Annotated in this window: 54 protein-coding genes and 1 riboswitch (2 of these 55 running past the window's edge); of the genes, 10 read left to right on the forward strand and 44 right to left on the reverse strand. The window is 29.1% G+C overall.

The window, feature by feature from the left end; translation table 11 throughout:
• Positions 1 to 476 carry the 5' end (the start) of a PTS sugar transporter subunit IIC gene (locus H8S20_RS08755; RefSeq protein ID WP_186859884.1) on the reverse strand. Its footprint begins 940 nt before the window's first position, so the window shows 476 of its 1,416 coding nt (coding positions 1-476); its start codon is at positions 474 to 476; its stop codon lies beyond the left edge, outside the window.
• Positions 477 to 622: 146 nt separating this feature from the next.
• On the opposite strand from H8S20_RS08755, the gene H8S20_RS08760 reads away from it, so the two are divergent.
• Complete coding sequence (locus H8S20_RS08760; protein ID WP_186859885.1) at positions 623 to 1,975, forward strand: aminotransferase-like domain-containing protein; 1,353 nt, start codon at positions 623 to 625, stop codon at positions 1,973 to 1,975.
• Between the two features lie 79 nt (positions 1,976 to 2,054).
• Here the strand turns inward: H8S20_RS08760 and H8S20_RS08765 are convergent, their stop codons facing one another.
• The 5 genes from H8S20_RS08765 to H8S20_RS08785 form a co-directional block, all read right to left on the reverse strand.
• Complete coding sequence (locus H8S20_RS08765; protein ID WP_186859886.1) at positions 2,055 to 2,591, reverse strand: hypothetical protein; 537 nt, start codon at positions 2,589 to 2,591, stop codon at positions 2,055 to 2,057.
• Positions 2,592 to 2,721: 130 nt separating this feature from the next.
• Entirely contained in the window at positions 2,722 to 3,294 is a 573-nt protein-coding gene (locus H8S20_RS08770) for a hypothetical protein (protein WP_186859887.1), read from the reverse strand.
• A 90-nt stretch (positions 3,295 to 3,384) separates the two neighbouring features.
• Positions 3,385 to 4,740 carry an MATE family efflux transporter gene (locus H8S20_RS08775; protein ID WP_186859888.1) on the reverse strand — a complete coding sequence of 452 codons (1,356 nt, stop codon included), beginning with the start codon at positions 4,738 to 4,740 and terminating at the stop codon, positions 3,385 to 3,387.
• A 204-nt stretch (positions 4,741 to 4,944) separates the two neighbouring features.
• Positions 4,945 to 5,973, reverse strand: coding sequence for an FUSC family protein (locus tag H8S20_RS08780; protein WP_186859889.1), 1,029 nt, complete (start codon positions 5,971 to 5,973; stop codon positions 4,945 to 4,947).
• Between the two features lie 112 nt (positions 5,974 to 6,085).
• Complete coding sequence (locus tag H8S20_RS08785) at positions 6,086 to 7,897, reverse strand: WG repeat-containing protein (protein WP_366455926.1); 1,812 nt, start codon at positions 7,895 to 7,897, stop codon at positions 6,086 to 6,088.
• Between the two features lie 251 nt (positions 7,898 to 8,148).
• Between H8S20_RS08785 and H8S20_RS08790 the strand changes: the two genes are divergently transcribed.
• Complete coding sequence (locus tag H8S20_RS08790; RefSeq protein ID WP_186860052.1) at positions 8,149 to 8,433, forward strand: M15 family metallopeptidase; 285 nt, start codon at positions 8,149 to 8,151, stop codon at positions 8,431 to 8,433.
• 85 nt (positions 8,434 to 8,518) lie between these two features.
• On the opposite strand, the gene H8S20_RS08795 is transcribed toward H8S20_RS08790, so the two are convergent.
• The 16 genes from H8S20_RS08795 to H8S20_RS08870 all read right to left on the reverse strand — a co-directional run bounded on the left by H8S20_RS08795 (position 8,519) and on the right by H8S20_RS08870 (position 22,726).
• Positions 8,519 to 8,974, reverse strand: a complete 456-nt coding sequence (locus H8S20_RS08795) for an MOSC domain-containing protein (RefSeq protein ID WP_032117624.1) — start codon at positions 8,972 to 8,974, stop codon at positions 8,519 to 8,521.
• A 4-nt stretch (positions 8,975 to 8,978) separates the two neighbouring features.
• Positions 8,979 to 9,950, reverse strand: coding sequence for a GTP 3',8-cyclase MoaA (gene moaA / locus H8S20_RS08800; RefSeq protein WP_032117623.1), 972 nt, complete (start codon positions 9,948 to 9,950; stop codon positions 8,979 to 8,981).
• Between the two features lie 14 nt (positions 9,951 to 9,964).
• Positions 9,965 to 10,447: a cyclic pyranopterin monophosphate synthase MoaC gene (moaC, locus tag H8S20_RS08805; RefSeq protein ID WP_032117622.1), complete on the reverse strand. Its 483-nt coding sequence runs from the start codon at positions 10,445 to 10,447 to the stop codon at positions 9,965 to 9,967.
• 13 nt (positions 10,448 to 10,460) lie between these two features.
• Positions 10,461 to 11,477, reverse strand: a complete 1,017-nt coding sequence (locus H8S20_RS08810) for a molybdopterin-binding protein (protein ID WP_032117621.1) — start codon at positions 11,475 to 11,477, stop codon at positions 10,461 to 10,463.
• 13 nt (positions 11,478 to 11,490) lie between these two features.
• The gene (locus tag H8S20_RS08815; protein ID WP_032117620.1) at positions 11,491 to 11,982 is read right to left on the reverse strand and encodes a MogA/MoaB family molybdenum cofactor biosynthesis protein; all 492 of its coding nucleotides are present in this window, start codon (positions 11,980 to 11,982) and stop codon (positions 11,491 to 11,493) included.
• On the reverse strand, positions 11,983 to 12,558 hold the full coding sequence (locus tag H8S20_RS08820; protein WP_032117619.1) for a molybdenum cofactor guanylyltransferase: 576 nt from the start codon (positions 12,556 to 12,558) through the stop codon (positions 11,983 to 11,985).
• Between the two features lie 13 nt (positions 12,559 to 12,571).
• The gene (locus tag H8S20_RS08825) at positions 12,572 to 13,777 is read right to left on the reverse strand and encodes a molybdopterin molybdotransferase MoeA (protein ID WP_186859890.1); all 1,206 of its coding nucleotides are present in this window, start codon (positions 13,775 to 13,777) and stop codon (positions 12,572 to 12,574) included.
• 87 nt (positions 13,778 to 13,864) lie between these two features.
• Positions 13,865 to 14,002: riboswitch (molybdenum cofactor riboswitch) on the reverse strand.
• Entirely contained in the window at positions 14,000 to 14,503 is a 504-nt protein-coding gene (gene mobB, locus H8S20_RS08830) for a molybdopterin-guanine dinucleotide biosynthesis protein B (protein WP_032117617.1), read from the reverse strand. Its footprint overlaps the riboswitch before it by 3 nt.
• A gap of 234 nt (positions 14,504 to 14,737) precedes the next feature.
• Positions 14,738 to 16,030, reverse strand: a complete 1,293-nt coding sequence (locus H8S20_RS08835; RefSeq protein WP_186859891.1) for an MFS transporter — start codon at positions 16,028 to 16,030, stop codon at positions 14,738 to 14,740.
• A gap of 124 nt (positions 16,031 to 16,154) precedes the next feature.
• The gene (gene gloA / locus H8S20_RS08840; RefSeq protein ID WP_032117615.1) at positions 16,155 to 16,538 is read right to left on the reverse strand and encodes a lactoylglutathione lyase; all 384 of its coding nucleotides are present in this window, start codon (positions 16,536 to 16,538) and stop codon (positions 16,155 to 16,157) included.
• A gap of 107 nt (positions 16,539 to 16,645) precedes the next feature.
• A complete protein-coding gene (locus H8S20_RS08845) occupies positions 16,646 to 17,827 on the reverse strand; it encodes an SAM-dependent methyltransferase (RefSeq protein WP_032117614.1) in 1,182 nt (393 codons plus the stop codon).
• 218 nt (positions 17,828 to 18,045) lie between these two features.
• Positions 18,046 to 18,426, reverse strand: coding sequence for a RidA family protein (locus H8S20_RS08850; protein ID WP_032117613.1), 381 nt, complete (start codon positions 18,424 to 18,426; stop codon positions 18,046 to 18,048).
• A gap of 14 nt (positions 18,427 to 18,440) precedes the next feature.
• Positions 18,441 to 19,616, reverse strand: coding sequence for a MalY/PatB family protein (locus H8S20_RS08855; protein WP_186859892.1), 1,176 nt, complete (start codon positions 19,614 to 19,616; stop codon positions 18,441 to 18,443).
• Positions 19,617 to 19,618: 2 nt separating this feature from the next.
• Positions 19,619 to 20,371, reverse strand: coding sequence for a MurR/RpiR family transcriptional regulator (locus tag H8S20_RS08860; protein ID WP_032117611.1), 753 nt, complete (start codon positions 20,369 to 20,371; stop codon positions 19,619 to 19,621).
• 22 nt (positions 20,372 to 20,393) lie between these two features.
• A complete protein-coding gene (locus tag H8S20_RS08865) occupies positions 20,394 to 21,689 on the reverse strand; it encodes a PTS sugar transporter subunit IIC (protein ID WP_186859893.1) in 1,296 nt (431 codons plus the stop codon).
• Between the two features lie 266 nt (positions 21,690 to 21,955).
• Complete coding sequence (locus H8S20_RS08870) at positions 21,956 to 22,726, reverse strand: class I SAM-dependent methyltransferase (RefSeq protein ID WP_243177591.1); 771 nt, start codon at positions 22,724 to 22,726, stop codon at positions 21,956 to 21,958.
• A gap of 173 nt (positions 22,727 to 22,899) precedes the next feature.
• On the opposite strand from H8S20_RS08870, the gene H8S20_RS08875 reads away from it, so the two are divergent.
• Together H8S20_RS08875 and H8S20_RS08880 are read left to right on the forward strand one after the other, a co-directional pair.
• Entirely contained in the window at positions 22,900 to 23,646 is a 747-nt protein-coding gene (locus tag H8S20_RS08875) for a GNAT family N-acetyltransferase (protein WP_186859894.1), read from the forward strand.
• Between the two features lie 13 nt (positions 23,647 to 23,659).
• Positions 23,660 to 24,220, forward strand: a complete 561-nt coding sequence (locus tag H8S20_RS08880; protein ID WP_186859895.1) for a GNAT family N-acetyltransferase — start codon at positions 23,660 to 23,662, stop codon at positions 24,218 to 24,220.
• Between the two features lie 28 nt (positions 24,221 to 24,248).
• Here the strand turns inward: H8S20_RS08880 and H8S20_RS08885 are convergent, their stop codons facing one another.
• The 4 genes from H8S20_RS08885 to H8S20_RS08900 form a co-directional block, all read right to left on the reverse strand.
• Complete coding sequence (locus H8S20_RS08885; protein WP_032117607.1) at positions 24,249 to 25,220, reverse strand: HD domain-containing protein; 972 nt, start codon at positions 25,218 to 25,220, stop codon at positions 24,249 to 24,251.
• A gap of 70 nt (positions 25,221 to 25,290) precedes the next feature.
• A complete protein-coding gene (gene lepB, locus H8S20_RS08890; RefSeq protein WP_186859896.1) occupies positions 25,291 to 25,833 on the reverse strand; it encodes a signal peptidase I in 543 nt (180 codons plus the stop codon).
• Positions 25,834 to 26,062: 229 nt separating this feature from the next.
• Entirely contained in the window at positions 26,063 to 26,371 is a 309-nt protein-coding gene (locus tag H8S20_RS08895) for a PTS sugar transporter subunit IIB (RefSeq protein ID WP_186859897.1), read from the reverse strand.
• A gap of 219 nt (positions 26,372 to 26,590) precedes the next feature.
• Complete coding sequence (locus H8S20_RS08900) at positions 26,591 to 27,226, reverse strand: pentapeptide repeat-containing protein (protein WP_186859898.1); 636 nt, start codon at positions 27,224 to 27,226, stop codon at positions 26,591 to 26,593.
• Positions 27,227 to 27,425: 199 nt separating this feature from the next.
• Between H8S20_RS08900 and H8S20_RS08905 the strand changes: the two genes are divergently transcribed.
• Entirely contained in the window at positions 27,426 to 28,991 is a 1,566-nt protein-coding gene (locus H8S20_RS08905) for a ClC family H(+)/Cl(-) exchange transporter (protein ID WP_186860054.1), read from the forward strand.
• A gap of 49 nt (positions 28,992 to 29,040) precedes the next feature.
• Here the strand turns inward: H8S20_RS08905 and H8S20_RS08910 are convergent, their stop codons facing one another.
• On the reverse strand, positions 29,041 to 29,787 hold the full coding sequence (locus H8S20_RS08910) for a sulfite exporter TauE/SafE family protein (RefSeq protein WP_032117603.1): 747 nt from the start codon (positions 29,785 to 29,787) through the stop codon (positions 29,041 to 29,043).
• Positions 29,788 to 29,944: 157 nt separating this feature from the next.
• Positions 29,945 to 30,505, reverse strand: a complete 561-nt coding sequence (locus H8S20_RS08915; protein WP_186859899.1) for a zinc dependent phospholipase C family protein — start codon at positions 30,503 to 30,505, stop codon at positions 29,945 to 29,947.
• A 210-nt stretch (positions 30,506 to 30,715) separates the two neighbouring features.
• On the opposite strand from H8S20_RS08915, the gene aspD reads away from it, so the two are divergent.
• Positions 30,716 to 32,347 carry an aspartate 4-decarboxylase gene (gene aspD / locus H8S20_RS08920; RefSeq protein WP_186859900.1) on the forward strand — a complete coding sequence of 544 codons (1,632 nt, stop codon included), beginning with the start codon at positions 30,716 to 30,718 and terminating at the stop codon, positions 32,345 to 32,347.
• Positions 32,348 to 32,634: 287 nt separating this feature from the next.
• Here the strand turns inward: aspD and H8S20_RS08925 are convergent, their stop codons facing one another.
• The gene (locus tag H8S20_RS08925; RefSeq protein WP_051986785.1) at positions 32,635 to 33,666 is read right to left on the reverse strand and encodes a MerR family transcriptional regulator; all 1,032 of its coding nucleotides are present in this window, start codon (positions 33,664 to 33,666) and stop codon (positions 32,635 to 32,637) included.
• 219 nt (positions 33,667 to 33,885) lie between these two features.
• Here H8S20_RS08925 and H8S20_RS08930 point away from each other — a divergent pair, with 219 nt between their 5' ends.
• Positions 33,886 to 35,673 carry an FAD-dependent oxidoreductase gene (locus tag H8S20_RS08930; protein WP_186859901.1) on the forward strand — a complete coding sequence of 596 codons (1,788 nt, stop codon included), beginning with the start codon at positions 33,886 to 33,888 and terminating at the stop codon, positions 35,671 to 35,673.
• An 81-nt stretch (positions 35,674 to 35,754) separates the two neighbouring features.
• On the opposite strand, the gene H8S20_RS08935 is transcribed toward H8S20_RS08930, so the two are convergent.
• From H8S20_RS08935 to H8S20_RS08960, 6 genes are all read right to left on the reverse strand, one after another.
• Positions 35,755 to 36,378: an HAD family hydrolase gene (locus tag H8S20_RS08935; protein ID WP_032117600.1), complete on the reverse strand. Its 624-nt coding sequence runs from the start codon at positions 36,376 to 36,378 to the stop codon at positions 35,755 to 35,757.
• Between the two features lie 157 nt (positions 36,379 to 36,535).
• Positions 36,536 to 36,928, reverse strand: a complete 393-nt coding sequence (locus tag H8S20_RS08940) for a DUF3887 domain-containing protein (protein WP_032117599.1) — start codon at positions 36,926 to 36,928, stop codon at positions 36,536 to 36,538.
• Complete coding sequence (locus H8S20_RS08945; protein WP_186859902.1) at positions 36,912 to 37,715, reverse strand: YhfC family intramembrane metalloprotease; 804 nt, start codon at positions 37,713 to 37,715, stop codon at positions 36,912 to 36,914. The genes H8S20_RS08940 and H8S20_RS08945 overlap by 17 nt, the downstream gene beginning before the upstream one ends.
• A 34-nt stretch (positions 37,716 to 37,749) precedes the next feature.
• Positions 37,750 to 39,132, reverse strand: a complete 1,383-nt coding sequence (locus H8S20_RS08950) for a PH domain-containing protein (protein WP_186859903.1) — start codon at positions 39,130 to 39,132, stop codon at positions 37,750 to 37,752.
• Between the two features lie 3 nt (positions 39,133 to 39,135).
• Positions 39,136 to 39,516, reverse strand: a complete 381-nt coding sequence (locus H8S20_RS08955; RefSeq protein WP_436231593.1) for a GntR family transcriptional regulator — start codon at positions 39,514 to 39,516, stop codon at positions 39,136 to 39,138.
• 183 nt (positions 39,517 to 39,699) lie between these two features.
• The gene (locus tag H8S20_RS08960) at positions 39,700 to 40,293 is read right to left on the reverse strand and encodes a GNAT family N-acetyltransferase (RefSeq protein ID WP_186859904.1); all 594 of its coding nucleotides are present in this window, start codon (positions 40,291 to 40,293) and stop codon (positions 39,700 to 39,702) included.
• A 269-nt stretch (positions 40,294 to 40,562) separates the two neighbouring features.
• Between H8S20_RS08960 and H8S20_RS08965 the strand changes: the two genes are divergently transcribed.
• Positions 40,563 to 41,309, forward strand: a complete 747-nt coding sequence (locus H8S20_RS08965) for an FAD-binding oxidoreductase (protein WP_032117595.1) — start codon at positions 40,563 to 40,565, stop codon at positions 41,307 to 41,309.
• A 134-nt stretch (positions 41,310 to 41,443) separates the two neighbouring features.
• Here H8S20_RS08965 and H8S20_RS08970 read toward each other — a convergent pair whose 3' ends face one another.
• The 7 genes from H8S20_RS08970 to H8S20_RS09000 all read right to left on the reverse strand — a co-directional run bounded on the left by H8S20_RS08970 (position 41,444) and on the right by H8S20_RS09000 (position 53,393).
• A complete protein-coding gene (locus H8S20_RS08970) occupies positions 41,444 to 42,331 on the reverse strand; it encodes an ROK family protein (RefSeq protein ID WP_032117594.1) in 888 nt (295 codons plus the stop codon).
• A gap of 39 nt (positions 42,332 to 42,370) precedes the next feature.
• Positions 42,371 to 43,168, reverse strand: coding sequence for a MurR/RpiR family transcriptional regulator (locus H8S20_RS08975; protein WP_032117593.1), 798 nt, complete (start codon positions 43,166 to 43,168; stop codon positions 42,371 to 42,373).
• A 62-nt stretch (positions 43,169 to 43,230) separates the two neighbouring features.
• Positions 43,231 to 45,843 carry a glycoside hydrolase family 38 N-terminal domain-containing protein gene (locus tag H8S20_RS08980; protein WP_186859905.1) on the reverse strand — a complete coding sequence of 871 codons (2,613 nt, stop codon included), beginning with the start codon at positions 45,841 to 45,843 and terminating at the stop codon, positions 43,231 to 43,233.
• An 81-nt stretch (positions 45,844 to 45,924) separates the two neighbouring features.
• On the reverse strand, positions 45,925 to 47,907 hold the full coding sequence (locus tag H8S20_RS08985; protein ID WP_186859906.1) for a fructose-specific PTS transporter subunit EIIC: 1,983 nt from the start codon (positions 47,905 to 47,907) through the stop codon (positions 45,925 to 45,927).
• A 287-nt stretch (positions 47,908 to 48,194) separates the two neighbouring features.
• The gene (locus tag H8S20_RS08990; RefSeq protein ID WP_186859907.1) at positions 48,195 to 49,007 is read right to left on the reverse strand and encodes a putative ABC transporter permease; all 813 of its coding nucleotides are present in this window, start codon (positions 49,005 to 49,007) and stop codon (positions 48,195 to 48,197) included.
• 284 nt (positions 49,008 to 49,291) lie between these two features.
• Positions 49,292 to 51,130 (reverse strand): ABC transporter ATP-binding protein, encoded by a 1,839-nt coding sequence (locus H8S20_RS08995; protein WP_032117589.1) that lies wholly within the window; start codon positions 51,128 to 51,130, stop codon positions 49,292 to 49,294.
• A complete protein-coding gene (locus H8S20_RS09000) occupies positions 51,123 to 53,393 on the reverse strand; it encodes an ABC transporter ATP-binding protein (RefSeq protein ID WP_186859908.1) in 2,271 nt (756 codons plus the stop codon). Before H8S20_RS09000 ends, H8S20_RS08995 begins: the two co-directional genes overlap by 8 nt.
• Before the next feature lie 192 nt (positions 53,394 to 53,585).
• On the opposite strand from H8S20_RS09000, the gene H8S20_RS09005 reads away from it, so the two are divergent.
• Positions 53,586 to 54,026 (forward strand): MarR family winged helix-turn-helix transcriptional regulator, encoded by a 441-nt coding sequence (locus tag H8S20_RS09005; protein WP_032117587.1) that lies wholly within the window; start codon positions 53,586 to 53,588, stop codon positions 54,024 to 54,026.
• A 131-nt stretch (positions 54,027 to 54,157) separates the two neighbouring features.
• Here the strand turns inward: H8S20_RS09005 and H8S20_RS09010 are convergent, their stop codons facing one another.
• Together H8S20_RS09010 and H8S20_RS09015 are read right to left on the reverse strand one after the other, a co-directional pair.
• The gene (locus tag H8S20_RS09010; protein ID WP_032117586.1) at positions 54,158 to 54,847 is read right to left on the reverse strand and encodes a DUF4956 domain-containing protein; all 690 of its coding nucleotides are present in this window, start codon (positions 54,845 to 54,847) and stop codon (positions 54,158 to 54,160) included.
• Complete coding sequence (locus H8S20_RS09015) at positions 54,841 to 55,593, reverse strand: polyphosphate polymerase domain-containing protein (protein ID WP_186859909.1); 753 nt, start codon at positions 55,591 to 55,593, stop codon at positions 54,841 to 54,843. Before H8S20_RS09015 ends, H8S20_RS09010 begins: the two co-directional genes overlap by 7 nt.
• A gap of 207 nt (positions 55,594 to 55,800) precedes the next feature.
• On the opposite strand from H8S20_RS09015, the gene H8S20_RS09020 reads away from it, so the two are divergent.
• Positions 55,801 to 57,671, forward strand: the 5' portion of a protein-coding gene (locus H8S20_RS09020) for a carbohydrate-binding domain-containing protein (protein WP_186859910.1). It continues 58 nt past the right edge of the window; only the first 1,871 of its 1,929 coding nucleotides appear in the window; the start codon lies at positions 55,801 to 55,803; its stop codon lies off the right edge, out of view.

Here is a 57,671-nt window from a genome sequence, read left to right on the forward strand (position 1 = left end):
GCCAATATATCAGTAGATGCCATTGTGTCATTTAATTTTTCTGTAAATACTGCAAGTTGTGATGGTGCTGATACTATTAAAAATGTTACAGCTGAAATTATTAGTGATCCTAAAGTATCTAGCTTATATTCTTTTGCTAAACTATATGCTATACCAATTGCTATAAATAATCCCATCAATGCCATAGTCATATTGAAAGGTAGCTCTATAGCTGCACCATGTTCCATAGCAAATGTTTTCCATGCTATTAAAAACTTATTAAAAAAGTTTGTTGCTTCTATTCTATTTAAATCAACTGGTGGTGAACCTATAATTAAGAATATACCTCCAACTATTGAAAGTGGAGTTGCACAAATCATACCATCTCTTATAGCTCTAATATGTCTTTGAGACGCCATCTTTGCCCCTATTGGTACTAATGTTCTTTCTAGTACTGAATTAAACTTTTCAAATATACCATTTTTGCTGTTACCCATAACTTTCTCCTCCCATTTATAGCTTTATAAACGTTTACTTAAGCCTTATGATTTTATTATAAGCTATATACAATTCTTTTCAATTGTTATAAAATTAAACTGTACTAGTACAATTTTACAGTTATTTAGTGATTGTAGGAGGACTTATGGAGCACTTATATAACAAAATAGCTAACGATTTAATAACAGATATACGTAATAACACGCTTTTCCCTGGCAACAAATTACCATCAATAAGATCTATGTCTCAAAAATATAATTGTAGTAAAAGTACAGTTGAAAAAGCATATTCACTTTTAATAAAAGACCATTATATTTACTGTAAACCTCAAAGTGGCTATTATCTTATAGATAACTTATTAACAGAGAAAACTGATGATAACGGTAATATATTTGATTTTTCAACTGGTAATCCTAATATGAGTTCATTTCCTTTACTTGATTTACAACATTGCTTAGATAGGTCAATTGATACACATAGAAATTCATCACTTAATATAGGACTGGATGCCATAGATTCTTTACAGAGTAAGTTGCCAGAGTATTTATCTAAATTTCAGATTTATACTGAGAAAAAAAATATATTTGTAAATATGGGAATACTTCAAATGCTTTCTTTATTAACAGAAATGCCCTTTCCTAATAATAAAAACAAGATCTTAATTGAAGAACCTTGCTATAGTTTTTATATTAGATATTTAAAAAATAAAAATATACCTACTATAACAATAAATAGGGATGAAAATGGATATGATTTAAAAGAATTAAGAAGAATCTTCAAATATGAGGATATAAAATTTTTCTATCTAGCTCCTAGAGCAAATAATCCATTAGGCACTTCATTAGATAGCAATACTAAAAAATATATTTGTGAATTAGCTGATAAATATGATGTTTTTATTGTTGAAGATGATTATTTTGGAGATTACATAATAAATTCTAGGAATTTACCTTTATCTTCTTATAGTTTCGGAGAACACACTATATATCTAAAAAGTTTTTCTAAACTAATTCCTTGGATAAGATTAGGTATATCTGTTGTACCTGATTCATTAATCGATATACTTAAAAAACATATAAAATTTGCATACTTAAGCTATTACTTTTCTCCATCACTTTCATCACAAGCTACTTTAGATATATATCTAAAAAGTAATCTACTGGATAAACATACATCCTTCGTAAAAAAATCTTATAAGACTAAGCTTAATGCTTTCCAGAAAGGATTAGCTTCGCTTAATAATTTAGGAATAAAGACACTTGGTAATACTACTGGATTTTATTCTATGATAATAATTCCATCTTCTTTAAATGAAGACATCGTCATTAATACTTTAAAGAAAAAAGGTGTATTAGTAGCTACTGGAAGAAGTTTTTTTTATGATACTGATCATTATATTCCTTCTATTAGACTTAGCTTTGCAAATATATCTTACAATGAAATTATTAGGGGCTTTGAAATAATCTATGATACTTTTAATTATTTACTTAATAAATAAATTCATTTTTTATTTTACTTTAGCCCTAAATATAAAGACTAGCATTTAACAAAATGCTAGTTTAACCTATGTTAAAATTTTATTTTAACTTTTCTATTTCTTCTTTTAATATTGATATTTCATTTTCTAAACTTTCTATTCTTCTCAATAGTATCGTATTGTTTTTGGTGCCATTACTAGTTTTGCTTTGTCTCTTATTAATGTGATCAGATGTATTTTTACTGCTTTCATCAGTAGTATCTGGACAGAAAGGATTAGCAGCATTCCTGTATATAGGATTATAATACCTTCCTGGTCCACCTTGAAAATATTGTTGTTGAGCATTAAAAGTTATTATAACTTGTCCTAGTAATTCCAAAAAATTTCCTACAGCATTTTGTGTATTAAATGGTAATTTACTAGCTATATTTATTCCTAATATGCTTGCTATTGCAATTAATGCCTGTGGATTTAAATCTTGAAATCCACCTGGTATATCGCTATCTCCACACCTACAATCATCATCAGCAACTCCTGGTGGTGACTCTTCATTCTCACTTGAATTATTATCTTTATATTCACTAAAATCATATCCACAATTTTTCATAAAATCATCAAACATCTTATAATAGTCCATATCTTCTCACTCAATAAATAATATCATTATATATTATTCTTATATATATACTTTCGTACATTTCAAAACTATATATAAATAACCCCTGAGATATAAGACTTCTATATCTCAGAGGTTATTTATTCTTTACCTATTTTATTGCATCTAAAACATACTTTTTAAATTCTTCAAAGTTTCCATCTTCAATAGCAATACCTTTATTTATTCTATTGTAATCAAAGTTAAATTCTACAGATCCATAATTTAAAACTGCACTAATTATTACTATGCTTCCACTAGCAATTCTATAGTTAGCACCATTATCAATTACTACTTTACATAATTCTAAGAAGCTTTCTATATTTTCTTTTTCTTGTAATCCAGGAGTTTCTAATATAAATTTAATTAATCCATATCCTCCTATTAATTGTGTCATATCATTTTCTGATATATAAAATACTTTTCCAGTATTATAGAAATATTTTAATGAACCAATAGTTACTGTCTTAAACTGTCCATTAATCTCCACATTTTCATTTCCAAATGATTTAATTGTCTCTTCAATATATAACCATGATTTTTCATTGTTGTTATTATTATTTTTTATAACTTGCTTAAATCTTTCAAAAGCTTTATCTGCATCCTCTTGTGCTTCTACTGCTGATCCATCTATTGAAACAATATATTTACCATCTTCATATACTAGTTCTATTTTCTTTCCCATAATTATTTCCTCCGACCTTTAATTGATAATAATTATTATATAATACTACAACTTTATTGTAAACATTAATAGTCCCCATAGATGTCTTTATTAAACTAACTTCTTATATTTCCACTTTCCACCCTTATATCTATAGACAAATAATATAGATCTAACAATCCAGTCTACTATCATAGCTAACCATACTCCTACAAGTCCTAACCCTAAATCTCTAGCTAATAGAAAGCTTAAAAAATATCTAAATATCCACATTGAGAAAATAGATACTAGCATTGTAAATCTAGCATCATTAGCTGCACGTAAGGCATTAGGTAATGTAAATGATATTGGCCATATAATTATTCCTGCTACTACATGAATCCAAATACATTTTAATGCTAAATTAGTAGTTTCTTTTGATAGAGAATATACCCACAATATTTGTGGAGAAACTATAGCAAAAAACACCCCTAATATAGCCATAGAAACAAATGTTATCTTCATAAGCTTTTTAACATTGTATATAGCTTCTTCATATTTATTAGCTCCTATGCACTGCCCTACAACAGTTATCATAGCTAGTCCAACAGCACTACCTGGAATTATCATCATTTGAGCAATATTATTTGCAACTGCATTAGCTGCAATTGAATATGTTCCGAACGTAGCAATTAAGCTTTGTACTAAAATTTTTCCTAATTGGAACATTCCATTTTCTAAACCTGATGGAAGTCCTATCGCTAAAATCTTCTTTATATATTTCCAATCCCACTTTAACTTTAAATAACTATCTATATATAAATCATTTTTCTTCTTAGTTAACATATAAAGAATTACTATACATGCGATTACTCTAGCTATTAATGTAGCTAAAACTGCTCCAAAAACACCTAGATTTAAACCAAAAATAAATATTGAATTTAATATAATATTAATAACATTCATAATAGCTGAATTTATCATTGAAATTTTAGAATTTCCTATTGATCTAAATAATGCAGCCCCAGAATTGTATAATGCTATAAATGGATATGAAATTGCAGAATAGAAAAAATATATCTTTGCATTAGACATTACCCTTGAATCAACACTACCAAAAATTAAATGAAGTAAGGATTCATTAAGTACTAAACAAAATATCATTATTATAAAAGATAAAATACCAGTAACTAAGATTAATTGCTTTGCTGAGAATCTTGCTTTTTCCTTTGCACCTCTACCTATTAATTGTGCCGCAACTACTGCACCTCCAGTACCTAAAGCTGCAAAAATATTTATTAATAAAATATTTATCGTATCAACTAAAGAAACTGCTGACACAGCATATTCACCTATATTAGAAACCATTACTGTATCTATTAATCCTACAGTAACAGCTAGTATTTGTTCAATTATTAATGGAATTATTAATTTTTTTAAATCCTTATTAGAAAAAATACCACTCTTGGATTCACTTGTTATATTCATTCCTTTTATTATCCCCCTTTTACCCTACATAATTATTATTAACAAAAGTAATTTTACCACCTTTTGCTATATATTAAAACTTTTTGTATCTTTTCTATTTTCTGAATATTCACAATAAAGAACTGATACAAATTTTATTTGCATCAGTTCTTTATTAATTAATATACTCTATATGTATACTTTTGTTACAACATTTTATTCATACTACGTTGTTGATGTATCTTTTTCTGACTTTTTCAAAATAAGTGCATTTGCTATTAACGCTAGAATTATGCCTATAATAACATAAATTATTCTCTCAAGTACTGCATAGAAAGATCCTGTTGTAAGTGCCAAAGGTGCTACAGCAGATATTGTAACTAAAACTACCACATCTCTATAATCTTCTGCAAATGAATTTAAATATCCCACTACTAATATCATCAAACCTCTTAAAGTTGGACTTTTAATAAAGATAAAGAGTATAATCAAAATAATTGAACCTATAATAGTTCCTTGTAATCTCTTCCAGGCTCTAACTTTACAATTTTCTGAATATAACTCAGTTAAGGAGAAGATAGTATAAACCATCCAACGCCCTTCAGCTAGCTTGAAATATAAGGCTATAAACGAAGTTAATGCTGTAAGAAATCCAACTCTTATCGCATAAGAAGCTCTTATTGTATGTATCTTAACCTTTTTACCAAATACTTCATACTCCCTATAAACACTATCATTTTCATCTTTATTAAAACCTATTATTGAATTCTCTTTTTTAAAAGTATTATTTTTCTTGGTATTTACTATAAATTGACTTACCATAATAATTACAGCACCAGCGATTAATGCTAAAATTCTCTTTACAAAAACATCTCCATATACAGGACCATTTAACATAAATAAATATTGTAATCCATAAGGCAATATAAGCCCCTTGGTCATCGCATAACTAAAATAATATCCTATTAATGATAACGCAGAAAAGTCTATAATTATTCCTAACCAAACATTATTAGCAGCTATAAATGCACTTATTCCAAGTGCTAAATTAATTCCTGCAAGTATTAAAAAATTCTTTATTGGATTCTGTGTTAAATCCTTTCCTAATAACATAAGTAATGTTATTACAGTTGCAATACCAACTGGTGTATTCTGCTCTCCAAATATTGACTTAAATATTACTACAAATATCATAATTGCTATAAATAATATTGTTTTTGAAATAATATTATTTTTAAGATTGGCCTTATCCATTTTATATTCTCCTTTAATTAATCTTATTTTTAGTGTTAGTTTATGTAATTTTCTAAAAAATTATAAAAAAAGAGATTGCCCTAAGCAACCTCTTCTGAGATGTGTACTCCTATTATTTTATCCAATCAATATTTCCTTTTTCCATAATATCCTGTATTAAGCTAAATGGTATCTTAAATGTAATAAATCCCGCTGCATATGGCCCTATATCATAAGGTTGAAAATAAATATATAGGTTATCTTCATCAAAATAAAAATTTTGTCCTTCATTTATTCCTTTAAACCCATCCTTATATACATAGGCATACTGCGGATCTTCATTTATCATCTTTTCTATAATTGAATTTAATCTACTCTTCCAATCTACTTCTACCTTAAATAAATCTTCTAAACTATAAAACTCACCACTATCAAGATTTATTACAGGTGTTATTTTAGATGATAATCCATGCGCAGCACCTAAAGGATAATAATATCCTGTTAAGCTTAGTATAAGTATGTCCTTCTTAAAAAATGTAACTTCAAAGGTTCCATAATAACTATAATCTAAAACATCATTTTCATTTATATTGTGACTAATCTGATCTTCTGCAAATGGTTTAAAATATGATAATGTTTTAAGCTTATTATTTACCTTCTTTTCAACCCTTCTATTTTTAATACCCTTAACTTGTGGGATATAAATTAAAAAATTAAAGTTTGGTTTATATCTCTCTTTAATTACAGAATATATATTATCAAGTATAATTTCATCATTTGGCTTATATATAATTTTCCCTGATCTTGTTAAGTAATATGGTGAATAATCTATATCAGCATAAATTATATCATCTTTTATTTCTAACTCCCCACTCCCCTTAACCTTTGGTAATGAATTAATTACCTTCCCTTTTTTATCTATAAAGAAAGTTGAGTTATTATTTGAAGCATATGCAACACCTTTCTTATAATTTCCTACAGCATAATATTTGAATTGAGTTAAGAGATTTCCACTTGTATCACCTATAGCAAATATACTAGGTGCTATGAACTTATCATCTCCTAGTGGTTTACCTATAGGCATTCCTAAGGCTAATCTATCTTCACCTAAGTATCTAATTTCACTAAATATAGGAGTGAAAATATATTCTCCCTTTTTATTAATTACTCCATATGGCCCATTATAATTTTGCTCAGTAGATACTATAGCAACCCCATCAACAAATTCACTAGCAGATGTAAACATAGGCTTAATTATTACATTTCCATCTCTATCTATATATCCATAAGAGCCTTCTGATTGCTCAGCAAACATCATAACTCCATCGCCATATTGAGATACCAAATAATATTTATAGATATTTAAAATTTTCCCTTCTTTATCTATTAATCCATATTCCTTATCTTTTATCTTTACTAATGCAATATCATCTATAAAATCATTAGCATTTTCATACTTTAGATGTATTACCTCTTTTCCATTTCTATCTATATATCCATATTTATAGTCTCCTGACTTACTATCACCAACTACAGCCCTATCATCATTAAAATCTCCAACTATTCCATATCTCTTCTTTGTTATTACATTTCCCTCTTGACCTATTACCCCCATACTACCATCTCTACTAAAAATAGCCCTATCTTCCTTGAATGGGCTTATACTATCGTATATGGGGTATACCTTATACTCTCCTTTTAAATCAATTATTCCATCCTTATTATTTTCATTTATTATAGCTAAACAATTATCATTAAAATCATAAGCCCCATCAAATTTGGGTTGTATTACAAATTCACCTTTATTATTTATATATCCATATATTGCACCATTTTTAGTATTTTTCAATGCTGGATATAACTGCTTTGAACATTTTCTCTTTTTAGCTTTAATTCTTTTTTTCCTTGATAATTTTTCTAATCTATCACCATTGCTCGAAGCCACAAACTTTCTCCTTATATATCAAATAATTAATATTACATTATATGAAGAGTTGCTAAATAAATAAACTATTACTTTAACGATTTTTAACATATCTTATTTCTTAAAGTTCTGTTGTCTAATAAAAATAAAATATTTAATAAATTTGTAATATACGATTTATAAATTTGTAAATAATTAGATATACACTTTTACAATTGTTTAAAGAAGAAATCAATATGAATAAATCATTAGGTTATTAACAAGAAGATGCAATATCTTTAGCAGAAAGCCTAGTTGCACGTCCTGGATTTAGTGAGCACGAAACTGGATTAGCATTAGACATTAATTTAGATGCTGGAGGCAACAATGAAGATATATACCATTGGTTAGCAAATAATTCTTATAAGTATGGATTTGTTATTCGATACCCAGAAGGTGAAACATATATAACAGGAATACAGCATGAGCCATGGCATATTAGGTATGTTGGAAAAGAAGCCGCTAAAGTAATATTTAATGAAAGTCTCTGTCTTGAAGAATATCTCAAGAAATATTAGTACTCTCTTCTTTTGGTCAAGCTACTATATATCTGTAAAAAATACGGTAGTATCAAATTTTTTTGATTCTACCGTATACTTATTATTATAAACTTAAAGTTTTATTTTCATTTTCTAAAAGAATAACTTCGTCTCCAACCTTAACTTTTCCGCCTTTTAAAACTCTAGTAAATACTCCATTAGTAGGCATTATACATTGACCAACTCTATAGAATATCTCGCATTTGTCGTGACATTGCTTTCCTATTTGAGTAAGCTCTAATATAGTCTCCCCAACTTTAAATCTTTGTCCTATAGGTAATTTAGTAAGTTCAATTCCTGATATTACTAAATTCTCACCGAAGTCTCCAAAATTTACGCCTCCACCTTTAGCGTTAAACTCATCTATCTTTTCTAATCCTAAAAGACTTACTTGTCTATGCCATTTTCCAGCGTGAGCATCTCCTTCAATTCCGAACTCTTCAATAAGATTCGCTTCATCTACCATTTGCTTAGCAGTTCCTTTTTTCTCACTCGTACATACAGCTATTACCTTACACATAATATTATCCTCCAATTTGATTCATAAATCTTATTTCTTCATGCTCTTTATTTTGATTAAATAAATGTTTTTCCGGCTTGTTATAAATAGTCTCTTCAATCTTTATCTTTAAATCTTGGTCAGATATACCTTTTCTAATAAGATCTCTTAAGCTTATTCCATAATCAAAGTGTAAACATTGCTTTAAGAATCCTTCTGGTGTAATCCTAACTCTATTGCATTCTTCACAGAAGCAATTACTCATAGCACTTATAAATCCAACTTTACCTAAAGCATCATCTACCTTTATATATTTAGCTGGTCCGCTACTTTTTTCTTTACCTATTTCAATAATATTGTTAAAGTTATCTTTTATAAGATCTCTTATTTCCTGATTGCTAACTCCCTTATAAACCTTTCCTACACCTATTGGCATAAGTTCAATAAATCTAACATCTATAGGTTTATTTATTGTAAGCTTTATAAAATCTATAATCTCATCATGATTTATATCATTAACCATAACTGTATTAAGCTTTACTTTGATTCCAAACTCTATACACTTATCAATAGCCTCTAAAACTTTTGAAAGGTCACCTCTTCTTGTTAAGCTCTTAAATCTATCTTCCTTCAGAGAGTCAAGACTTATATTTACTCCCTTAACACCACTTTTAGCTAAAGCTTCAACCTTGTCACCTAAAAGTATCCCATTAGTAGTAATATAAATTTCCTCTATACCTTCAATATTATTTATACTGTCTATAAGCTCAGTTACATTAGGTCTAACTAGAGGCTCTCCCCCTGTTATTCTTATTTTCTTTATACCTACTTCAGCACAAGACTTAACTACTCTTAATATTTCTTCATCGCTTAATTTTTCAGATGCTTTTAAGAAATTATTCTCTTTTTCATCCATGCAATATATGCATCTTAAATTACAATTATCAGTTACAGATAATCGTAAATAGTCAATTTCTCTTTTAAATTTATCCTTCATTTCTAATTATGCAGCTATTCAAAAAAATTGAATTCACCACTTTTCCCTCCTGTTTTCTTTAACAGATGAGTCCCCTCAATTACCATTCTCTTATCTACAGCTTTACACATATCATAAATAGTTAAAGCTGCAACTGTTGCTGCTGTTAAAGCTTCCATTTCAACACCTGTTTTATCAACTATCTTTACAGTTGCTGTTATATCTATAGCATTTTCATCTTTATTTATATCAAAGTCAACATTAACACTAGAAATCATTAAAGGATGACACATTGGAATTAAATTAGAAGTTTGCTTACTTGCCATTATTCCAGCTACTCTAGCAACTCCAAGTACATCTCCTTTACCTATCTTTCCTGCCTCAATAAGCTCTAATGTTTCTTCACTTACCTTTATCTTAGATACAGCTACTGCACATCTTGCAGTTTCTCTCTTTTCAGAAACATCAACCATTCTAGCATTTCCACTATTATCAAAATGAGTTAATCCATTATCCATATTTTTTCTCCTTTTACTTTCCAAATGAGCAATGTGGGAATGTACATACATCACAATCTAAGCATAATCCACCATGTCCATAATGAGCTATATCCTCAAAGCTTAATCTTTCATCAGCTAATACTCTTGGTAAAACAAGATCTAATACAGTTCTTTTTGAGTACATAGCACAACTTGGAACTCCAAGAATCGGCGTACCATTATGATATGCAAGTAAGAACATGGCACCTGGTAATACTGGTGAACCATATGTTACAAGCTCTCCACCACTTTCTTTTATAGCAGTTGGTGTTACATCATCTGGATCTACAGACATTCCACCTGTACAGATAATCATATCAACTTTTTCTTCTAATCCCTTTTGAATCTCTTCAATTATTCTTTCTTTTTCATCTGGTAAAATTACTTGCCTTATAACTTCACTTCCGTAATATCCTAACTTAGCCTTTATTACTGGTAAGAATGCATCCTTAATTCTTCCCTTATAAACTTCATTACCTGTAGTTATAAGAAGACATTTTTTAGGCTTTATTTCATCAACCCAAATTACTTTATCCTTAACTAACTCTTCAGCTTTTAATATTGGTTTTTCATCTATAATTAAAGGAATAACTCTAGTAGCCCCTATTTTTTCACCTTTTTTAATAGGAGTATTATTGTGTAGTGTTGATACTATAATTTCTCCTATTGAATTAATAGTAAATAATTTTTCTTTATCAATTCTTAAAATACCATCTCTATCAGCAAAGAAATCAACTTTTCCTTCTTTTATTTCTTCTGATTTAGCAACACCTTCACCTACGACAAGGTTTGAAATTCTTATAGCAGCATCATTTTCATGAAGCTCACCTTCTTTAGGCTCCCATACATAAATGTGTTCTTTACCTATTTCTAAAAACTTTTGTATATCTTCAGCTTTAATAATATGACCTTTTTTAAATACTCTTCCCTTAAACTCACCAGGTATTATTTGAGTAACATCATGAGATAAAATACATCCAACTGCATCCTCAACTTTTATCATCTTCATAATTAACGTCTCCTTACTTTCTAGCACATTCACTTGCTGAACCTAATAATATATCAATTCCATGTTTTATATCATCTAATACAAAATCTAATGCTTCCTTACAAGCTTTTGGGCTTCCTGGAAGATTTACTATAAGCGTATTCTTTCTTATTCCTGAAGCAGCTCTTGAAAGCATTGCTCTCTTTGTTATTTGTAAACTAAAATATCTTATAGCTTCACTTATTCCTGGAGTTTCTCTTTCAATAACCATCTTCGTAGCTTCAGGTGTTATATCTCTTACTGAAAAACCTGTTCCCCCTGTACTTAAAACAAGATTAACACCTAAGTCATCTGCCATATGTTTAAATTCTTTTGCTAGCATTTCTTTTTCATCTGGCAATACTACATATCTTACTACTTCAAAACCTTTAGCTTCTACTATTTCTTTTATAACTGCCCCGCTCTTATCTTCTCTTTCCCCAGCATATCCTTTATCACTACTCGTAATAATTCCTACAGTATACATCTATCTTTCCTCCAATTCATTAAACTCTATTGGTGTATTTACATTTAAAAAATCTTCTTCTTCAAACTTTCTATTATCTAATTCTTCAATTACTTTATAATTTGAAGACATTATAAACCTTTGTAATTTATTTTCATTTCTTATTAAGCTCTCTTCTATTTTACCTATTATATTTTTAGAATATATTGAACAAAGCGGCTGTAATCTTTCCTTATATTTAGGCACTAATATCTCATAATCTTCATTATAATTTCCTAAGAAATCTAATAACTCACTACTTACAAGAGGCATATCACAAGCTACACATAAAACATAATCAGTATTAGAACTTTTCAATGCAGAATGTATTCCAGCTAGTGGCCCATTCCCCTTATATATATCTTCTACAACTCTTAAATTAAACCTCTCATAAACCTCTTTATCATTAGCTACAATAATAATTTCCTTGAAACTTTTTCCTGCATTAATAATATGCTCTATGAAAGTTTTTTCTTTAAAACTTAAAAAAGCTTTATTATTATAATTCATCCTACTACTTTTTCCACCTGCCAAAATAGCTAGCGTTTTATTTATCAAAGCTACTCACCTCTTAAAACTTAATAATTGTAACTATATCACCTTTCTTAACTCCTTCATTTCCAGCTTCTAACTCTATTAAGCAATTAGAATTTAATGTTGAACTAAGAATTCCATTTCCACTTTTAACTTGTGTTATTTCTACTTTTTGCCCATTAGCATCTGATTTAACTTTTCCTCTTAAGAACCTTCTACTAGAACTCTTCTTTTTAAATTCATTAATTAATATAGCTTTTTCTCTATTAATTTCTAGCTCTTCTTTTCCACTTAGTTTTTCTAACGTTGTCTTTGCTATAAGTTCAAAAGTAGTTAATGCTGCCGTTGGGTTTCCAGAAAGACTTAATATAATTTTCTCATTATATTTACTACAAAGCATAGCCGAACCCGGTTTAATATTAATCTTCCAGAATAACTTCTCGCCACCAATATAGCCTATAGCTTCTTTTATTAAATCCTTTTCTCCTACAGATGCTCCTCCAGTAGTAATTACCAAATCCGCTACTTCTAAAGCTCTTTTTATTTTATCTCCGATACCAGTAAAGCTATCATTTTCATGATCTACATATGATACTTCATAGCCTAACTCCATTAATCTACCTAGTATTGTGTACTTATTGCTGTTATATATCTTTCCACCTTTTAGATCTTTATCTATATCTAATACTTCATCTCCAGTACTAATAAAAGCTATCTTTGGCTTTTTATAAACATTAACACTTGTTATCCCAGAACTAGCCAATATACCTATATCAGCATAATCTAGCCTTTTATTTCTCTTAACTAAAAGACTACCTTCTTTAATATCCTCACCTTTTAAGCAGATATTTTCCTCAGCATTTACAGTCTTATTTACCTCTATAAAACCATCCTTAAAAGTTACATCTTCTTGTTTTATAACAGCATCAGCTCCTATTGGTATAGGAGCTCCAGTCATTATCTTAACTGCTGTTCCCTTTTTAATTTCACTTTTACAAACGCTTCCTGCAAAAACTTCATCTATAACCTTTAAGGATTTTTTTCCTTCCTCTGTATCACTATAAACTACTGCATATCCATCCATAGCCGACTTATTAAATGGAGGATTATCTATCTTAGAAAATACATCTTCACTTAAAACTCTACCTATTCCAGCAAGTAATGAAACTTCTTCAATTCCAATAGATTTAACATTTTTATTTAAAATATCTATACCTTCTTCTAAGCTAATAAAAGATTTCATAATTTCGCACCTCATGCTTACATAAAATAAAAGCTTGTCACTTTAACCTTATTTTGGGTATAAGTAACAAGCTTAATACATTTCTATATTAAATCTACTTATTTTCCTTCCCAAAACACGTGGAGACAATAACCTTTCGGCTAATGCCCTGTGAATGCTAAACATTCAGGTGTAAAAATCATAGGCATACCCTTAGATTTTTACACACCAGAAAACATATAATTATTTTTCAAATTTAAATTCTTTTTCTTTTTCAACTAAATCTGCTAGCACTTTGTAATTATCCTTATTAACTACTGGTACATCTTCATAATCAATACTTTCATTACTAGCAATAGCAATTAACTTTTCTTTTGGAGTTATTATTTTTTCACTAACCCCTTCTCTATAGACCTCTATTTTTCTTAAATTACTCTTTTTATACCCTTCAACAAGCACTATATCCTTGTCACTTACCATTTTAATTATATCTTCTAAATTAACCTCTTCGTCTAATTCCTTAATCATTGCAAATCTATTTTTAGATGAAATAACAACGGTATCTGCTCCAGCCTTCCTATGTCTATATGTATCCTTGCCTTTTTTATCTATATCAAATCCATGAACATCATGCTTTATTGTTGATACAGTTAATGCCCTATTATTAAGTTCCTTAATGAGACCTTCCATAAGAACTGTTTTCCCTACATTAGAACCTTCACCTATTATATTAACAACTTTTGCCATATATTTCATCCTTTTTATTTACTATCTTGATCATATATTTTGATATTATTCAAGTTATAATTATATTCTATACCTCTAAGCTATTCAATGATAATTATCACAGAATCTTTTATAATTATTAAAAATTTAGAATTAGTACCTGTATTCCTAAATTAAAAAAAGAAACTACCTTAGCAGTTTCCTCTTTACTTTTGATTTATAATTTTCTATTAAATAAACTACTACTTAATTTATTTAATATCTTCTTCTCACATCATACCTATGTCTCAGCCTACAAGTACAATTCCTCTTATATCTCTCTAAAATTACCGCTCTATCTCCAAAAATCTTAGAAATCTTTAGATAAAACATTAGTATTACTAAAATCAAAACTACAAAACCATAAATATATATTCCTCTAAAATTTATATTTTCAATTATGAATCCCCCGATAAAATTACCTATAGCACATGATAATCCGTTTACCAGTAACTTTACTCCTGCAAAAACATCTCTATTTTCTATTTCAATATAGCTCATCATTGAACTATCTAAAGATGACCCAACTAAAGTCGCAAAAATACATCTAACTATCAATATAGTTACAAATGGAATAGTACTTAATTTTAATGTTAACCCAAACATTGTTGCTGCTAAACATATAAGTGATATCAACTCAAATCTTTTTATTCCGATCTTACCTATAATCATTGGCATTGCTAGTATCCCAATCATTACCACGGATGTTATTAGGAAGCTAACTATAGATATTGTTGTATTACTTAAACCAAAGTAATTTTTCATAACCAAATTATTATATGGCCAAACAGCGCTTCCACCTATAGCAATAATAAATAAAAATATTGCAAAAAGTCTTATATTTTTATGCTCCCTAAGTAACTTAAATGTATTATGAGCAGACTCCTTAATCTCTCCTTCATCAAGCTTTCTTCTATCATCTCTAGGTAATAAAAATAACCTCATAACAAAAGCTACTAAAGTCATACCTGCTGATAAATAAAATAATTTTCTATATCCTATAATACTAAAAATAGATAATCTATCTATATTACCAGCCAATAAAGTTCCTAAAGTTGAAGCAATAAAATTAACAGAAGACTTATAACTATATGCACAACATTCTTTATCTGGTGTTGTATAAGAATAAAGTAATTGCAATTCTGTAACTTGTATAAAACAAAGTCCTATATTAGTTAATATTTGTGATAATAAAAGCAATATATAACTAGTAAATACAGCATATGCTCCTATCCCTATAGAACTTAATAAACAACCTAAAGCTAAAATATTTTTTCTTCCAAACATATGTATAAATGGCCCTACAAAAAAACCTACCATTGAAAATAATGAACCTAAAGAAAATATGAGACCAATTTTGTCAGAAGGAATATTAATTTCATTTAAATAAAGTATTTGTAAAAATCCATATATTCCAAAAGCCGCAGCTAATATCAATTCACTTATTACAATAATTTGAACATTTCTTGAAAAGCTAGCATAAGTCTTAATAGTTTTAAATCTTTCCACAGCCTCACCTCTTAACCTAATTCTTCAATATATCTCTATTTAGGTTAAGCTATATTACTGTTTTTATGTAAACTAAAATTTTCTAAAAAAATAGAGACACATATGCTGCATCTCTATTTTAAAACTATTTATTTCTTATAACTTCAACTTTATATCCATCTGGGTCAGTTACGAAGTAATATCCTGGCTTTTGTCCTGGAAGTCCTTTTAACGGTGTAACTTCATATCCTAACGCTTCATGTTTTTCTCTTTCTGCTTCTAAGTCATCAACACCAACTGCTATATGACTAAATCCATTACCTAATTCATAAGGCTTTTCTGGGTTATAATTATAAGTTAATTCAACTTCATACCCTCCAAGTTCGTTTGAAAGATATACTAAAGTAAACTTGTGCTCTGGAAAGTCCTTTCTTCTAGTTTCTATAAGCCCTAACGCTTCTTTATAGAACTTTAAAGATTTCTCTAAATCCATAACTCTTATACATGTATGTAACATTTTAACTGCCATAAATTATTCTCCTATCTGTCGATATTTTTATAATATTAATATACCTTAATCTACGGCTAGTAACAACATTAATATTTTTTAACATTCAATACCCTATACTTATTATATTAGTCTTCATATAAATATTTCCTAGTAATTGGCAAGCTATTATTTATTCCTTTAGTAAATACTATTTGGTGTAAATCTATTATTCCATTATTAAAAGTAGCTGCACAAGAACATAGATACATACTCCACATTCTAATAAATCTTTCATCAAACATTTCTTTAACTTTATCAATGTTGTTATTAAAATTCTTATACCATTCTAATAAAGTCTTCGTATAATGCAATCTTAGACTTTCTACATCTATAACATGATAATTGTAGTCTCCTGAAATATTTATTATCTCTCTTAGCGATGGTATAACTCCACCTGGGAATATGTATTTTTTAATCCAAGCATCACCTTCTGATTCTTTAATACCACTTATATAATGTAATAAAAATACTCCTCCATCTTTTAAAACAGCATTCACAGCTTCAAAAAACAATTCATAATTAGGTCTTCCTACATGCTCTAGCATTCCTACACTTACAACTCTATCAAAAGATAACTTTGACTTTTTCAGATCCCTATAATCCATTAATTTTACTTCTAAATAATCTTCTAAATTTTCTTCTTTTATTCTTTCACTAAACTTATTAAATTGTTCTTGGCTTAAAGTTATTCCCAAACCTTTTACCTTATATTTTTTTGCTGCTTCAATAAGTAGCATTCCCCAGCCACAGCCTATATCTAAAAGACTTTGACCTTCCTTTAAGTTTAGCTTCTTTAAAATATGATGAATCTTATTCATTTGAGCTTGATACAATGTATCATTTTCATTCTTAAAATATCCACAAGAATAACTCATAGTTTCATCTAACCATAAGCTATAAAAATCATTACCTATATCATAATGAGAAGAAACTTCCTCTCTCTGCTTTGATTTATTAGTTATTTTATGAAATATTTCAGGTAATGCTTTATGATCACTATTAAATTTATTCATGTACTTTAACACTGTATTTAGTGCTAAGAATAAATCACCTTCAAATTCAACATCACCATTCATATAAGCTTCACCAAAAGCTAATGAAGTACTACTTAATAAATCCTTTTTATTTAATGGCTTTCTTATGTGTACCCTAAACTGTGGTTCCCCTTTACCTAAAACAACCTCTTCTCCATCCCAAAAATCTACTGCAAATGCCTCTTCTTCAAAGTTCTTCAAAAATGTTTTAAGAAAAGTTTTCTCTACGTTCATACCTTATTTATCCTCCTTATTATATCTTGTAGTATGAACATAATTTTATAAAATTAACCATAGGTGTATTATTTATTACTATTTATATAAAATGTAGAACCCATTCCTATAAAACAATAATTATGTAAATAAAAAATAGAGAACTATAATAAATTGCTGCACATACAATTCATTATAGTTCTCCTCTTAAAAGTGTTATTTACTTGAGAAAGCTAATATTATTCTGCTATTGCTATAACTTCTATTTCAACTACAGCATCCATAGGAAGCTTAGCAACTTGAACACAACTTCTTGCTGGAGGATTTTCTCCAAAGTACTCATTGTATACTTCGTTTAATTCAGCAAATTGAGCTAAATCTTTTACAAATACAGTTGCCTTAACAACATTTTTAATAGAAGACCCTGCTTCTTCTAAAATACTTTTAACATTCTCTAAGCTTTGTCTTGTAGCTTCTTTAATGTCTGTCTTTAATTCTTTAGTTTCTTTATCTAATGGTAATTGTCCTGATGTAAATATGAAATTACCTACTTTATTACAATGTGAATAAGGTCCTATTGCATCTGGAGCCTTAACTGAATTAATTACTTCTCTTTTCATTTCTATTCTCCTAACTATTTTATATATTCTTTATAAAATTCTACTATCATTGGAATTGCTTCTTTTAATATTGCTTTACTTGTAGCTACGTTTATTCTTAAATATCCTTCATGATCTTTAATAAATCTACTACCTGTTTCAAGCAATACTTTCTTTTCTTGCGCAAGCTTAATTATGAAATCATCAATATCTGAAATATTATCAAACTTTACCCATAATAAATAACCTGCATCTGGAACCATAGTACTGATTCCTTCTACATTAAGCATGTCCACAGTTAAATCTAAATTTTCTTTTATGTTCTTTATAAGTTCATCAACCCAAGGTGAACCATTTTCATAGCATAAAGTTAAAGCTCTAGTTCCAACTCTATTTGGATGAAGCTTCCTTTTGCTTAACTCTTCTTCTAAAGAATTTTTCATTTCTTCATTACTACATAAGAAAGTTGAGATCTCTAAACCTGCTATATTAAATGTTTTATTCGGTGATGATAAAACTATTATGTTTTTATATTTGTTTAAATAATCACTAAAAGTATTGAAATTATTTCCTAAATCTAAATCTCCATGAACTTCATCACTTATAATAATTATATTTTTTTCCATGCAAATATTAATAATATCATTTATCTCTTCTTTACTCCAACATCTTCCTGATGGATTATGTGGATTACAGATTATTAATCCCTTAATATCTTCTTTTTCAACTAAAGCTTTCACTTCTTCAAAATCTAAAGAATATCTATTATTATTTAATTTCATTTTGTAAGAAACTAAATTCATACCATTATTAAATACAACATCTTTAAATGGTCCATAAGCTGGAGTAAATACAAGTATACTATCACCTTTTTTAAACAACTTATCTACCATAACATTCATAGTAGATAATGCTCCTATAGAAGGAACGATCCATTCACGTTTAATCTCTGACTTATATCTATCTTTATACCATTTTAATATACTATTATAAAATTCTTCTTTTATATCAAAGTACCCAAAATCACCTAAAGCTATAAATTCCATAAGAGGTTCTATTACCTCTTTAGGTAATTTAAAATCCATATCAGCAATGAATAGTGGATAATAATTTGCTGCATCTTTTACTTTGAATCTTTTTTCAATATATTCTTCATTCCACTTCTTAGACCCATTATTTCTTCTTTGTAATATGTCTTCGAAATTATACATTGCTACCTCTTTTCTTCATATTTCTCAATAAATTTCTTTATTATATAATCCATTGCAATATGAAAGTTTAATCGAGTATCTATATTACTATCTGAATCCTGAGTATACGCTGTATAAACTTTATACTTACATAACTTTTCAAAGGTAGAATTTCTAGACTCTGTTATAAGTACTACGTCAACCCCTCTAAGGTTAGTTTCAACTAATACCTCTAGTAGTTCTGGTGTTTCCCCACTTCTTGATAACATAAATACTAAATCATCATCTTTATTTAATATTCTACTAGATAATCTCATAAACCTTGAATCATCATGTTGCTCTGCAGGTATTCCTAATAGTTGTAATTTTATTTGAAATATTTTACCTAAGTAATTGCTCATACCCATTCCATATATAGTTATTCTCTTGCACTTCATCATCTTGTCAACTATTTCATCGATATCAGCTTCTTTAATTAACTTATATGTATCTAACATGAGATTTACAAAATCGGTATCATCTATACTAGGCTTAGTTTCTTCTAATTCGTCTCGTCTAAAGTAATCATCTTTAAATTGTATAAAACTTTTATACCCTAATTTTTTAGAAAGTCGGTGCACACTTGTATTACTAACCGAAAATTTCTCAGAAATATTAGCTATTGTAAAACTATCATATGTAAATAGCGTGCTATTTTCTAATAATAATTGTAATAACTCCTTCTCTAATTTAGTTAAATACTTTGAGTTTTCTGAAATTCTTCTGTGTAATTTCATATGTGCACCTCACTTTAAAATTCTAAGCTTCTATTGACTCTTCAGCTCTATATTGCTTATCTAAAGCTAACACAAATGGGTAGTATATTGCAAATGCTGCTGCTATCGCAACTACTTGTACTAATGCACCTTGCCATCCGCTTACTAAGAATCCACTGAATATTGGAGGTGTTGGCCATGGAGCTACTACCCCGTTAAATGGACTTAAGAATCCTATCTTCATAGCAAATATTGCAATAAGAACTGAAACTATTGGTGCTAATGTTAATGGAATTAACATTAATGGGTTAAGTATTACTGGTAAACCAAATATTATTGGTTCATTTATATTGAATAATGCTGGAACTGTACTTAAGTTTCTCATCATTTTCATTCTTTCAGATCTAGCAACAACTACCATAGCTAAAACTAGTCCTACAGTCATACCTGCTCCACCTATAGTTGCAAATTGGTCAATCATTTGAATTGTTCCGATATTTGCATTTTCTAATGTTAAAGCACCTTGTTTAAATAATTCTAAGTTTTCTACTGAGTTTGCATTTAATAATGGGTTTACAATTGAGTTAACAACTGTTGGGTGAATACCAAACCACCATAAGAATCCATTTAACCCTGCAACTACTGTTATAGCAGCTGGAGATGCTGTTAATCCTTGAAGTGGAACTTGTAATATGTCATATATGAATTCATGCATTGAAGTTCCCATGCTTAAGAATATTCCGTTTATTAATAATGCATATGCAACTACTATTACTCCTGGTATTAATGATACGAAAGATTTATATACCATTGGTGGTACATTTTCTGGTAATTTAATTACTAAGTTCTTTTTAACTACAAATCTATAAAGTTCTGTTGAAGTTATACTCATTATAATTGCTGTTATAACACCTTTTGTTCCAAGCCATGCCATTGGAAGTACTTTGTTTATTACTTCACCTGATTCAGCAGTAACAAATTTAGGTGTAACTATTACGTAAGCTACTATAGAAATAATCATAACTGGTAGCGGATCCATCTTATCATCTTCTGATAATTTGTAAGCTATTGTACCAGCTAACATGATTCCCATTATATCAAATGTAGCTCTATATGCAGGTGAAAGGAAACTATCCCAACCTTCACCAAATATTCTTGCCATAAATTCTGGATAACCAGCTATAGGGAAGTCTGTTATTAATAAAAATACTGATGCTATAATTGTTAAAGGCATTATAACCATAAAGCCTGATTTAAGTGCTCTCATGTATCTTAAATTAGCGAATTTAGATACTACTGGAACCATTTTCTCTTCAATAAATCTTGAAATAAAGTTCATTTTAATTCCCCCTTGTTTTTTTAATAACGTTTTCAAGTTTTATTATACGGATTTTATTCCAAATTTAAATTCCTACCATCGGAAAATTTTCCATACTTTTTTTGGGTTTTTTCTCACACTTTTAATCTTAATTTAACTATTTGTTAGTCTTTTATTCATAAAATAATTATTTTAATAATAAAAGACTCTAAAATTGCATTTTTAATTAAAAAAAGCTATTTCAGAGTCTTTCTCTCAAGTTAAATATATTATCGATTTTTTAATTTTTATTTGCTTGCAACAAAAACTACATGATTACTATATCCTAATAATTCCGGTTTTTCACAAGTATACAGGTGAAACCTCATCCATTCATTAAACTCGTCTTTGCTAAACTTATTAATTTTATCAGCCATAAGTTCTGATAGTCCATCTGCAGCAAAATGTGTAACCTTATTTAAATTACTCTTTATCATCAATTCTTCCATCTTGCCTACTGTCATAAAACAAAATGGAGTTTCATCTACTAATTTAAAACTCTCCTTATCATACTCATCACCTAACAAATGATTTGCAGTATTATAAATAAAAGTTTCAGTTACAAAGACCATATCATTAGAAAGATACGCAAATAATATTTTTCCATCTTTCTTACACACTCTTTTACTTTCATTAATAACTCTTAATTTATCTTCATCACTTTTTAGATGATATAGAGGTCCGAAGCATAAAACAACATCAAAGCTGTTATCTTCAAGATATGATAAATCTAGAGCGTTACCTTGATAAACCTTTATATTCATATCTTCAGTTATCTTTGCTTCTAAAATATCAACATTTCTTTTTACTGGCTCAATAGAAGTAACGTCATACCCTTTTTCTGCATAATGAAGACTATAAGCTCCAGTAGCTGCTCCTATATCTAATATTTTTGATTCCTTTTTCAAATACTTGTCTATAAAATTTGTAGTTGTTATAAATTCAACACTACTTGCATTTGAGCTATTTAGTCTTTTTTCTTCATTAAAATATTCATAAATTTCTTCTAATTTCATCATATCCATTCACCCCTATTGCATAATATTTTTAATACAAATTGCAATTTTAAATTTGTATTATTTCTATTATACATAAACCTTGTTAATATTCAACTACATTTGTAATAACTTACAATAAAATATGTTAAAATTAATTTATACAATATAAGTTAATAAAAAAGGATGTTGATTATATGCTTAATAAAAATGAAATTTTACAAATCGCTACAGCTCAACTATCTTTAGATTACAATTTTAATAAAAATGATCTGCTTAGCAAAAATAATATTATTGTAGAGAATATCCTTATTGATGGTAGAAGAATTTATGATAATGACGGATGCTTTTTAAAAATATTATGTTTTAATGGAAAAGCTTTTATAGCAGCTGACTCTAAAATTCTTCCTTGGTGTAAAGAAAAACTACTAACTACAGATGCTGCTTGGCTTTCTGAATATCCAAAACTGAAATCTATAGATAATAAACTTAAAGCGTTTGGTCACGAAATAGCTGATATACATCATTATTATCTTCCTAAAATAACTAATACAGATATTAAAACTCCATTCTCAATAAAATGGTATGAAAAAGCTGAGATCTCTCAATTCCAAAATGATAATAGATTTGGTGAAGCTTTTGCTTTTGATAAAAATCACCCTGATGTTCTTGCTGTTGCAGCTTTCGATGTCGATACTATGTTAGGAATGGCCGGTGCAAGCAGTGATAGTGATACTATGTGGCAAATTGGAATTGATGTTTTTCCTGAATACAGGGGAAAAGGTATTGCTACTACTCTTGTAACCTTATTAAAAAACGAAGTGTTAAATAGAGGTAAAGTTCCTTTCTACGGAACTGTAGAAACTCATTTTAACTCTCAGAATGTAGCCATTAACTCTGGATTCTTTCCTGCTTGGGCAGAGCTTTATACAAAAATCCTATAAAAGGAGGTATATCATGAACAAATCATCAGCTAATATACTAAAGAAAGTATTATTAAAAAACGGACAGGTCCTAATAGTAAGACCTCCTAAGATTGATGATGCAGAGGCAATAATACAATATTTAAATATTGTTGGAGGAGAAAGTGATAACCTTCTATTTGGAAAGGATGATTTATCAATTACTATTGAACAAGAAAAAGCATTAATAAATAATATAGATAATAATCCAAATTGCCTTATGATATTAGGTATTATTGATAACACAATTGTTAGCATATCTCAAATAAGTTCTCCTTTTAGAAGAAGAATCTGTCATAATAGCGAGATTGCAATATCTGTTAGAAAAGATTTTTGGAATATCGGAGTTGGAAGTGTTATGCTAAAGGTTCTTATAGATTACGCTAAAACTAAAGGCACTATTAGAAATATAAACTTAAAAGTTAAAGCTAGTAATACAAGAGCTATGTATCTATATAAAAAATTAGGCTTTAAAGTAGTTGGAATTCATAAAAACTATTTTAATATTAATGGAAAATATGATGATGCAGTTTTGATGGAACAATATGTATGGTAATAAAAAAAGTGCGAAAATTTTTCGCACTTTAATTAAACTTTACAAAAACACCTTCTATTGATTTTTGCATTGCTTGCTCCCCTAATATTTTAATTAGAGTTGATTTTTCGGAAGCTTTACTTAGTACCCCATCAATTATTACTGTTGGATCGATAAGTCTTAGCTTATTAACCTGATGTATATCATACTCTTCCTTATTCTCAACAACATCTACATTATAATTTAATGATTGAATTAAACTTCTTACCTCTTCATTCTTAGAATTTTTTAATATAGTTAAAACATAATTATCATCTTGAAGTAAATCTTCTAAAGTTATAATTTCATTATCTAAAGCTACTTTTAAAGCATTTGATAATCTATTATACGCATATATATTTAGTGGATTTAAGAAAAATCCTATCACTTCTTTATAATAAGTATTAACAAACCATTCTGCTGCATTTATAGAATTAATAACAATTTCTCCATCTTTTACCTCTAAACTATCCAAGAAGTTTTTTATTGCTACTAATGAAATATATCCATAAGAATACATATCTCTTAAAGTATAATCTATCCTATCTGCACATAAAGCTGGTGCCGACCTTTCTAATAAAGTCCACTTCGTTTCATTATATAGTATATCTTTATAATCATATCCATACTTTGTAAGTATTTTAGGTATATCTGACGTTTCTACTATTCTTTCAAATATCTCTTCATGATAATCTTCATTACTCTTATTTAATGCAAAATCAACTACATGAGAAAATGCAGTATGTGAAATATCATGTAGTAACCCTGCAATTTGTTCTTCTAGGCTTCCACCAATTATCTTTATAAATATCATTGTTCCTACAGAATGATCATACCTAGTAACATTCCAATTAGGATTTACAAGATAGCTTGCACCACCCTGATGAATATTTTTTAATCTTTGAACTACTTTAGTATTTATTAATTCTTCTAAGACACCTTCTACTTCAAATTCACCATATATCTTATCTTCTATCCTCATTAGTTACCTCCTCATAAAAATAGGATTCTATCTTACCATTTAAATTACATTATTACAATCATTTACAGTATTATTTTATTATACTAAAATCCGAAAACGGATATACTTTTACCTGTGCTTTCCCTTTGATATCACTTTCATCAATATAAGGATTATCCCACTCTCTGGAATCTGATGATTTTAATCTATTATCTCCAAGAAAAAAATATTTACCTTCTGGTACTAAATATGTTCCACTTAATGAATCTTTATTTTTTACATACTCTTGTTTTAACTTTTCACCATTTACTGTTACATCTCCATCAGTAATAACTACCTTGTCTCCTGGTAACCCTATTAATCTCTTTATTAAGGTTTTCTCCAACTCATCTGAGTAAAATACTATTATATCTTCTCTATTTAATCTTTCTGGCCTATATACTCTAGTAGCAAATAACCTATCATCTACATTCAATGTTGGAATCATCGACCCTGAAGGAATCATTACTTTAAATATAATATATTTATTTATTAATATAGCCAATACAATAGCAACTAATAGCGGAACAATCCAATCATTAAAAAAGTTAGATTTACCTTTAAGTATTTCCTTATCCCCTTCTCCCTCTCTCACTTACCTATTCCCCCTTATAATATTCCCTCTTACTTTATCTTATCTAACCTATTTATTTATATTTACTCCTATTACTATTTTAGCATAATTAACCATAATATTCTCACATTAAAATATTATCTAAAATTTTAACTTTTATTGACCTATCCTAATATTTTTGAAAATATAATTTGCTAAAGAACAAAAAAACATTTGCTAATAATAGCAAATGTTTATAAGTTTATTTATACTATTTTTTATCCAATAAGTTCAGTACTTGTTCTAATATAACTCGTTCATTCATCATTCCATATAATATTGCATCTATTGCTTTTACAGGAACTCTTCCACTAACTAATGCATTAACTTGAGGCATTTGAAATCTAACTTGTGGTGATAATAAAACTATATCTACATCATTAATAGCATCTTCACATTCTGTTATTGGCAAAGCTTTAATATCAATATCAACCTTTTTTACTTTAACATAATCTTTCATTTTGCTAACTAGTATGGTTGTTGATATTCCACTCTCGCACACTAATAATATTTTTTTCATAAATTCTATCCCCCATTATTTCAGTAAATCCCTGAAAACGTTACCTGTTTATATTTTACATTTATGATATTAACTTGTCAAATATTCCTCTATTAAATATATTCAATTTCTCTATACTACATTTTGCTATTATTATGTTAAATCTTTATTATAAAAAAAATTGTAGTATTTACTTATTTATCATAGGTAAATACTACAATTTTTTATATCTATGCAAATTTAATTTTTAAAAAATCTTAATAAATAGCTTAATGTATAGAAGTCTCTATCTATTTCCTCTGTCATAGCATTAAATCCCTTTATTAACTCTTCCTCGCTAAATAACTTTTGAAGTAAACAAATCTTTACTGGATTTATCTTTCCTTCCTTTGTATCTAGAACTCTAGATGCTTTAATAAAACTATTTGTCATAGCTTTATTTATTGCCTCTTCTAACTCTTGACTTATGTTTAATTCTGGTATCTCATCAAATATAGTAATATTTAAAACATCTACACCTAAATTAGTACATTTACTTAAATCACAACCTACAAAAATTACATCTTTAAATTCTGCATCTCTAAAGTCTACATTGTCTAAGTTTACTTCCTCAAAAATAGTATTTTCAAACTTAGCGTGTCTAAATTTACTATTCTTAAGATTAGTCCCTATAAACTCTGCTCCTTTAAAAGTACATCCATAAAAGTCACAAGATTTAAAGTGGGCTCCTCTAAAACTTACAAAATTAAAATTTGAACCTGCAAAGCTACTAGCATAACAATTGCTTCTAGCTAAGTTATTATACATAAAATTTTTATTCATCTTTTCAACTTTATTATAATGAAAATTTCCTTTAACACTATTATTTCTAGCCATCTATTTTCTCCTTATTAAGAAATTTGGATACGTGTATGTATTGTTTCCTTCATATCCGATAGTATATATAATACTATAATAAACTAATACCTGTATACTTAATTATTTTTTACTATAATTTATACCTTAATCCTTTTTAGAATTTTATTATTTCATTTGCAAATACTATATATTATTTGTTATGAAAGGTACGATATTTATGCATAGTAATAATATTGAAGAAATACTAAACCACAGAAAAAATATGCATCTTAAACTTGTTGTTCAAGGTATTTTAATAGGATTGATTACCGGATTAGTAATAGTATTAAATCGTATATTAATAACTAAGTTTTTTAGTGTCTTTGAAGATTTTTATAGAAATTCACGAGATAATATCTATGAAACAATTATAGTTTTCATTACAGTTTCCTTCTTTGGATTAATAACTGGATACATGGTTAAAAGGGAAAGTATGATATCTGGTTCTGGTATTCCTCAAGTTAAAGGTAGGGTTATAAATAAAATAAGTGTTAACTGGTTTAAAATATTAATTTATAAATTTCTAGGTGGATTAATTTCACTGTCTGTAGGCTTATCGGTTGGAAGGGAAGGTCCTTCTGTCCAAATGGGTGCATCAATAGGAGAAGGGTTAGCTAATAAATTTGTTGAAAAGCTTCATGCTAAAGAGGAATTCTTAATTACTGCCGGTGCTTCAGCAGGTTTAGCTGCAGCTTTTAACTCTCCTTTAGCCGGAATAATCTTTGCTCTCGAGGAAGTCCATAGAACATTTTCTCCATTAGTGTTATTACCTGCTATGTCTGCCTCTCTCACAGCAGATTTTATATCAAAAAACTTTCTTGGTATGGAGTCTGCCTTAGATTTTAATGTACTTACACCTTTACCTTTACATCTTTATTGGTTACTGGTTGTATTAGGAATAGTTACTGGAGTTTTTGGAGTTATATTTTGTAAAGGTATTTATCTTTTTCAAAATTTATATGGAAAATTCAAAAGTATACCAATTCAGTTTAAAGTTATGTTTCCTTTTATGGTAACAGCTATTGCAGGAATAATTAGTCCAATACTTTTAGGTGGTGGCCATGAAATAATTGTTCACCTAGCTGCTGCTAATAATTCAATTTCTCAATTATTAATTTTGTATATAATAAAGTTTTTATTATTGCTTATTTGTTTTGGTTCAGGGGTACCTGGTGGTATATTTTTACCTATGTTACTTTTAGGAGCATTACTTGGAAAAATCTTTGGAGACATTTCAGTTAATTATTTAGGTATTAATAGTATTTATGTACTTAATTTTATTACCCTTGCTATGGCTGGATACTTTGTTGCAGTAGTTAAGGCTCCTATAACAGGAATAATATTAATAATGGAAATGACAGGATCCTTTAGCAATCTTCTAAGCCTTGCTGTAGTTGTAATAATAGCTTATCTAACATCTGATATCTTAAGAAACGAACCAATATATGAAAAATTATTAGAAAGATTTTTAAATAATGTAGGTGTAGCGAATCACCTCGATAAACACGATAAAACATTTATGGAATTTGTAATTGAGATGGATAGCACAGTTGAAGATAAACTTATAAAAGATATTCCTTGGCCAAAAGATTGTCTTTTAGTTGCTATAAAAAGAGGGGATAGTGAAATAATACCTAGAGGTAATGTAAAACTTATTGCCGGTGATTATATAATAGTCTTAGTAGACGATCATAAAACTTCTGAAATCTATGAACAAATAACTGCTATAACTTTGGCTGATTAAAAAATCGTGGTAGTTATCTAAAATAAAAAAGAGTGCTCTAGGCACTCTTTTACATCATCATTAATATTCCTGAAATAAATAAAGCTACATATACAAACTTTGTAAATGAATCCCCTTTTAATTTTTTATGTACTATATTACTTACTACTATAGCGACAATTACAAATACCATGGTAACTAAAGACATTGTCACTATGCCAGGGGTTATTTCACCTCTAAATATATTTATAGAAAGCATAATTGCATTTAAGGTAGCCCATAAAGCACATAATGTAGCTCTAAAGCTTGATTTATCCTTTATATTTGAAGTAGCATAAACTACTACAAAAGGCCCTCCACAAGTAAATGCTCCATGTACTATTCCCCCAAGGAAAAGTACAATACTATGTATTATTTCTATATACTTACTCTTAGCTTTCTCTGTTTTTTCTTCAACTTTTTTTCTACCATCATATAATCCTTTTATAGCTACAATAATCATAAATATGCCTAAAGCTACTTTTAAAGGTCTCTCTGGTAATGATGAAAATAACCACATCCCTATAGGTAATCCTAATACCATTAATGAGGTTATCTTAATAAATTCCTTTTTATCAATGTGCTTAAAATCTCTTATTGCTATTACTACAGAAGCTATTAATACTACTATAGTCATAACAGGTACAGTAACTTTTAGACCAGCTATAGCTGATGCAATAGGCAACGCCATAATTGTTCCACCAAAGCCAATAAGACCTTCAATAAAGTATGCACACATTACTACCATAGAAAATGATATAACTTGACTTAAATCCATATCTTATCCCCCAAACTTCTCTATTAATAAATATAACCCTAGTGAGTATACCATCAAAATTTGTAAAAATAAATATTCTTTTGAAATATTGTGCGTAAAATTTTAATTGTAAATAAAAAAAATACAAGCCATTTAATTAAATGACTTGTGCCCTAAACTATGCAATAACAAGTTTCCCAAAATATACTTGAGTCATATATAATAAATGACAAGTAGTCTTTATTGTAAAATATATATCATTAATACAATCTTCATCTAAGGAAACATATTCTTCTCTATTGAGAGTTAATTCTTCTAAATAATCTCTATCTTTTTTTAAATCCTCTAGTACATTTTCAAAAATTTCTTCCCTATATCTTAAAATATTTTTTAGTTTCTTATGCAATGTTATCTCATACATAAAATGTTTACCCATATCTTTTCCATAGTATTCTTCTAAATGGTATTTACAAAAGCAATCAGCTATATAATGAGCTATTCTACCTAAAGTAAATGAAATTTCATCAATAGTCATATCTCCATTTTCAATAGCTTCCTTATACTCTGCCATCTTTTCTTTTGATACGGTATAAGTATGATTTATTTTATTTTTTCTCTTGTGAAGATCTGGTTCAATACATCCATATAAGAATTGTCTCTTATTTAGCATTAAATCATATTTCTCATTACATAGGTTAAAACAGTACTGACCTATAATTAAATGCGTATTAATTAACATTTTCAAATCCCCTCCCCGCAAAGCAGGTATCAATTTTGATTATATCAATAATCTTATTATACACTATTAAATCAAATATTTATTAATGTAATTGCTGGCAATAATATTTATTTTTTTCTTCTACACTTTATTTTAAATTTGTTATAGAATATAGAAATGAATAAATTATTAATAATTAAACTATGATTATTATATAAGGAGATATGTGTTTTGGATACAATATTAACTAAAGAACAACTTTCTAGAATATATGGAAGAATTAGTCCTTTCGAGTTTAAGGACAAGCTTATTTCTATAGCCCAAAAAAATGGTACAAAGATTTTAGATGCAGGTAGAGGAAATCCAAACTGGACAGCTGCTACACCTCGTGAAGCATTTTTTACTTTTGGCCAATTTGCAGTTCTAGAAACTCAAAGAACATGGAGTAAAGGCGACCTTGCTGGAATGGTTCAAAAAGAAGGTATTGCTGATAGGTTTAAAGAGTTCTTAAACTCTAACACTTCTACTCCAGGAATTAATTTATTAAAAGATATATTAGATTATGGAATAAATACTTTAGATTTTAACCAAGATGATTTTATTTATGAGCTTACAGATGGAATAATTGGTGATAACTATCCATTCCCAGATAGAATGCTAGTACATATAGAAAAAATAGTTCATGACTATTTATTAAGAGAGCTTTGCCAAGATAAAAAATTCGAAAACGAATTTGACGTTTTTGCTGTTGAAGGTGGAACTGCTGCAATGTGTTATGTTTTTGATTCACTAGTAGCTAATTCACTTTTAAACCCAGGAGATAAAATTGCTTTAATGACACCAATTTTTACTCCATATTTAGAAATCCCACATCTACCAAACTATAACTTTGAAGTTATAAACATTCATGCAAATGAAGTAGATGATGAAGGATATTCTACTTTCCAATTCCCAAAATCAGAATTAGATAAACTAAAAGATACAGATATAAAAGTTTTATTTGTAGTTAATCCAAATAACCCTGCATCAATAGCTTTAAGTAATGAATGTAAAGAAAATCTAATTGATATTGTAAAGAATCATAACCCAAATCTTATGATTATAACTGATGATGTTTACTGTACCTTTGTAGATGATTTTTCTTCAATAATTTCAGATTTACCATATAATACTTTAGCTGTATATTCACTTTCAAAGTACTTTGGAGTAACAGGATGGAGACTTGGTACTATAATGTTAAGTCAAGATAATATATATAATAAGCTTATAAGCGAATTACCTGTTGAAACTAAAGCTAGGCTAAATGAAAGATATATGCATTTATCTTTAAAACCTGAAAATATATCTTTTATTGACAGAGTTGTAGCTGATAGTAGACAAGTTGCATTAAATCATACTGCTGGACTTTCTACTCCTCAACAGGTTCAAATGGCATTTTTCTGTGCCTTTGCCTTAATAGATACTAATAACAATTATAAAAGTTTAACTAAGGAGATATGTAAAAATCGTAAAAAGCTTTTATTTGATGGACTTGAATTAGAATTAAGAAACCAACCACATGATGCTGCTTACTATACAGAACTTAACTTATTAGACTTAGCAAGAGAAAAATATGATAATGGATTTGCAGAGTACTTAGAAGCTAACTATAGACCATTAGACATAATCTATACTTTAGCTAATAATTTCTCTATCATATTATTAAACGGAGATGGTTTTGCTTCTTCAGAATGGTCATTAAGAGTATCATTAGCTAATCTTAACGATGATTCATACTACATAATCGGTAGTTCAATAAATCAAATGTTAGATAACTTATCAACTAAATACAACTTAACAAAATCAATAAAATTATCTATTTAAATAAGTTTCTCGCTACGCCTACAAATAGAAATGTTGCCTTCGGCAAGAGAAACGTGTAGCTAAAGCTGCGGAGAAATATTTTGCTTACGCAAAATAGAAATGTATGTCTTCGACATAGGGAAATGTTCAGCAAGCTGAAGAGAAATATGTGGCTAAAGCCACAGAGAGGCATATGCCTACGGTATAAATATTATATCTGTTGCAAGCATATTTTTCTTCACCAAAGGTGAATATTTCTCTGTCAGAATGACATATTTCTCCTAGCGTTAGCTAACATCTAATTCTTTCTAGTTTTCTTCATTAAGTAGCTCTTTTAGTACATCTAATTTTACTTGAGTAAACATACTATCTCTAAATGTATATATACATATAAACTGAGAATGATTAAACATTTCAATATCAAACTTATTATCTAAAGCTAAATTTAGTTTCTCTAAAACATCTTCTTCTTTGATTCTCATGTATACAGTTTGTGCTATTTTATCCATATTATCGCTATATCTTTTGAATATAGGATTATATTCCCCTAACAATTTACTACCTTTATTTATGAAAAAATATAATGTAGGAATTAAAATAGGATCATATACTAATTTCCAATATTTTTGAAGTTCCACATTATTAGCTAACTCTAAACACCTATTATAAAGTTCTTCTTCATAAATATGAAACTCTTCTTTAGTTATATTAGCTATTTTTTTACTAAACTTATATTGTTCTATAGAGGTTTTCTCTATCTGCTCTGGTGTTAATAAATAAATTAACTTTTTAAGATAGCTTAAATTATTTTCTAATTGTAATTCAAGTTCATTCGAAATCTTTTCCCACAAAAAATTATGATATTCGCTAGATTCTATATCTGTAAATGGTGCACACAACAATATTGCTATCATTCTAGAGTCTACATTAGGAAAATACTTTTCTAAGAACAAATCATTTGATATTTTTTGTCTTTCTAATATATCTAAAGGTATTTCAAGATTTTTAGGTGTCGCATTAGCTGGTATATCTTCAATTAGTTGATAACTTGTTTGTAACTGACTTATATTCTCATATAAACTTTTTTTAATATTATTTATTTGTCTATGAATAAAGAAATTAGTTAGTGTTGGATAAAAAAATAAATCCTTAATATCTTGAATAGACATACCAATATTTCTTAATGAAATAATTATTTTTAATTTTCTTAAATCTTCTTCTGAAAACTCATAATATCCATTATCGATATTCTTTGTAGGTTCTATAAGTCCTTCTTTAATATAAAAATATACTGCTTTTTTGCTTAATCTTGTCAACTCTAAAATCTTTTGTAACTTCAAAACCTGTCCCCCCTAATTTCAGTCCCCTAAGGTAACACTTTTTTGTATATGTTTACTTAGATATTAACACTTTGTTAAAAAATAATCTATACTTTTCTTTTGTAAACGCTAATTTTGTCGAAAAAAAATACATTTGACATTCCTCTTAGGGTATCTGATAGAATTATTGTGAAATAAAAAACAAAAACATTTTTTGATAATTTAGGGGGAAATAAAAAAATGAAAAGAGCTTTATGTTTATTATTAACGTCTTTAGTTCTTGCTTCTACAGTTACTGGTTGTTCTAGTAATGGTAAGGATGGAGCTGCTAGCAAAGGGTCAAACAAATATACTCCAGGTGTTTATACAGCTACTACACAAGGAATGCATGGTTCTGAAATGGTAGTTGATGTAACTTTCGATGAAACTTCAATAACAGATGTTAAGGTTGTTAGTCATGGAGAAACTTTTGGTATTGGATATGGAATGGATACAACTCCAATCGAAGTTATTCCTGGTCAAATAGTTGAAACTCAAAGCTTAGATGTTGATTCAGTTACAGGTGCTACTTTAACTACAACATTTATAAAAAATGCTGTTAAGGATACAGTAGTACAAGCTGGGGGAACTGTTGAAAACTTAGCAACGAAACCTGAAGCAACTAAAGGTGAAGATCAAACTTATGATGTTGATGTTGTTGTAGTTGGTGGTGGTGTTGCAGGTATATCTGCAGCAATCGAAGCAGCAGCTAACGGAGCAGATGTTTTAATACTTGAAAAGCAAGGTATAGTTGGAGGAGCTACTACTAGATCTGGTGGTAAACTTATGGCTAACGGTACTGAAATTCAAAAAGCTGAAGGAATCGAAGATTCAAATGAATTAATGTATGACTACCTAAAAGAAGTAGGTGGAGATTTAATAGATGATGAAAAATTACACGGATTCGTTGATAACTCATTAGACACATACAACTGGATGACTGATATGGGAGTTAAAGTTCAAGATGTTGAACCTATCCACTCTTCATTAACACCTTATAGAGTTCATAATACTCTTGGCGGTGGCGGTATGACTGATGGTCACGGTGGACAAATTATAGTTCCAATGATGAACAAGTACAACGAATTAGATGGAGATATAGTTTACAATGTAACTGCTAACGAATTATTAACTAATGATAAAAATGAAATCGTTGGTGTTAAAGGTTTAGCTAAAGACGGTAGCACAGTAACTGTTAATGCAAAATCAGTTATTATTGCAACTGGTGGTTACGCACAAAATAAAGAAATGATGGCTAAATACGCTGAGTTCACAACTGGTTACTCATCTCAAGTTCCAGCTGGTAACGTTGGTGATGGTATAACTATGGCAGAAGCTGTTGGCGCTCAAATATTCAATAGTCCATCTACTCAAACTGTTTATGTAAGCTACACTTGTGGTGTTGGTATAAATGAAGAGTCAGGTCTTATAGTTACTGAAGATGGTAAGAGATTTGTAAATGAATATACTTACCAATATCATGTTGGTGATGCAATGCGTAAAGAAAACAGTTCAACTGGATACTATATAGCAACAAGCAACGATCCAACTCCTACTGTTCAGTACGGAATGTCTTTAGATTCAACTGTAAGCGCTGATTCTATAGAAGAATTAGCTAAGCTAATCGAAGTAGATCCAGCAACATTACAAGCAACTGTTGATAGATACAACGAGTTATGCGAAAAAGGTGTTGACGAAGATTTCGGAAAACCTGCTGATAAAATGTATCCAATTAAAGGTGACAAATACTACGCTATAAAACTTAACCCAGCTGTTACAGTTACATTTGGTGGTATAGTTACTGACATAGAATCAAGAGTTTTAGATGCTAACAATACTCCAATTAAAGGATTATACGCTGCTGGAGAAACTGCATTTGAAGGATTATTCGGTACTGAATACCCAGGATGTGGTGTTGCAATCTCTGCTGGTTCTTACTATGGAAGAGTTGCTGGAGAAAATGCAGCTAACGAAGCTAAAGCAAACTAATTAATTTAAATTGCCCTAAAAATATTTTTCATTATAAAACACCTAGCTTTGCTATTATAACGCACTGCTAGGTGTTTATTTTTATATTATCTTCAATATATCTACTGGATTTTCAAATTCATAATCAGCTTTAATTCCAGTTGTATCTATAGCTCCCCATAAAGCTAGTCCAAAATCCATTCCTGCTGCTTTTGTAGCCTTATAATCTGATATAGTATCACCTATATACATACAATCTTTAGGACTAACCTTTAAATTCTCAGCAACCTTTAATAAAGGTTCTGGATGTGGTTTATGATTTTCTGTATCATCTGCTAATACAACGTTCTTCATATACTTATGTAATCCTGTTTTATGAAAATCTATCTCATATTGCTTTCTTGTTTTTGAGCTAGATATTCCACAAAGTATTCCTTCATTTTCTAAAGATACTACTACATCTTCAAATCCATCGTATAGTTTAGCACCTTCTTCAAACTCATTTACATATTTTACCCATTTATCATAAGCACCATCAATATCTTTAACCCCTAAATCTTCCAAGGCTTTTTGCCCTGTATAAGCCATATATTTAAGTAATTTTTCATAACTAATATCTTTATTTAGCTCTTCTTTTACAACTCTTTGTAATGGTATAATGTTCATTTTCTCAGTATCTAACATAGTACCATCTAAATCAAATATAATACATTTGTATTTCTTCATATTTATCCCTCCAATATTCTCAAAGTTATATAATTATTTTACCATGATAGTATAAAATTTCACTACTTCAAACCATTAATCACATTACTATACTTCAATAAAAAAAATTAACCTATATTATAAAATAGGTTAATTCTCCAAAGCAATTCTTTACTCTTTACTTCATATATATTCCAGACAACTTCATTTCCTTATTAAATGATAACGTAAAAGTAACTTTCTTATTTTCATATTTTGCATTAACAATATCTACTGCATAGCCATTTTTTTCTGCAAGAGTTTCTTTTGATATAGAATCAAACGCACCTATATCTTTACTAAAGCTTTCCCAAGTTTCTTGTAGCTTGTTATCAGGTAAGGAGTTTTTTAATTCCTCACTACTATTCTCTAAAATACCTTCATAATTTTTATCATTTAGTTTATCAATAACATCTTCTGCCGCTGCTTTTACCTCATCTTCATTATAAGCATCACTTAACTTTCCAGCGCTACACCCAGTAAGCATAAATAAGCATAACATAATCACTAAACTTTTAATAAACTTTTTCATTTTCCTTCACCTCTTTAAAATTCTCAAAACTCCCTTTAAATCTAATTATGCTGACTAATAGTATTACTGCAAATACAGCACATATTAACTCAACTACATGTATACTTGCTCCTGCCTGTTGTGCTACCACCACTGTTGTATCTACTACTCCATGCGCTAATATAGCCCAAAGTAAATATAAAGTTTTTTTCCCTTTATTTACTCCGTATAACACAAGCATTGTAAAGCCAATATGCATTATAACTGCAGATATTCTTTCTATTCCACCATATAATACCATCATACTACTAGTTGAAGAAAAAGTCCATCTTACAGTCTCTTCACTAGCTCCTACTAATGCTTCATTGAATGTACCATTATTCAGTGTAAATAATACATATAAATTTTGAATACTTGATATACCTGCAAAAATAATTGCTTCTATTCCTCCATGGCCTAACCCAAAAGCTAATCCATCATACCATGATCTATTTTTCTTAAGACCTACTTCAAAACCAACGAACCTTCCTACTTCTTCAAATATCCCTGCTGTTAATCCTAAAAATACAGCATACAATAACGGATTTAATACCATCATATTATAAAACCAATCCATTTTTGATAGAACTCCATTTAACAAAGGTATTCTTAACAATACCTGCGAAACTAAAAACACTAAAGCTCCAATCAAAAATGGTTTTACTAGTTCCCTTTTCTTTATTGAAAAATATATTAATATACCTATTGGGACTCCAATAGCTATAAGTATATTCACAATAAAACTGATTATTAAGCCCATGTACTCCATTCCCATCCCCCCTATTTAGTTGATTTTTCATTTATTATTTAGAATTTTCTGTTAGCAATTTATAGTATTTATTTGTTTCTTCTTTGCTTGTCCCACTAATAAATATATATTCACCATCTTTAAGCTTTACTCTAATAAATTTATTATTCTTATCGTATATATACAATCTACAATTACCATAACCTTCAACATTAAAATATCCTATAGCGTATTTATCTGTAGCTGCTCCATTAGTTCTTAAATTTACTTTAATAGAATCAATAATTTTAATTTCTTCTATTTCATCTACATTGAAATCAAAGCTATAGCTCGGTGCTTCAATTTTCACTATCTGATTTAAAACTTCTATACTCATTTTTTTAAAATCTAATCTTAATGTCATTATAGATACTCCTATTATGAGTATAGCTGCAAATATATAGGATCCATAAAATATTCTTCGACCTTTCTTATTTCCTAAGTTATAAGTCATTTTGTATCCAACTCTAGGCTCTACAATATATCTTGTATCATTAGGATTATTATATATATCTCTAAACCAATATTCATCATTATCTACATAAATAGGATTGCTACTTGTACTTATTAGTCTATTTTGTTCCTCTGTTACTTTATTATTTATGTAATAAATACCTACTAGTATCACAGTCATAGGTATTACTGCTGATAATATAAGTAAAACTACACTATTACTATTTAAAGTCATTGGTAAAAATACAAATATCATTCCTATACTTTGAACTGTAGCTGCAACAACAGTTCCCATCGTCCACATTCTTTTATAAATCAAGTTATAAGCTATATTGACCTTTGAATCTTCACTATAAATTTCTGTAGGCTTCTTACAATACAATCTGTAAAGTATCATAAATGTTATGGTTCCAACAAGTCCTGTAGAGGCTGATATTAAAAGCCCAAAACTAAAATCCTTATTTATAATAACCATAATTATTGGAATAATTGATATTATCAAACTCGGAATAAACCATAAAGGTGATACTGGCATCTTATCTTTAAGCCTTGTAACCTCCGTATCTATAGTTAAAAGTCTAGCTTGAGAAATAAACCATTCATTCTCTCTTTTAAGAGTTTTTAATCTTTTATTATATTTTCCAAATAGCTTATAGCTTAATATTTCCATAAAGAATATCCATACAAATAAATATATCATTTTCAATGATGGGTAATTAATAATACTTATAGGAAAAAATATTATAATACCTATCAAAAAAAATCTTTTATTACCTTTTTTGTATTCATCTACAATCCTCAATACCTCATTATTTTTAATCTCTGAGTAAGGCAATGTAACTCCAAGTACAACTCCATTTTTAACCTTAGTCGCTGTATTATTGTCAAAATAAAATGCTATTAATGCTATTAAAATAGCAGATCCTAATATTAAATCTAATGTCATACCCTACGCCTCATTTCCCACTGTATTTAAACCATTCATATTATTAAAAATATCCTCACACATTTTCATAAACTCTTTATAATCAATTCCCTTAAGAGCAGATTCAGCAATTATAAGCTCTAGCTCCTGTTCTACTTTTTCTCTAAACTCTTTACTAGTGTCTAAAGCTGGATTAACCTTTGCTCCATGCCTTCTATCAATTTCAATATAACCTTCTGTTTTTAAAATGTTATAAGCTTTATTTACAGTCATCATATTTACACCAATATCATCAGCCATCTGTCTTACCGTTGGAAGTCCTTGTCCTCTCTTTAACTCTCCTCTTCCAATCCCCATAACAATCCTATTTCTAAGCTGTACATATATTGGAATATTACTTGTCATATCTAATTTTAAAATCAAAAATCTCACCTTTTCTTTATATACTTTGTATTACTAATTATAATACAAGGTATACAATTGGTAAACATTGATTGTAGATATTTTCCCAATTTATTTGTAAAAACGCATTACTTCTAAAAAATAAAATGCTCTGTTATTAGCATCGCATAATAACAGAGCTCTATATTAAACCATCTTAACCATTCGATATAGGTTATGTGAAAAATATCTTTCTTCTTTTTCTAATTTATAGTCTAATTTAGAATAAAAGTTTATAAGGCTTTTATCTTTTGCCAATAATGAACACCTTTTATACCCTTGCTCTTTAGCCATTTTCTCCGCTAAAATCATAAGGGATTTTCCGATACCTTTTCCTCTTACCTCCTCACTAGTTGCAAGATTAGCTACATATATTTCATGATCTTCACACTCGTCTAACCTGGAAGCTAAAATAATATCTCTAATAAACTTGATTTTTCTCATTACTCCCTTTATAGACATAAATAATTTTATACTTGTAGTAATATCTAGCATCGGTATATCATCACTCTTTAATAATATTATAGCTCCACAAGGTTTACCATCTAACTCAGCTACCTTTATATTTTTATAATAATATCTAGAACCTTCTACCTTAACTAAATAACTAATCCTGTCTAGAATTTCCTCTTTACTGCCTTCACCCCATTCATGCTCCGGATCATCTTCCGTGACATAAACTAGCTCGGCTATAATGGGGGCATCACATTCTGAGGCATCTCTTAAATTTAAGTTGTTCATAAATTATCATTCCTTCTTTTTAATCTTTTATCTTTGTTATTAGTATAGTCTTAGTTTCTATTAAAATTAAGGCCTTATAGTCCCTTAAATAAGTACTTTTATGTTATCTTTTTATTCTTACATGCAGATATTATTAATATAAATGTACTAATACTAGATACCTAAAATCTTTATTATTGGAATAATATTCAAAACATCTTGACTTTTTCTCGCTATTTATAGATAATTATTATTAGTTAATAATAAAATTTATAGGAGGTTATATTAATATGATTAATGGTACTTGGAATGGCTTTAGAGAACTTGTTCTAGTAGATAAATCAGAAGTATGCCCTGGAATAATTTCTTTCTATTTTAAATCAAAAGACGGAGGTAAACTTGCAAAGCACACTGCTGGTCAATTTTTACCTTTTAAAATAAAAACTGATAATCCTAAATACAAAGATGTTATTAGAACTTATAGCTTATCAATGTTTCCTAATGATGAACTATATAGAATTAGTGTTAAAAAAATTGATGGTGGTTTAATAAGTACTTACTTACACGAAAATCTTAACATTGGTGATTCTATAGAGGCTATGATACCAACTGGATTATTTACTATAAATAATGGTTCAAAAAATATTCCTCTTGTTTTAATATCTGCTGGTATAGGTATTACACCTTTATTATCAATGCTATATGAAGAATCTGCTACTAGAAATAACATTCAATTTATTCAAGCAGTTCAAAATTCAAGCATTCATCCTTTCAAAGAAGATATAGATGCTATAGCAAAATCTAGAGGTATTAAAAATACAATCTTTTACTCTAACCCTCTAGAAAATGATAAATTAGGTATTGACTATGATTATACTGGATACGTTAGTAAAGAATATCTAAAAGATAATGTAGATTTAAATTCTGATTTCTATTTCTGCGGACCACCTCCATTTATGAAGGCCCTTGAAAATTCTTTATTAGAGTTAGGAGTTCCATCAGATAGGATTCATTATGAGCTTTTTAGCAATAATTAAGATATAAATATTATTATAAAATAAATACCACCAGCTTAGCTGGTGGTATTCTAATTTAATTATGTACTAACTATAATATTTTTATGTTTGCTTTTTATAAGTGTTTGTAATATTTACGTTCTACTAAAAAATCCTTATTTATCACAATATTCACTTATATAATTAGCTAATGCTCCTACTAAATTCGCATCTTTTTTATGTGTGCAAGTAGAAATATTAGGTGTTATACATTTAATATCAATTTTATTTATTATATACTCTAACTTATCTCTTAATTTATCGATAAAGTCCTCTCTATCACTTATAGATCCACCTAATAATATCATCTCTGGGTCGTAAATATGTTGAAGATTAAATATACCTCTTGCTAGATTTAAATAAAAAGTATCGATTGCCTGCATACAGAATTCATCTCCATTTTCAGCAGCTTCAAATACCTTTTTCCCATCCCAAGAATCATCATTATAATGTTTTCTAACTTTTCTTACAAAAGACATAGTTGACGCATATTCACTGAAGTTAACAGGTCTACCATTATCATCAGTCATTAACATATATCCAAACTCCCCACCAAATAAATTTTTACCTTTATGAATTTTGCCATCCTTAACAATAGCTCCACCGATGCCTGTCCCACATACAACAAACATCATATCATCAACATCTTTTGCTGTTCCTGAAAATACTTCAGCTAAAGCTGCGCAATTAGCATCATTTTCAATGCTAACTTTAAGGCCTGTTCTATCAAATAGTACTTCCTTCCAGTTAGGTCCATGAATACATGGTACTGCGCTATCTCCTCCAACTATTCCACTTTTGCTATCAACTGCCCCTGGAGCACTTATAGCTATACCTTCAATATCATATTCTTTTTTAACTTTTTCAATCCATTCTACTATTGCATCAATAAATTCATTTAATTGATGTGATACATATAAAGTATCATGATCTAGTAAATGACCAAATTTATCTCCCACAGCAACTTTTATTGAAGTTCCACCAATATCTAAACAAGCATACATCTTTAAATTCTCCTTAAATATTTATTATCTGAAAGTATTTTAATCATTATTGAAAACCTTTTCTGTAGATACCCACTGTTCAAGTACCTCACTATATTTCCTCACATAAAAATAGTGTATCAAATCTATTTGTATTAATATAGGAATTTGAGCTGATATCATTCCTGTTGATTCTTCCCCTGAAAGATTTGCAGTAATTAGCACAACATCAGCATTTTGAGTTAAAGTAGAGTTAGGATTCCCTGTAATAACAATTAATGTTACGCCCTTATTTCTAAGTATCTCAGCACACTTTTCTAAATGCTTATTTCCCCTTAATGTAAAGATAAATGCTAAGTCGCCTTTCTGTAAGACTTGGCATGCCACCTCAATAGCAACTTTATCATGTATGACCTCTATCAACTTTCCAGTTCTTGAAAATCTAAACTTAAAATCTTGAGCTGCTGTTGCACTTAATCCTTGAGCAAATATATGCATAAATCTATATTCATGGATATATTTACATATCTTTTCTACCTTTTCTCTATCGAAACAACCATCTATATGACTAAATATTTTAAAATATGAATTTTGTAAATCTGCTGATATATTATTTACATTTAGGTTACTGTTATCTTTCAAATGTTCACTATATAAATAAACTAATTCTTTATAATTACTTAAACCTATCTTTTTACAAAATCGTGTAATAGAAGCAGGTGAAACACATAAAGTCGTAGCTAGTTCACTTATGGGTAGTGATGGGTTATTTTTCAGGAAATAATCAGCAATTTGTTCCTCTACATATGTAAAATTCATCTTCGCATGATTTATTCTTAAAATAATCTCCTTCTCCATATATCCCCTCCATATTATCTAGTTTACAGTTTAACTTTAATATGTTTCACCTTATTTTGCAACTATATATTAATCTTTAATGTTTTTACTTCACCCTTGTTAAATCTACCAATATCAATAGCTCCATCAATAGCTACCTTCTCTGAAAGTTCTCTATTATTCATATTTATCCACTGATAGCTTGATCCATTATTCACTGTTATTTCTCCAGCACTTTCTATAGAATCATTGCAGTTTAACAACCTAATAGAGTAAGACTTTTTATCTATTGGCATTATTGATGTAACAACTATATCCTTTAAATTATCGCTATCTACAATGCCTTCAACTTTATTTAGCTTTTCCTTTAAAGGATGCATAACAAAATATTTTAATGTATTTGTAAATCTATTTATTTCTTGAACTTGATAGTTTGGAACTGATACAGAATAACTCTTCCATAGTTTGTTAATCTTTGCAATATTGATATTATTATCTAAAACTATAGCAAACTTAAATTTCATTTTTTGAATTAACTGACTATCTGGAGTTTCTATATATCTAAATTCATTTCCTGATGCAACTCCTGGCCTTCTTATCAGATCTGGTTTTCCTAAGAACCCAACTCCTCTAAATAAAGTAAGTGCAATCTTAGAATTATCTAGTACTTCATATTCTTTTATTCCCTTAGCTAACATAACTGCTGATGATTTCTCATCTTCAATACCAACAAAATGAAGCATTGGATAGATTGGTGATGGTTCTTCTCTCCAGCCAAGTTCTCTCCAGTCATCTATATGTGCTGGTATATTATCTCTTCTAATCGTTCCAAAAGGTGTATCTGTTAAGCTCTCTTCACTTATTACATCACTTTTAAATACAACTCTCATCCTATGATCATAAGCTTTGTTATCTATCTCCAAATGACATTCAACAACAGCTTTATCACATAGCGATATCTTCAGCTCATATGGTATTTCTGTATTTATAACACCATTTTCTCTATCCTCTAAATTGCTCGGTACTGTGAATATCCCACTTAACCTTAACTCTTTATAAAGTTCGCCTACTGTAGATTCACATACTGCTTCCTCAAAGGTTAAATTATATCTTATATCCTTTTCTGGAGGAGAATAATCATACGTATCCCCATCATCTCCGGACTCTTCAATATATAAACAATTCTCTAAAGTTTTATTTCTAAATTTATCAGTTATATTTATCTTTCCATTTACAAAAGAAACTTTATAGAAGTTATCTTCAATCTCATATGTGTTAATCTTATCTTCTAGCATATCCTCATCTATTTCATTAACCTTCAATACTTCTATACTTAAAGGTGATAAATTACACTGAATAATAATATCCCATACATAGTAATATAAGTTTTCATCATAAAGACTTTCATCCTTCTTAATACTACCTGCATATTCTCTTACTTTACCTAATACTTGGTAATTAATTAAGTTGCCATTCTCATCTCTTATCTCAAAGCTTTTAGTTTTAGTAGTTAAAACTACCTTAACATTTTCATTTCTACTTACTGATAAAGTATTAAATAAAATCAAATTATTCTCTTCTTTATTTTCTAAAGACTCACTTATCTTTCTTACAATATAATCATAAGCTGAATAAGCTAATTGATCAGCTTCAATAAGTCTTGATAATATACTTCTATTAGTTTTATCACTATTACATCCACAAGCACTATCATGAGCATGATTCATAAGTAGCTTTTTCCAAATCTCCTCAAGCATTTCAGTCTTAGGATCTAATCCCATATTTTGAGCAATTACCATAAGTGGTTCTAACTGATGAATTAATTTTCTTTCAATTTTATCATTTAAATACTTTAAATCATATCTTGATGAATAAATTGACCTATGTATTTTTGAATTAGATGGACTTATAAATTCACCTTCAACTTCTAGCAAATCTTCTTCCTTTTCTAATTCTTCAAAGAACTTTTCACAAGTACTTTCAACATACTCAAATTTATTTTTAGTTCTATCTTGATAATACTTAATTCTTTCTTTTAAGTTAAAATCAACATATCTTTGATCTCCACCTACAGGTAATAATATATTTTCTGTTGCTGAACCATCTAAAATAGTTTCTTCAACAGCATCAATATCATCATTATAAATTAAATTACCTCCATAGAAGTAACCATTCTTTATGTTATATACTAAAAGAGAACTTCCATCTTCACTATTCCATTTAAATTCTCTATTCTTGCATATATCCTTTGCAACACCTCTCCAAAAGATACTTCTTTTTATATCAAATCCATTCAATATCTTTGGTAAATCCTTCGTTTGGCCAAAAGAATCTGGTAAATAACCAACCTTCATATGTCCACCAAGCTTATTTGCACTTTTTATACCGTATAATAAATTTCTAACTATAGATTCTCCATCTATAACTAATTCATCTGTTTGAGTATACCAAGGTCCTATTATTAATTTACCAGCTTGAACTAATTTACTTACCCTATCAAAATTACTTGGAGCAAACCTTAAATAATCCTCCAATATACTTAACTGCCCATCTAATAAATAATTCTCTATTACTTCATTTTCTAGTGCATCTATTACTTCATCCATATGATATATAAGCTGTATGATGGATTCATTTGAAGTGAAGTACCACTCACAGTCCCAGTGAGTATGGGAATAAACATGTATTCTTTTCAATTTAAATACCTCCTTCATTATTGAAAATTCCACTGGAGTATATAATTATCTCCAGTGGTCTTTTTATTTAAAGTTTACAAATTAAAAGTCTATCTTTGAAACTAAGTTATATAGCTCTTTCTTGTCAGTTTCTTTAACTATTGTATTTCTAAAATTATCATCAACTAATTTAGTTGCAATAGAACTTAATATTCTTAAATGATTTTCAGCTCCATCTTCTGGTATTGTTAAAGCAAAAGCTGTTGTAATTTTGCTTCCATCTAAAGAATCCCATTCAATTGGATTTTTAAATTTTACTAAAAATACTCCTGGACTTATAACAGTTTCATTTTTACTATGAGGAATAGCTATCCCATCATTAAAGCCTGTAGTAGCTTCTTTTTCTCTTTCTTTTAATCCATTATAGTAAGCAATTTCATCCTTTACAAAGCCGTGCTTTTTAGCAATACTTGCAATAAACTTAAATGCTTCATCTTGAGTCTTTGAGTTTTCATCAACATATATATGATTCTCTGTAAATAATTCTCTTTCTTCTCTTACTACTGTTGCTGCAACTTCGCTTATAGTCGTAACCTCTTCATCTTCTTCAGTTAAATCCTCATTTTGAGCTACAGGCTTTCTCCAGAAGCCTATAATTAAAGCTGTCACTACTATTCCTGCAAATGTACATAATATCCAAGTTAAGAATGGAATAGGTTGTTCAATATAACCTATAATAGTTCCTAATGGAGAACCTATACCACCATAGAATTTACATCCAGTTATAGAAACTAATCCACCTGCTAAAGCTGATCCTGCAACTGATGCTGTAATCATCTGAACAGGATTAGATGCTGCGAAAGGAATAGCTCCTTCTGTTACTCCTACCATACCCATACCAAAAGCTGAACTTGCTGATACTCTTTCGTCTTTTGTAAATTTATTCTTAAATAATACTGATGCAAGCCAAATACCTAATGGTGCAACTGATATAGCTGCTTGTGCTGCTGTACCTGGCACAAAGTTTGCATTTTCTATACCAAACTTAGCAACAGTATCTGTAAATACTGCAGTACCAAAAATAAGTGCTGTTTTATTAACTGGTCCACCAAAGTCAAATCCGATCATCGCTCCAATAATTGCACCTACTATAAATGGAGCACTTGAATAAGTTTCATTTAAATAAGTTAATCCATTATAAAGACTATCCATTAAACCAGCTATTGGCCCACCAATCATGTAAGTTACAATAACCATTATTATAAACGTTGAAATAACAGGAATTATCATTATAGCTAATAGTGGTTGTACTATCTTTGGCCATTTTATTTTCTTTAATCCCTTTACTAAATACCCAACTATAAATGCAACTAGTATTGCTCCTAAAAAGCCTCCTCCAGTTTCAGTTCCTAAATAGGCCGCATCATTTACAAGATATGCTCCTATCATAGCTGGTGCAATTGCAGGTTTATCCGCTATAGAATTAGCAACAAATCCTGCAAATAGTGGAATCATTAATTTGAATCCAATTTGTCCAACCTCAAAAAGCTTAGACATAAAGAATCCTAATTGAGTAGAAGTATCAAATCCCCAGTTTACTATTTGACCAAGTTCATTCTCCTGGAACGCAAATATATTCGCAATTGCTAGTAGTATACCTGCTGCTATAACCATAGGAGTCATGTAAGATATACCACTCATTATATGAGTAACAAATTTATTTTCTGTCTTACCTAAAGTTACTTTACCAACTTTTGTTCCCTTAGCTCCGAAAACTGTTGCTTCATCATAAGCTCTTTGTATAAGTTTTTCTGGAGCTTTTATTGCATCTATAGACTTAACCACTAGAACCCTTTTCCCTGAAAATCTCATTAAATCTACATTAATGTCAGCTGCAATAATTACTACATCGGCATCTTTTATATCTTTTTCTGTTAAAATATTTTCTGCTCCAATAGAACCTTGTGTTTCTACCTTTACATCATATCCTTTTTTCTTACCAGCTTTAGTTAAACTCTCAGCTGCCATATATGTATGTGCAATACCTGCTGCACATGCTGTTACTGCTACAATTTTTTTATTCATGTATAAGCACCTCCCAATTACATTTACAAGTATGCCATCCATTATTACCTATGTAAACCTTTTATGAACTTTTAGGCTTAACTTTCTTAAATTAATTATATTTTGAAAATACTTTCATTTTTCGATATACTTTTCCATAAAATTTATATTATTTTTTCTTTTTTATCAAATTAAAATCTATTAACCCTATATTTTTTGAAAATAATTTCACACTTCAGCTGAAAATATTATTTTATTGTTAAACTAATAAAAAGGATATTTCACCTTGAAATATCCTTTTTAACAACTTACTTATTTTGATTTTTTATCTTATTATTTATAATTTCTTTAAGATTTTTAAACTGTTCTTTATACTTTGTATGCTCTATATTAGGAAAGGCTTTAAGTATTCTTCTTTGTAACATAGATCTTACATTCAATTTTTTATATCTTTCATAAATCTTAGTTAAGTTCTCTATTACATATTCAGATTCTTCCTCATCCTTAAATCCAATTATAAGATTTTCAAATTCCTTATCGTCTAAATTCTTTAATTTAATATTCATGGATTTTAACTCAATTAATACATCTACTAAATTATTTAACTTGTCATTTAATTTAATCATAGCTATCAATGTAGTAATAAAGTCAGATAAAAACATAGCTATTATTATACATGCTAGAACTATGTTTATTATCTTAGGAACACTATTAACTAAGGTAGTAATTCTAACATTTATTACTTGTATAAGTAATACAGATAACAAACCAAAAAGCGTTGAATTTAAAAGGCATACTCTACCATGAATATTAAATTTATGTTTAGAATAATCCCACAATTTTGTTTGAAAGGATGTTTCTAATATCACTGCAGTTATGTATTCAACAACAGATGTAACAATCATTCCTAATAAAAATATAGCAAAAATATCTCCTCTATATTTATCTAATAAAGCTATAACTAATAATGCCCCAAAACCATACACCGGACATACCGGTCCATTTAAAAATCCTCTATTAATAAATTTCCTCTCAAGTATAGAACAATATATAGTTTCACATACCCATCCTAAAAAACTATATATTGAAAAGTATAAAATAAATTTAATAAATGTATACATACTAACAGCTCCCTCAAGTTAACATATTAATTTATTAACAGCTTAGTATATTCTTATTATTAAATTTTAAATTTAATTCTTAATGGATTTTATTTTTAAATAAAAAAAATAGCACATGACTATTTTAAATAATCATGTACTACTTAATTTAAAACTCAAAATTATCTTGCAAAATTAAGATTCACTCTGTGTAACTTCAAGCTACCAAATTAAAATTTGGACTTTCAGTTAAGTTCACCTTGCCAAATCTAAGATTTGGAGGCTTAGAGGAAACTCCTTCTCACTTACGCTTCAACTTCTTCAAATTGGCTATTGTATAGATTTGCGTAGAATCCTTTCTTAGCTAATAACTCTTCGTGATTTCCTTGTTCTACAATGTCTCCATCCTTCATAACAAGGATTAAGTCAGCATCTCTTATAGTAGATAATCTGTGAGCAATTATGAAGCTTGTTCTTCCATGCATTAAGTTATCCATAGCTTTTTGAATTAATACTTCTGTACGAGTATCAACTGAGCTTGTAGCTTCATCAAGTATTAATATCTTTGGATCTGCTAAAATAGCTCTTGCAATAGTTAATAATTGTTTTTGACCTTGTGATACGTTACTTGCTTCTTCATTAAGAATCATATTATATCCATCTGGTAAAGTCTTAACAAATCTATGAACGTGGGCTGCTTTTGCTGCTTCTATAACTTCTTCATCACTAGCATCTAACTTACTATAACGAATGTTTTCCATTATTGATCCATTAAATAACCAAGTATCTTGAAGAACCATACCAAATAAACTTCTTAATTCTCCACGATTAAACTCTCTAATATCATGCCCATCTATTAATATTGCACCATCATTTACATCATAGAATCTCATTAATAGCTTAACCATTGTAGTTTTACCTGCACCTGTTGGTCCAACTATAGCTACTCTTTGACCTGGTTTAATCTTAGAATTAAAGTCATTTACTATAATCTTATCTTCGTTATATCCAAAATGAACATGCTTAAACTCAACTTCTCCATTTATATCTTCAGTAGAAACTGGAGATACAGGATCTTTAGTTTCCTCTTCCTCATCTAAGAATTCAAATACTCTTTCAGCAGCAGCTGCTGTAGATTGAAGTACATTTGCTATTTGTGCTGTTTGAGCTATTGGTTGATTGAATGTTCTTATATATTGAATAAACGCTTGAATATCACCAACAGATATTCTATTTTTGACAGTTAACCATCCACCTAATATAGAAACTAACACATATCCTAAATTACCAACAAAGCTCATTATAGGCATCATCATACCTGATAGGAATTGTGATTTCCATGCACTATGATATAGTTGATTATTTAACTCATCAAACTCTTTAATAGCACGTTCTTCACCATTAAAAGCCTTCATAATATTATGGCCTGAGTAAACTTCTTCAACCTGACCATTAACATTCCCTAAGAATTTTTGTTGGTCCTTAAAGTATTTTTGTGACTTTTTAACTACTCCAAATATAAGTCCCATTGATAGAGGTAGTATCAATAATGCAGCAACTGTCATCACTCCACTTATAGAAATCATCATTATTAATACACCTATAAGAGTAGTAATTGCTGTTAACATTTGAGATAAACTTTGATTTAAAGTTTGGCTAACTGTGTCAACATCATTAGTAACTCTTGATAAAACTTCTCCATGAGTCTTTGTATCAAAGTACTTAAGCGGCATTCTATTTATTTTTTCAGATATATCTTTTCTCATATTATAAGAAACTTTTTGTGATACACCTGTCATAACAAAAGTTTGAATAAAAGAGAATAACGCACTTATTAAGTATAACCCTAATAATAGAAGTAATGTATTTGCTATATATGAGAAGTCAATACCTCCATCAGCAACACCTTTAACTTTATCCATTAACCCTGAGAAAATTTCAGTTGTTACATTACCTAATATTTTAGGTCCTACTATAGAGAATGCAGCTGAACCAATTGCAAATATAAATACAATTATAATTGATAGAGTGTATGGTTTAAGATAGCTTGCAAGCTTTTTCATTGTACCTTTAAAATCTTTTGCCTTTTCACCAGCACCGCGCATTCCATGTCCACCCATTGGGCCTCTTCTTCCATTACTCATTTTCTAGCTCCTCCTTTGAAAGTTGTGATAAAGCTATTTGCTTATAAACCTCACAGTTTTTCATAAGCTCGCTATGAGTTCCTTTTCCAACTACTTTTCCTTCATCAAGTACAATTATCTGTTCTGCATTCATTATAGTACTTATTCTTTGTGCAACGATAAGCATTGTACTTCCTGATGTCTCAGCCTTAAGAGCCTTTCTTAAAGTGGCATCAGTTTTAAAGTCTAAAGCAGAGAAGCTATCATCAAATATAAATATTTCCGGATTCTTAGCTAATGCACGAGCAATAGATAATCTTTGCTTTTGTCCACCAGAAACGTTAGTACCACCTTGAGCTATTTCAGTATCAAATCCACTTTCTTTACTTGAAATAAACTCCATAGCTTGTGCAACTTTTGCAGCTTTAATCATTCCCTCTTCTGATAGGTTCTCATCTCCATATTTTAGGTTACTTTCTATAGTTCCAGAGAAAAGTATTCCCTTTTGAGGTACATATCCAATTTTTTCTCTTAAGTCATGTTGGCTAACATCCTTAATATTAACCCCATCTACTAATATCTCACCTTCTGTTGCATCATAAAAACGAGGTATTAGATTTATAAGAGTTGACTTACCACTACCAGTACTTCCTATAAATGCTGTAGTTTCTCCTGGTTTAGCGATAAAGTTTATATTATCAAGTACATCTTCCTCTGCACCTGGATATCTAAAACTTACATTTCTAAATTCGATTATTCCCTTTTCACTCTTATCGAAGCTCTTAGGATTTTCTATATCCTTTATAGAAACATCTGTAGACAATACTTCAGCTATACGTTGTACAGAAGCTGCTGCTCTTGGAAGTATTACAGATACCATTGAAATCATTAAGAATGACATTATAATTTGCATTGTATATTGAATAAATGCCATCATATCTCCAACTTGAAGTAATCCATCATTTATTCTATGAGCTCCTACCCAAACTATTAATAAAGAAATAGAATTCATTATTAACATCATTAAAGGCATCATTATTGATGTAACTCTAGTTACGAAAAGATTTGTCTTTGTAAGATCTTTATTAGCCTTATCAAACTTTTTCTCTTCATACTTTTGAGTGCTGAATGCTCTTATAACAAGCATACCTGTTAAAGATTCTCTTGTTACAAGGTTAACCTTATCAACAAGCTTTTGTACAATCTTAAATTTAGGCATAGCTAATCCAAATAAAACTGCAACTATTGTTAATAGTGATAGTACTGCAACTCCGATTATCCATCCCATATTTGTTTTAGTACCTAGAACTTTTAATATTCCACCTGCTCCTAAAATAGGCGCATAAAATACAGTTCTTATAAGCATTACTACAAGCATTTGAATTTGTTGAATATCATTAGTACTTCTTGTAATAAGTGATGCAGTTGAGAAATGATCAAATTCATTATTTGAGAACCCAACAACACTTGTAAATACATCTTTTCTTAGGTTCCTTCCTAAAGATGCCGCCATTCTAGCTGCTATAAATCCAACTGCTACTGTAGCTGCCATACTTATTAATGCTATTCCAATCATTTTAGCTCCAGCTACTAGAATATAATTAGATTGTAATTTTTCAGTGTTTATTCCAATAGTACTGTATTCAGATTTGATATAAGTAGTAGCTGATTGAGTTATCATCATCTCAGGTGTAGCTCCTATTTTCTCATCAATCTTAGTCAGCATGCTATCTAATTGATCTTCTGGCATAGATGATAATACTTGAAATATATCTGTTCCCTCTGGTATTTTGCTTAATAATTCAGTCATTGGATTTGAAGTATCCTCACTTAATAAATTATCCTCAACCTCAGATCCATCTGCTTGTTTTTCAAGTATCATAGTCATCATTATAGGTTTTCCCATAATGGTATTTAAACTTTTAATATCCTCTTTATTTTTTGTATCTAACTTATAAAGATTTTGATTTGCTAACTCTGGATATTTTTTTACGTAATTGTCATATTCTTCAGTTGATAATGTATTTTTATCTAATAAAGTATAGCTATCCTTAACTAGACTTTTCTCTTCATCATTCATAAAAATCAATAACTTATCAAACTCTGAAGCTCTTATAACTTCCGGTACTGCATTTTCTACTCCGCCTTGTTGAATACCAACATTAACTATATTACTCATATAGTCTGGAAGAGATAAGTCACATATAGCTTGAACAAAAAGCAATACAAAAGATATAAATATAGCTCCTATAAAAGGCTTTAGATGCTTTAATATTTTCTTCATGAGGTCTCACTCCCTTTTAAAATTAATTTTTGCATATGATAATTATATTTTCATAACTATTATGTGTCAATAACTTTTCTTAAAATATAATTATTTTTTCATAACTATTATATTTTTATAACTAGTTTTGTTGTATATTTTTTTAAATTATATTATAATATTATTAGAGAAGGTCTTTTAAGGAGGCAAACTATGGATACCGATAATTTAAATAGTATTTCTAATAATTTATATATGTTACTATTATCTCTAAATAAACGTGTTTTTAACCACGATGAAATGATAAAGAGTTGTAATTTACCACCATCACATGTGAAAGCTTTATTTTACTTGCTTCATAACGGTCCTAGAGCAATATCTCAAATAGGAAATGATTTATCTATATCAAAACCTAATATGACTCCAATTATAGATAAACTAGTAGCTGAAGGTTTTATTAATAGATTCCAAGACCCAAATGATAGAAGGGTCATTAGAGTTGAACCAACAGAAACCGCTCGTGAATTCCTAAGAGAACAAGAAATGAAACTTAAATCTCGCTTATTGGAAAGGATTTCACCATTATCCGATGAAGATTTAGAAGAGTTAGATAAATGTATAAGCTCGCTAAGTAAGCTTTTACTAAAAATTTAAAAAGAAGCTAGAATTGCACAAAAATGCATTCTAGCTTCTTTTTGTTAAGGAAACTCCTTCTCACCTCCGTTCGAATGAGTAACTTCAAGTTACCAAATTACATGTGCGCCCTATGGGTGAAATTTGGACTTTCAGTTATAAACCCTTTCTTCTAGACCATCACTAGTTAATATTATATTTAAATTTCCATTACGACATCTTAATTCATCTATAAACTTTTTAGTATTTTCTTCTGGTTTCATACTTACTCTATAGCTTAATTCGAATAATGATCCAAAATCTCTTGTTCTAACTCTTGCTAAATTCCAATTAACAGTATATTTTTCTAGAATATCCTCAAATACACCTTCATAGTTTAGATTTTCAGGTACTGTAATTTTAAGTTCTAAGCTCTTACTTTTAGGGCTAGCAAATTTTGTTATATCAATTATAATCATTACTAAGCATAATATTATAGTAAATAAAACGGCATATCCGATAAATCCCATGCCTGATGCAAGCCCAACTGCTAATGTAAAGAATATATAAGATATATCTTTTGGATCTCCAGGCGCACTTCTGAAACGAATAATAGAAAATGCTCCCGCTAAACTAAATGCTCTTGCTACATTATTTCCAACTAAAAGAATAATAATAGATATAATTACTGGTAACATTATTAATGTAATTGTAAAACTTGGTACATATCCTTCTTTTTTATGCGTTTTAATATAAGTTAAGCATATAGCTAACCCTAATATAATTGACGTCCCAATTACTATTAAGATATTACTTAAAGTAAACGTCCCAGTATTTATTGATGTCATTAAACTTTCTAACATATTTTTTCTCTCCTTCTTGTGTCTATACTTTGTTTTTCTAATACATATCTTTTATATTCATCCCCATACTTTGAAAAATGGGTATTATAAACTTCTAAACTTGAAAGTTCTTTAGCTAGCCACAATGGCATCGCTCCTAATATTTTTACTTCCATCAAATATTGATTTTTATCTAATAACTCCTCACCATAACTTCCTGCTTCTAAAGTTATATTTTCTCTCCTTGTTATGATATTTGAATCAAAAGTAACTCTAAACTCCCTATCATTCTTACCAAACAAAGCTTTCCTACTATAGCTTATATATACCTTGGGATAAACCTTATTGTTTTGTAGATAATATTCTATTTCATTTAAAACTTGATTATTTATATAATCATCTGTTCTAGGCCTATTTCCTATCTCTAAAAAATCATAAGCTTCTCCTAAAGTCATCACAACTCTCCTCTTACTTACGATTCCATTTATTTTCTTTTTAATCTCTAAAAATACTTTTTCATCTAAGCTTTTTGGAGTTTTATAACTCCTTAGTCTTAACTTTTCTTTATAATAAGGTTTAAATATAGAATGTCTTATAACATCATCATTTTCAGTATCATAATATAAATTGTAAATATTGTAGTCTTTACCACCTTTACAATAATCATCATAATCCATATATTGAAGTAATACTTCTATAAGTTCGTCATACTTATCTTTATCTATTATGAATTTCTTTTCATAACGTTTAAATGATTTAATTGCCATTTGTATTTCTCCTTTCAATCATTTATCTATTTGCTTTCATTATAAAAACTCAACCTTAACCAAACCTTAACCATAAAACAAAAATTTTTTAACATTTATTTCTTAGTAAACGTTAAGGTTAAGTTAAGGTTCAAACTATATAATCATTACTAGCAAATAACTTTGAACTTAAGATTTATTTAAGTTCATTTATTGGAGGTAATTTTTATGAAAAGAAAGTTTATTTTAATGTTAACTATAGCAACCTTAGCCTTAACAGTTACTGCATGTTCTAATAAAAACACATCTACTACTGATAATAGTCAAGCTTCTACAGTAATAGAAAATACTGATTCTGAAGAAATAGGCCCTATAGATGCCACAATAACTTTAGGCAATACTATAATCGTAGATGGTGTTGGTGCTACAGTTGATAACAATAAGGTTACAATAACATCAGCTGGTACTTATTCAATAAATGGTACATTACAAGATGGGCAAATTATTGTTGATAGTTCTGATATAGAAAATGTTTATTTAGTGTTAAATAACGTAAATTTAACTTGTACAAATAGTGCTCCTATATATGTAAAATCTGCAAAAAATACAATTATCGTTTTACCTACCGGTACAGAAAATACTATAACTGATGGAGAAAGTTATGTTTATGAAGATACGGCAACTGATGAACCTAATGCAGCAATTTTCAGCAAAGATGATTTAACAATTAAAGGAGAAGGTTCCTTAACAGTTAATGCTAACTATAATAATGGAATCACAAGTAAGGATGATTTAAAAATAACTGGAGGAAATATTTCAGTAACTTCTGCAGATGATGGTCTTATGGGAAAGGATTCTATAACGATTAAAGGTGGGGATATTACTTTAAACTCTCAAGGCGATGGTCTTAAATCCACTAATATAGAAGATACTACAAAAGGTTATATATTAATCGAAGCTGGAACTTTAAATGTAACTTCTGGCTGTGATGGAATTCAAGCAGAAAGTAACGTAACAATAAATGATGGAGATATAACAATAACATCTGGTGGTGGAAGTGCTAACGCTAGTGCGAAAACAAATAATGATATGATGAATCCATGGGAGCAATTTGGTGGTCAAAATACAACCTCTACAGATACTGACACTTCAACAAGTACAAAAGCTATAAAAGCCACTACTAACATAACTATTAACGGTGGTAATATTAACATCGATTCTTCAGATGACTCACTTCATACAAACGATAGTATAGTTATCAATGTTGGAACTATAAATATGTCCTCTGGAGATGATGGTATTCATGCAGATACTACATTAGATATTAATGGTGGTGATATAAATATATCTAAGTCTTATGAAGGTATAGAAAGTACAACCATCAATATCAATGATGGAAATATACACTTAGTAGCTAGTGATGATGGGATAAATGCTGCTGGTGGAAATGATACTGCAACTACTATGGATAAATTTAGTGCATCAACTGGAACCCTTAATATTAATGGTGGATACTTATATGTTGATGCAAGCGGTGATGGTCTTGATGCTAATGGTTCTATAGAGATGACTGGTGGAACAGTAATTGTTAACGGACCTGAAAATAACGGAAATGGCTCTTTAGATTATGACGGAACATTTAATATATCTGGAGGTACTTTAATAGCAGCTGGAAGTTCTGGAATGGCTCAATCACCAAGCTCAACTTCTACACAAGCAGCAATTAATATATTCACAAACGGATCTGCTAACACTTTAGTTTCAATCCAAGATGAAAGTGGTAATGACATTACAACATTTGCTCCATCTAAGAGCTTTAGCTCATTAATAATATCTACACCAAACTTAAAAACTGATGGAACTTACAAAGTGTATACAGGTGGTTCTTACAGTTTAGATAGTACTGATGGTCTTTATAGTGGAGGAACTTATAGTAATGGTTCAGAACTTACAAGCTTCACTCTTTCTAATACAATTATGAGTGTTACTTCTTCTGGTGCTACTGAAGGTGGTAACTCTGGTATGGGCGGTATGAATGGAGGAATGCAAGGCGGTGGAGGCCGTGGTCAAAAACCAACCATGCCAAATTCTAATAACCC

It is taken from the genome of Clostridium hominis (genome assembly GCF_014287825.1).
Classification (GTDB): domain Bacteria; phylum Bacillota; class Clostridia; order Clostridiales; family Clostridiaceae; genus Clostridium; species Clostridium hominis.

Bases quoted from the DNA above. Each gene is read 5' to 3' on its own strand.
- H8S20_RS08895 (WP_186859897.1), bottom strand. From the start codon at position 26,371: ATGAAAAAAATATTATTAGTGTGCGAGAGTGGAATATCAACAACCATA.
- H8S20_RS08765 (WP_186859886.1), bottom strand. From the start codon at position 2,591: ATGGACTATTATAAGATGTTTGATGATTTTATGAAAAATTGTGGATAT.
- H8S20_RS08855 (WP_186859892.1), bottom strand. From the start codon at position 19,616: ATGTATAATTTCGAAGACATATTACAAAGAAGAAATAATGGGTCTAAG.
- H8S20_RS08900 (WP_186859898.1), bottom strand. From the start codon at position 27,226: ATGGCTAGAAATAATAGTGTTAAAGGAAATTTTCATTATAATAAAGTT.
- H8S20_RS09000 (WP_186859908.1), bottom strand. From the start codon at position 53,393: ATGAAGAAAATATTAAAGCATCTAAAGCCTTTTATAGGAGCTATATTT.
- H8S20_RS08950 (WP_186859903.1), bottom strand. From the start codon at position 39,132: ATGACATTAGATTTAATATTAGGATCTGCTATTTTAATAGCATTAATA.
- H8S20_RS08760 (WP_186859885.1), top strand. From the start codon at position 623: ATGGAGCACTTATATAACAAAATAGCTAACGATTTAATAACAGATATA.
- H8S20_RS08885 (WP_032117607.1), bottom strand. From the start codon at position 25,220: ATGAGGATAGAAGATAAGATATATGGTGAATTTGAAGTAGAAGGTGTC.
- H8S20_RS08815 (WP_032117620.1), bottom strand. From the start codon at position 11,982: ATGTATACTGTAGGAATTATTACGAGTAGTGATAAAGGATATGCTGGG.
- H8S20_RS08995 (WP_032117589.1), bottom strand. From the start codon at position 51,130: ATGAGTAATGGAAGAAGAGGCCCAATGGGTGGACATGGAATGCGCGGT.
- H8S20_RS08850 (WP_032117613.1), bottom strand. From the start codon at position 18,426: ATGAAAAGAGAAGTAATTAATTCAGTTAAGGCTCCAGATGCAATAGGA.
- H8S20_RS08860 (WP_032117611.1), bottom strand. From the start codon at position 20,371: ATGAAATTACACAGAAGAATTTCAGAAAACTCAAAGTATTTAACTAAA.
- H8S20_RS08975 (WP_032117593.1), bottom strand. From the start codon at position 43,168: ATGGAGAAGGAGATTATTTTAAGAATAAATCATGCGAAGATGAATTTT.
- H8S20_RS08970 (WP_032117594.1), bottom strand. From the start codon at position 42,331: ATGTATGCTTGTTTAGATATTGGTGGAACTTCAATAAAAGTTGCTGTG.
- H8S20_RS08845 (WP_032117614.1), bottom strand. From the start codon at position 17,827: ATGAACGTAGAGAAAACTTTTCTTAAAACATTTTTGAAGAACTTTGAA.
- H8S20_RS08915 (WP_186859899.1), bottom strand. From the start codon at position 30,505: ATGTTAATTAATACGCATTTAATTATAGGTCAGTACTGTTTTAACCTA.
- H8S20_RS08770 (WP_186859887.1), bottom strand. From the start codon at position 3,294: ATGGGAAAGAAAATAGAACTAGTATATGAAGATGGTAAATATATTGTT.
- moaC (WP_032117622.1), bottom strand. From the start codon at position 10,447: ATGGATAATGGATTAACTCATTTTGATAATAGTGGAAATGCTAGAATG.
- H8S20_RS08955 (WP_436231593.1), bottom strand. From the start codon at position 39,516: ATGACAAGTAATATTCCAATATATGTACAGCTTAGAAATAGGATTGTT.
- H8S20_RS08780 (WP_186859889.1), bottom strand. From the start codon at position 5,973: ATGGATAAGGCCAATCTTAAAAATAATATTATTTCAAAAACAATATTA.
- H8S20_RS08825 (WP_186859890.1), bottom strand. From the start codon at position 13,777: ATGAAATCTTTTATTAGCTTAGAAGAAGGTATAGATATTTTAAATAAA.
- H8S20_RS09015 (WP_186859909.1), bottom strand. From the start codon at position 55,593: ATGGCAATTAAATCATTTAAACGTTATGAAAAGAAATTCATAATAGAT.
- H8S20_RS08870 (WP_243177591.1), bottom strand. From the start codon at position 22,726: ATGATGAAATTAGAAGAAATTTATGAATATTTTAATGAAGAAAAAAGA.
- H8S20_RS08945 (WP_186859902.1), bottom strand. From the start codon at position 37,715: ATGGAGTACATGGGCTTAATAATCAGTTTTATTGTGAATATACTTATA.
- H8S20_RS08935 (WP_032117600.1), bottom strand. From the start codon at position 36,378: ATGAAGAAATACAAATGTATTATATTTGATTTAGATGGTACTATGTTA.
- H8S20_RS08875 (WP_186859894.1), top strand. From the start codon at position 22,900: ATGCTTAATAAAAATGAAATTTTACAAATCGCTACAGCTCAACTATCT.
- mobB (WP_032117617.1), bottom strand. From the start codon at position 14,503: ATGGCAAAAGTTGTTAATATAATAGGTGAAGGTTCTAATGTAGGGAAA.
- H8S20_RS09005 (WP_032117587.1), top strand. From the start codon at position 53,586: ATGGATACCGATAATTTAAATAGTATTTCTAATAATTTATATATGTTA.
- H8S20_RS08930 (WP_186859901.1), top strand. From the start codon at position 33,886: ATGAAAAGAGCTTTATGTTTATTATTAACGTCTTTAGTTCTTGCTTCT.
- gloA (WP_032117615.1), bottom strand. From the start codon at position 16,538: ATGGCAGTTAAAATGTTACATACATGTATAAGAGTTATGGATTTAGAG.
- H8S20_RS08940 (WP_032117599.1), bottom strand. From the start codon at position 36,928: ATGAAAAAGTTTATTAAAAGTTTAGTGATTATGTTATGCTTATTTATG.
- H8S20_RS08880 (WP_186859895.1), top strand. From the start codon at position 23,660: ATGAACAAATCATCAGCTAATATACTAAAGAAAGTATTATTAAAAAAC.
- H8S20_RS08775 (WP_186859888.1), bottom strand. From the start codon at position 4,740: ATGAATATAACAAGTGAATCCAAGAGTGGTATTTTTTCTAATAAGGAT.
- H8S20_RS09010 (WP_032117586.1), bottom strand. From the start codon at position 54,847: ATGTTAGAAAGTTTAATGACATCAATAAATACTGGGACGTTTACTTTA.
- H8S20_RS08865 (WP_186859893.1), bottom strand. From the start codon at position 21,689: ATGAACTTTATTTCAAGATTTATTGAAGAGAAAATGGTTCCAGTAGTA.
- H8S20_RS08810 (WP_032117621.1), bottom strand. From the start codon at position 11,477: ATGAAGATGATAAAAGTTGAGGATGCAGTTGGATGTATTTTATCTCAT.
- H8S20_RS08985 (WP_186859906.1), bottom strand. From the start codon at position 47,907: ATGAATAAAAAAATTGTAGCAGTAACAGCATGTGCAGCAGGTATTGCA.
- H8S20_RS08910 (WP_032117603.1), bottom strand. From the start codon at position 29,787: ATGGATTTAAGTCAAGTTATATCATTTTCTATGGTAGTAATGTGTGCA.
- moaA (WP_032117623.1), bottom strand. From the start codon at position 9,950: ATGAAGGATAAATTTAAAAGAGAAATTGACTATTTACGATTATCTGTA.
- H8S20_RS08990 (WP_186859907.1), bottom strand. From the start codon at position 49,007: ATGTATACATTTATTAAATTTATTTTATACTTTTCAATATATAGTTTT.
- H8S20_RS08905 (WP_186860054.1), top strand. From the start codon at position 27,426: ATGCATAGTAATAATATTGAAGAAATACTAAACCACAGAAAAAATATG.
- H8S20_RS08960 (WP_186859904.1), bottom strand. From the start codon at position 40,293: ATGAACAACTTAAATTTAAGAGATGCCTCAGAATGTGATGCCCCCATT.
- H8S20_RS08965 (WP_032117595.1), top strand. From the start codon at position 40,563: ATGATTAATGGTACTTGGAATGGCTTTAGAGAACTTGTTCTAGTAGAT.
- H8S20_RS08795 (WP_032117624.1), bottom strand. From the start codon at position 8,974: ATGTGTAAGGTAATAGCTGTATGTACGAGTGAGAAAAAAGGAACTGCT.